Annotated in this window: 49 protein-coding genes, 1 pseudogene and 1 riboswitch (1 of these 51 running past the window's edge); of the genes and pseudogenes, 30 read left to right on the forward strand and 20 right to left on the reverse strand. The window is 38.4% G+C overall.

All coding sequences use genetic code 11. The features are described from left to right. The 14 genes from ACP6PM_RS31470 to ACP6PM_RS31535 all read left to right on the forward strand — a co-directional run. A partial coding sequence (locus ACP6PM_RS31470; protein WP_426590805.1) for a hypothetical protein occupies positions 1–237 on the forward strand: 237 nt, incomplete at its 5' end. Positions 238–1,099: 862 nt separating this feature from the next. After that, entirely contained in the window at positions 1,100–1,558 is a 459-nt protein-coding gene (locus ACP6PM_RS31475; RefSeq protein WP_426590806.1) for a helix-turn-helix domain-containing protein, read from the forward strand. 968 nt (positions 1,559–2,526) lie between these two features. Next, positions 2,527–3,261, forward strand: coding sequence for a COP23 domain-containing protein (locus ACP6PM_RS31480; RefSeq protein WP_426590807.1), 735 nt, complete (start codon positions 2,527–2,529; stop codon positions 3,259–3,261). A 311-nt stretch (positions 3,262–3,572) separates the two neighbouring features. Beyond that, the gene (locus ACP6PM_RS31485) at positions 3,573–3,812 is read left to right on the forward strand and encodes a helix-turn-helix domain-containing protein (protein ID WP_426590808.1); all 240 of its coding nucleotides are present in this window, start codon (positions 3,573–3,575) and stop codon (positions 3,810–3,812) included. Positions 3,813–4,305: 493 nt separating this feature from the next. Continuing rightward, positions 4,306–5,259, forward strand: a complete 954-nt coding sequence (locus ACP6PM_RS31490) for a S1 family peptidase (RefSeq protein WP_426590809.1) — start codon at positions 4,306–4,308, stop codon at positions 5,257–5,259. Positions 5,260–6,307: 1,048 nt separating this feature from the next. Next, positions 6,308–7,834: a tetratricopeptide repeat-containing S1 family peptidase gene (locus ACP6PM_RS31495; RefSeq protein ID WP_426590810.1), complete on the forward strand. Its 1,527-nt coding sequence runs from the start codon at positions 6,308–6,310 to the stop codon at positions 7,832–7,834. Positions 7,835–9,283: 1,449 nt separating this feature from the next. Next, positions 9,284–11,542 carry an SdrD B-like domain-containing protein gene (locus ACP6PM_RS31500; RefSeq protein ID WP_426590811.1) on the forward strand — a complete coding sequence of 753 codons (2,259 nt, stop codon included), beginning with the start codon at positions 9,284–9,286 and terminating at the stop codon, positions 11,540–11,542. 357 nt (positions 11,543–11,899) lie between these two features. Continuing rightward, the gene (locus tag ACP6PM_RS31505; protein ID WP_426590812.1) at positions 11,900–13,141 is read left to right on the forward strand and encodes a TolB family protein; all 1,242 of its coding nucleotides are present in this window, start codon (positions 11,900–11,902) and stop codon (positions 13,139–13,141) included. 103 nt (positions 13,142–13,244) lie between these two features. Beyond that, a riboswitch (cobalamin riboswitch) is annotated at positions 13,245–13,389 on the forward strand. A 576-nt stretch (positions 13,390–13,965) separates the two neighbouring features. Beyond that, on the forward strand, positions 13,966–15,309 hold the full coding sequence (locus ACP6PM_RS31510) for a calcium-binding protein (protein WP_426590813.1): 1,344 nt from the start codon (positions 13,966–13,968) through the stop codon (positions 15,307–15,309). A gap of 362 nt (positions 15,310–15,671) precedes the next feature. Beyond that, positions 15,672–16,130, forward strand: coding sequence for a hypothetical protein (locus ACP6PM_RS31515; RefSeq protein WP_426590814.1), 459 nt, complete (start codon positions 15,672–15,674; stop codon positions 16,128–16,130). Positions 16,131–16,521: 391 nt separating this feature from the next. Then, entirely contained in the window at positions 16,522–17,226 is a 705-nt protein-coding gene (locus ACP6PM_RS31520; RefSeq protein ID WP_426590815.1) for a CADD family putative folate metabolism protein, read from the forward strand. Between the two features lie 376 nt (positions 17,227–17,602). Then, complete coding sequence (locus tag ACP6PM_RS31525; protein ID WP_426590816.1) at positions 17,603–18,469, forward strand: (2Fe-2S) ferredoxin domain-containing protein; 867 nt, start codon at positions 17,603–17,605, stop codon at positions 18,467–18,469. Positions 18,470–18,733: 264 nt separating this feature from the next. Further along, on the forward strand, positions 18,734–19,342 hold the full coding sequence (locus ACP6PM_RS31530; RefSeq protein WP_426590817.1) for a hypothetical protein: 609 nt from the start codon (positions 18,734–18,736) through the stop codon (positions 19,340–19,342). Positions 19,343–19,528: 186 nt separating this feature from the next. Further along, a complete protein-coding gene (locus ACP6PM_RS31535; protein WP_426590818.1) occupies positions 19,529–21,181 on the forward strand; it encodes an iron uptake porin in 1,653 nt (550 codons plus the stop codon). Between the two features lie 365 nt (positions 21,182–21,546). Here ACP6PM_RS31535 and metE read toward each other — a convergent pair whose 3' ends face one another. Next, positions 21,547–23,904 carry a 5-methyltetrahydropteroyltriglutamate--homocysteine S-methyltransferase gene (gene metE, locus ACP6PM_RS31540; RefSeq protein ID WP_426590819.1) on the reverse strand — a complete coding sequence of 786 codons (2,358 nt, stop codon included), beginning with the start codon at positions 23,902–23,904 and terminating at the stop codon, positions 21,547–21,549. Positions 23,905–24,042: 138 nt separating this feature from the next. Between metE and ACP6PM_RS31545 the strand changes: the two genes are divergently transcribed. After that, positions 24,043–24,966 carry a LysR family transcriptional regulator gene (locus tag ACP6PM_RS31545; protein WP_426590820.1) on the forward strand — a complete coding sequence of 308 codons (924 nt, stop codon included), beginning with the start codon at positions 24,043–24,045 and terminating at the stop codon, positions 24,964–24,966. A 353-nt stretch (positions 24,967–25,319) separates the two neighbouring features. Further along, the gene (locus ACP6PM_RS31550; RefSeq protein WP_426590821.1) at positions 25,320–25,448 is read left to right on the forward strand and encodes a LysR family transcriptional regulator; all 129 of its coding nucleotides are present in this window, start codon (positions 25,320–25,322) and stop codon (positions 25,446–25,448) included. Positions 25,449–25,461: 13 nt separating this feature from the next. Here ACP6PM_RS31550 and ACP6PM_RS31555 read toward each other — a convergent pair whose 3' ends face one another. The 5 genes and pseudogenes from ACP6PM_RS31555 to ACP6PM_RS31575 form a co-directional block, all read right to left on the reverse strand. Then, positions 25,462–26,706 (reverse strand): RNA-guided endonuclease InsQ/TnpB family protein, encoded by a 1,245-nt coding sequence (locus ACP6PM_RS31555; protein ID WP_426590822.1) that lies wholly within the window; start codon positions 26,704–26,706, stop codon positions 25,462–25,464. Positions 26,707–27,541: 835 nt separating this feature from the next. Then, a complete protein-coding gene (locus ACP6PM_RS31560) occupies positions 27,542–28,099 on the reverse strand; it encodes a hypothetical protein (RefSeq protein WP_426590823.1) in 558 nt (185 codons plus the stop codon). A gap of 238 nt (positions 28,100–28,337) precedes the next feature. Next, positions 28,338–28,601 (reverse strand): annotated as a pseudogene (locus ACP6PM_RS31565) (vitamin B12 dependent-methionine synthase activation domain-containing protein); the annotation flags it as partial. Positions 28,602–28,673: 72 nt separating this feature from the next. Further along, positions 28,674–29,528 (reverse strand): metal ABC transporter permease, encoded by an 855-nt coding sequence (locus ACP6PM_RS31570; protein ID WP_426590824.1) that lies wholly within the window; start codon positions 29,526–29,528, stop codon positions 28,674–28,676. A gap of 41 nt (positions 29,529–29,569) precedes the next feature. Continuing rightward, on the reverse strand, positions 29,570–30,289 hold the full coding sequence (locus ACP6PM_RS31575; protein WP_426590825.1) for a metal ABC transporter ATP-binding protein: 720 nt from the start codon (positions 30,287–30,289) through the stop codon (positions 29,570–29,572). A gap of 328 nt (positions 30,290–30,617) precedes the next feature. On the opposite strand from ACP6PM_RS31575, the gene ACP6PM_RS31580 reads away from it, so the two are divergent. The 4 genes from ACP6PM_RS31580 (at position 30,618) to ACP6PM_RS31595 (ending at position 32,840) form a co-directional block, all read left to right on the forward strand. Beyond that, positions 30,618–31,619, forward strand: a complete 1,002-nt coding sequence (locus ACP6PM_RS31580) for a metal ABC transporter solute-binding protein, Zn/Mn family (RefSeq protein ID WP_426590826.1) — start codon at positions 30,618–30,620, stop codon at positions 31,617–31,619. Positions 31,620–31,771: 152 nt separating this feature from the next. Further along, positions 31,772–31,963 carry a hypothetical protein gene (locus ACP6PM_RS31585; protein ID WP_426590827.1) on the forward strand — a complete coding sequence of 64 codons (192 nt, stop codon included), beginning with the start codon at positions 31,772–31,774 and terminating at the stop codon, positions 31,961–31,963. Between the two features lie 268 nt (positions 31,964–32,231). Further along, positions 32,232–32,537 (forward strand): transposase, encoded by a 306-nt coding sequence (locus ACP6PM_RS31590; protein WP_426590828.1) that lies wholly within the window; start codon positions 32,232–32,234, stop codon positions 32,535–32,537. A gap of 114 nt (positions 32,538–32,651) precedes the next feature. Further along, on the forward strand, positions 32,652–32,840 hold the full coding sequence (locus ACP6PM_RS31595) for an IS1/IS1595 family N-terminal zinc-binding domain-containing protein (RefSeq protein ID WP_426590829.1): 189 nt from the start codon (positions 32,652–32,654) through the stop codon (positions 32,838–32,840). Positions 32,841–32,875: 35 nt separating this feature from the next. Here ACP6PM_RS31595 and ACP6PM_RS31600 read toward each other — a convergent pair whose 3' ends face one another. Beyond that, positions 32,876–33,196 (reverse strand): hypothetical protein, encoded by a 321-nt coding sequence (locus tag ACP6PM_RS31600; RefSeq protein WP_426590830.1) that lies wholly within the window; start codon positions 33,194–33,196, stop codon positions 32,876–32,878. Between the two features lie 382 nt (positions 33,197–33,578). Between ACP6PM_RS31600 and ACP6PM_RS31605 the strand changes: the two genes are divergently transcribed. Then, positions 33,579–33,938: a hypothetical protein gene (locus ACP6PM_RS31605; RefSeq protein ID WP_426590831.1), complete on the forward strand. Its 360-nt coding sequence runs from the start codon at positions 33,579–33,581 to the stop codon at positions 33,936–33,938. A 219-nt stretch (positions 33,939–34,157) separates the two neighbouring features. Continuing rightward, positions 34,158–34,676, forward strand: a complete 519-nt coding sequence (gene moaB / locus ACP6PM_RS31610; protein ID WP_426590832.1) for a molybdenum cofactor biosynthesis protein B — start codon at positions 34,158–34,160, stop codon at positions 34,674–34,676. A 402-nt stretch (positions 34,677–35,078) separates the two neighbouring features. On the opposite strand, the gene ACP6PM_RS31615 is transcribed toward moaB, so the two are convergent. Continuing rightward, positions 35,079–36,404 (reverse strand): hypothetical protein, encoded by a 1,326-nt coding sequence (locus ACP6PM_RS31615; RefSeq protein ID WP_426590833.1) that lies wholly within the window; start codon positions 36,402–36,404, stop codon positions 35,079–35,081. A gap of 369 nt (positions 36,405–36,773) precedes the next feature. Between ACP6PM_RS31615 and ACP6PM_RS31620 the strand changes: the two genes are divergently transcribed. The 4 genes from ACP6PM_RS31620 (at position 36,774) to ACP6PM_RS31635 (ending at position 38,827) form a co-directional block, all read left to right on the forward strand. Then, positions 36,774–37,343 carry a cytochrome b gene (locus ACP6PM_RS31620; protein WP_124147641.1) on the forward strand — a complete coding sequence of 190 codons (570 nt, stop codon included), beginning with the start codon at positions 36,774–36,776 and terminating at the stop codon, positions 37,341–37,343. A 166-nt stretch (positions 37,344–37,509) separates the two neighbouring features. Then, positions 37,510–37,911, forward strand: coding sequence for a GlcG/HbpS family heme-binding protein (locus ACP6PM_RS31625; RefSeq protein WP_426590834.1), 402 nt, complete (start codon positions 37,510–37,512; stop codon positions 37,909–37,911). A 173-nt stretch (positions 37,912–38,084) separates the two neighbouring features. Further along, positions 38,085–38,291, forward strand: a complete 207-nt coding sequence (locus ACP6PM_RS31630) for a hypothetical protein (RefSeq protein WP_426590835.1) — start codon at positions 38,085–38,087, stop codon at positions 38,289–38,291. A gap of 41 nt (positions 38,292–38,332) precedes the next feature. Next, entirely contained in the window at positions 38,333–38,827 is a 495-nt protein-coding gene (locus ACP6PM_RS31635; RefSeq protein WP_426590836.1) for an organic hydroperoxide resistance protein, read from the forward strand. 639 nt (positions 38,828–39,466) lie between these two features. On the opposite strand, the gene ACP6PM_RS31640 is transcribed toward ACP6PM_RS31635, so the two are convergent. From ACP6PM_RS31640 to ACP6PM_RS31685, 10 genes are all read right to left on the reverse strand, one after another. Continuing rightward, the gene (locus tag ACP6PM_RS31640; protein ID WP_426590837.1) at positions 39,467–40,735 is read right to left on the reverse strand and encodes a Clp protease N-terminal domain-containing protein; all 1,269 of its coding nucleotides are present in this window, start codon (positions 40,733–40,735) and stop codon (positions 39,467–39,469) included. Positions 40,736–40,961: 226 nt separating this feature from the next. Next, on the reverse strand, positions 40,962–42,611 hold the full coding sequence (locus ACP6PM_RS31645) for a nucleoside recognition domain-containing protein (protein WP_426590838.1): 1,650 nt from the start codon (positions 42,609–42,611) through the stop codon (positions 40,962–40,964). 8 nt (positions 42,612–42,619) lie between these two features. Next, positions 42,620–43,741, reverse strand: a complete 1,122-nt coding sequence (locus tag ACP6PM_RS31650) for an NAD(P)/FAD-dependent oxidoreductase (protein WP_426590839.1) — start codon at positions 43,739–43,741, stop codon at positions 42,620–42,622. 368 nt (positions 43,742–44,109) lie between these two features. Beyond that, positions 44,110–44,232 carry a hypothetical protein gene (locus ACP6PM_RS31655; RefSeq protein WP_426590840.1) on the reverse strand — a complete coding sequence of 41 codons (123 nt, stop codon included), beginning with the start codon at positions 44,230–44,232 and terminating at the stop codon, positions 44,110–44,112. 58 nt (positions 44,233–44,290) lie between these two features. After that, positions 44,291–46,528, reverse strand: coding sequence for a dynamin family protein (locus ACP6PM_RS31660; protein ID WP_426590841.1), 2,238 nt, complete (start codon positions 46,526–46,528; stop codon positions 44,291–44,293). A gap of 735 nt (positions 46,529–47,263) precedes the next feature. Continuing rightward, positions 47,264–49,120, reverse strand: coding sequence for a tetratricopeptide repeat protein (locus tag ACP6PM_RS31665; protein ID WP_426590842.1), 1,857 nt, complete (start codon positions 49,118–49,120; stop codon positions 47,264–47,266). A 400-nt stretch (positions 49,121–49,520) separates the two neighbouring features. Beyond that, the gene (locus ACP6PM_RS31670) at positions 49,521–50,570 is read right to left on the reverse strand and encodes a J domain-containing protein (RefSeq protein ID WP_426590843.1); all 1,050 of its coding nucleotides are present in this window, start codon (positions 50,568–50,570) and stop codon (positions 49,521–49,523) included. 72 nt (positions 50,571–50,642) lie between these two features. Further along, a complete protein-coding gene (locus ACP6PM_RS31675) occupies positions 50,643–50,789 on the reverse strand; it encodes a hypothetical protein (RefSeq protein WP_426590844.1) in 147 nt (48 codons plus the stop codon). A gap of 297 nt (positions 50,790–51,086) precedes the next feature. Next, positions 51,087–51,356, reverse strand: coding sequence for a DUF5132 domain-containing protein (locus ACP6PM_RS31680; RefSeq protein WP_426590845.1), 270 nt, complete (start codon positions 51,354–51,356; stop codon positions 51,087–51,089). Between the two features lie 73 nt (positions 51,357–51,429). Next, positions 51,430–52,212, reverse strand: a complete 783-nt coding sequence (locus ACP6PM_RS31685) for an HMA2 domain-containing protein (RefSeq protein WP_426590846.1) — start codon at positions 52,210–52,212, stop codon at positions 51,430–51,432. 1,613 nt (positions 52,213–53,825) lie between these two features. Here ACP6PM_RS31685 and ACP6PM_RS31690 point away from each other — a divergent pair. Further along, entirely contained in the window at positions 53,826–54,263 is a 438-nt protein-coding gene (locus ACP6PM_RS31690) for an NUDIX domain-containing protein (protein WP_426590847.1), read from the forward strand. 178 nt (positions 54,264–54,441) lie between these two features. Here ACP6PM_RS31690 and ACP6PM_RS31695 read toward each other — a convergent pair whose 3' ends face one another. Then, complete coding sequence (locus ACP6PM_RS31695; protein ID WP_426590848.1) at positions 54,442–54,636, reverse strand: zinc ribbon domain-containing protein; 195 nt, start codon at positions 54,634–54,636, stop codon at positions 54,442–54,444. Positions 54,637–54,844: 208 nt separating this feature from the next. Next, on the reverse strand, positions 54,845–55,540 hold the full coding sequence (locus tag ACP6PM_RS31700; protein ID WP_426590849.1) for a DJ-1/PfpI family protein: 696 nt from the start codon (positions 55,538–55,540) through the stop codon (positions 54,845–54,847). A 510-nt stretch (positions 55,541–56,050) separates the two neighbouring features. Here ACP6PM_RS31700 and ACP6PM_RS31705 point away from each other — a divergent pair. The 3 genes from ACP6PM_RS31705 to ACP6PM_RS31715 form a co-directional block, all read left to right on the forward strand. Then, on the forward strand, positions 56,051–56,524 hold the full coding sequence (locus ACP6PM_RS31705) for a GNAT family N-acetyltransferase (protein WP_426590850.1): 474 nt from the start codon (positions 56,051–56,053) through the stop codon (positions 56,522–56,524). Between the two features lie 28 nt (positions 56,525–56,552). After that, positions 56,553–56,795, forward strand: coding sequence for a TIGR02450 family Trp-rich protein (locus ACP6PM_RS31710; protein ID WP_293110744.1), 243 nt, complete (start codon positions 56,553–56,555; stop codon positions 56,793–56,795). Between the two features lie 630 nt (positions 56,796–57,425). Next, a protein-coding gene (locus tag ACP6PM_RS31715; protein WP_426590851.1) for a hypothetical protein crosses the window boundary here: on the forward strand, positions 57,426–57,671 show its 5' end (the start). Its footprint extends 369 nt past the window's final position; 246 of the gene's 615 nt are visible here — the first part of the coding sequence; its start codon is at positions 57,426–57,428; its stop codon lies beyond the right edge, outside the window.

The raw sequence follows: 57,671 nt of genomic DNA on the forward strand, positions 1-57,671 counted from the left end.
TTAACTGACCAACAAAAACATCTCAATAGAGAAAAAAGTAGGGTTCGCGGAGCGTTGCGTCAGCAGTATCGCGTCAAATGTGAACATACAATATCTGGAGTAAAGAGATATAATGCAGCTAGAGGATTATATCGAAATCACATCAAAGATTTAGACGTTCGCGGAGCGTGGCGTCAGCCGTATCGCTTTATGTTCACTGCTGCTGGACTCTGGAATTTCTACCTGATGGCAGCATAATTTAATGATTGAAAGGTAGAATTTTCCATTTAACTTTAAGGTTTTATTTCGCGACAAGTCTAATCAAATCATCAAGGTCTGGAAGTATTTATAGTCCCCATGAAGACCATGGATATTCTCATGTCTCTATTACTCCCAGAGTTTTTTTTGATCGCAATTTTTACCCAGATTCTACTTGATACCTCATATTTAGGCACACTCATGGTTGAATTTACACTCAGCCACAGCGAAAAAGTCTTTTTGAACAGTATAAATACTTACTCAAGTTTTCCCGCTGTTAGATACTACATTTTGTCGTGCGGAATGTGGGTTTGAATATTCTAGTCACGCCAATTTTTCTCTTCTTTTAGTATTAATACTTAATTAATCGCGTTGGCGGAGCCTAGCGGCAGCTATATCGCTCTGTCATGAAACTTTTATACTACATTTTTAAGTGCGGAATGTGGGTTTCAAGGGGATAAAAAGCGGTCGTTTGCGGAGCATTCCGTTAGGATGGGATGACGAGCTTTCCCGAAGAATGCAGAGCCGCTCCGCAATTCAAGTCGCTCCGCGAAACGCCATATCCAATCGACCAAGAGAAAGAAAATTCCGTATTTCGAGCCTCCCGCTTCAGGCGGAGGTATTGATAACTGATAAATGAAATGACATCCTCCCGACGATGCCCTTGAGCGACAATGAAGCCTTAGACCAGACTGAGATAGGAGATAAAAATGCTAAAAAGCCGATCAATATTGAGCTTTAAGTTTAAATCAAAGAATTTTACTGATGGTCATTTTTTTAGATCCAAATTTAGATTTTATCCGGAAAATGAGACAAATAAGTTGAGAAACTAGGAAACTCCCATGATTTCCTGGTAGGAGCTATGCCACCAAAAGCTCGTTTGAAACAATATCTGACGATAGAAGAACTGAAAATTCGTTACCGACAAGCTCCAGACACCATCGAATCCCGTCGGTGGCATCTCCTGCTTCTGATTTCTCAACAATGGTCTATTAAAAAGGCAGCTCAAGTTGTTGGACTTAACTATGATTATGCTAAGGAAATTGTTGGGCGTTACAACCGAGAAGGGCCAGAGTCTGTGAGAAATCGTAGCAAAGATCGTCAACCACCACCTGCCAAATCTTTATTGACTCCCGATCAACAACAGGAACTATCGGTGGCTTTACAAGGGCCTGCTCCTGATGGTGGAGCATGGTCGGGTCCAAAAGTAGCTCGTTGGATAGCTAAGAAAACTGGTCGGGATCATGTATGGCCTCAACGAGGTTGGGATTACCTTAAAAGGTTGGGGATTGACTGGAAAAAAAAATATAAAAATGATTGATAATTCTTAGGAAGCATTTAGCATTTAGCTATCAGTTTTATTACCTTTAAAGAAGGAAAAAGCAATACCGCTCAAGTACTACCCCTTTTGATTGAATTTTCATAAATTTAGCAACCTCAAATATATATTTAAAAACAAGGCTTTTTCAGTAAATTAGCTACTGAGTATTTACTTAATAAATAAGCTATATAGCAATGAGCGCTCAGGTATTTACAACTTCCAGTTCAAAGTGCAGTAAGGGAAAAGGTCTACAAAAAATAATGTGTAAAGATGCCAGCGCACATTGCTATATATGGTAATTTTTTTTATATAGTTTTTAAAAAAAAATCCCAATAAATTGAGTAATTAAATAACTTACTTTTTGATTTTATTTAGATAAAAAATATCAAAAAGGAATGGTTAAAAGCCATGGCTCATAATTGCTAAATAATGACTACTGACTCCTAACTTATAATAATTTGTAGGAAACATTTATTAAATTGGTATTATCCTCCTTCCCAAAATATTCCATAAGGCAGAAATTTTGACTTTTTTAAATATTAGCTATTTAAGCTAGTAGTTATAAAAATCTTACAGAAGCCAATATTCCTTGGGTAATGGTACTAAGCGGAGGATATACTCAGCAAAGTTATAAATTAATAGCAAATAGTATAAATTATCTTCTCCATCAATGTTTTATTAACAGTTAGATAATTTTACACTTACCCATTATCCATGTTGAAAAGAAACCAACATTGCTTAAAACTATATAATTCTCCTAATTTAGAAAAGTACCACGTATTTGCATAATTCATTGAGGTACAGTGTAATACTAATTTCTATTCCCTATTTCCTAAAGCTCTACAACTTTGATACCTGATCAACTCCAAAAATTCTCTAAATACTTTTCCGGAATCATAGTAAAAATCTTGATCAATTGGATGAAGGTTGTCAAGACTATCGGTAATGAATAATTACCAATTATTTGTTTGGCACAACCTGAAACAGAAATCTCCCAAGATTTAGTAGTTATGAAAATCAATATTTCCACAAAAATTATCCTAGCATTTGCCTTATGTTTCGGGATTAATTTAACTATCAATAATCACGCTGATGCTAGACCAAAACCCGAGTTACTTTGTGAACTAAAACTAGAAGTATGCCAAAAACAGGAAGAGACTGTATGTACAGAAGATGAGAATTGTCCTCATAAAATAGTAGAAAATTGCGACCAAGATAATCAAATTTCCTGCGATAAAACACAGTCTGTAGTTAAGGAATTTCAACCTGTAGTTCGACCTAATATATTTTATTGTGACCAGGGTAAAAATGGTATTCCAACTACTTTTGTTAAAACACCACAAGGTACTTATCCAGTTATTCGTTGGGTTTCTAATTATTTCTTATCTGCTGGATATAGTCCCATGACTCGTTGTCGTCAAGTATCAAACAAATTTCAATTATTCTACGATGATGGGAGACTAGATTACATCACGACTGGCATTGTTAATCGTCAACCTGTTGTCTGTGTTTCTGGTCAAAAGGGTGGTCCTTGTCAAGGAGTATTATTTACTCTCAAACCTTACCAAAATGCTAGCGAAACAATTCAAAAGTTATTTGATATTCGGGTTAGTGCTGCCACAGGTCCACTATATGAAAGTAGTTCCCGTTTTTACTTAAATTTTAACGATTATTTAGAAAGTTTAGCAAAGAAGGGTTTTTAACTGTTATCTATAAGAGATTGTTTGTAAAGGAAATATAAAAAGGAGATAGGGAACAGGGAACAGGGAACAGGGAACAGGGAACAGGGAATAGGGAATAGGGAATAGGGAATAAGGAGGAAGAAATCAAGACAAATATTTGTCGCTTAAAAATCTAGGAATATATGTACTGAATACTTCTCTACCTACCAAATTTCAATCTCTTGAAGTATTACCGCTTTTAGATTTTAGTCACTCGCATGTTCTCTTAATACTTATTTTACAAACAGTCTCTAATCTGGTATTATCTATAATAATCTCCAATTATCTATTTTATGCTACTAGGATTCAAAACTGAACTGCACCCAAATAATCAGCAAAAAACCTTGCTGGCTAAACATGCAGGTGTAGCGCGTCACGCCTATAATTGGGGCTTGTGCTTAACTAAAAATATTTTGAACCATAACCAAAATAATCCAAATAGTCAACTTAAATTTCCTACCGCTATTGATTTGCATAAGCTATTAGTAGCAATGGTTAAACCTAACAACTGTTGGTCGGTACGAAGTATCTAAAACAGCACCGTATGGATGCTTTGAGGTATTTATCATCAACTTGGAAACGTTGCTTTACTAAAGTTTCAGGTCAGCCTAAATTTAAGAAAAAAGGTAGAGATAATAGTTTCACTTTGGATGGTTCCATAACAATAGGTTTTAATCAGAGCTTTTGTCAGAGCGTGTTTTTGATTGTGAATATTGCGATTTTAGTAGGGAAACGAGACTTAAATGCTAGCTTAAATCTAGCTCAGGTGGTCAGTTAGAGCTCCGCTCCGCTAACGCGTTTCGCGCCAGCGTGGCGAAGCAAACGACTGTGACAGCTTGTGAACTGGAGAGTGCCGACACTTCCAGGTTGAAGCAGGAATAGAACAGATAATTGTAGATTTTTACAGATTATCATGGGTTTTTAAGAACGGAATGGAGTAATATAGCGCCACGCGCAAGTTAAAAGTCAAAAGTTAAAACTAAGAGTGAGTTTGAGCGTTTATAAATGTCTTAACCTATTTGCATAGTGCTATATTTTGTCAATCTGCGATCGCTGATATTGGCAGCTTATATTGGTAGTGGGTTATTTTATTTGCCAATACAAATTTTGCCTAAAAATTTTTCTGACCTGGAAAGTTCAGCAACTCAAATACAAAGTCAAAATTGTGCCGACTGTAATCATGTTTGTACCATTAAAGAGCTTAAAAGTTTAGCTAAATCAATTACCGTCAAAATTATTTCGGAAAATGGTTGGGGGTCAGGAATTATCTTGAAACAGGAGGGAAAAGTTTATACAGTTATTACGAATCAGCACGTTTTAGATACTGATTATAAATCTTATATTATTCAGACTCCAGATGGTCTTTTTTATCAAGCAAATGAAATAGAAAATGAAGACTTTCAAGGAAATGATTTAGCTCTATTAGAATTTCGCAGCACTCACTCCACCTATACTGTTGCATCTCTCGAAAATTCTACTACTCTTTCTCCAGGAGATAAAACTTTTGCTGCCGGGTTTCCTACTTTAGAAAAACCTCAAGATACAGAACTTTTATTTACTAGAGGAAGAGTTTCAATTTTGTCTGACCGCCCCTTAGAAAAGGGTTATCAAATTGGCTACACTAATATCGTAAAAAAGGGTATGAGTGGGGGTCCTTTACTGAATATTTATGGGCAAGTAGTTGGAATTAATGGAATGCACGCTTATCCTTTATGGGGAGATCCTTATGTATATCGTGATGGTTCCCAACCAACTGTGACTTTGCGTCAACAAATGAGTCATTTAGCATTTGCTATTCCCATTGAAACTGTAGCTAAATTAGCTCCAAAATTTGCATCTATATCAACTATTGAATTCCATCAAACTGTTAGTAGTAAAAAAGTTTTCAATTATTTACTTTTTGATGGTTTTAGTGAATTACTGAATTGGAAATTTTATCTACATATTTTGCCTACTTCATCATGTAAGTCAACAGTTTGACAGAAGGTAAGGGTCATAGGAAAAGGTTTTAGATAAATAGTATGGGTGGATAGATTGATTTTGGTATGAAATTACTATTTACTAAAATCACAAATAACACTGGTATTAATAGTGTTACTAAGACCAGTATATAGAGTTAAGTAAAAATTCCTATTGCGGCATACGCAATAGAACTACTGACTTTCCTCTAGATGGAAATAGGTGAGTAAAAATTCCTATTGCGGCATGCGCAATAGAACAACTGACTTTCCTCTAGATGGAAATAGGTGAGTAAAAATTCCTATTGCGGCATACGCAATAGAACAACTGACTTTCCTCCAGATGGAAGTAGGTGAGTAAAAATTCCTATTGCGATATACGCAATAGAACAACTGACTTTCCTCCAGATGGAAATAGGTGAGTAAAAATTCTTATTGCTACATAGGTAAGCAAAAATTCCTATTGCAGCATACGCAATAAGCTACTGACCTCTCTCCAGATGGAAATAGGTGAGTAAAAATTTTTATTGCTACATACGCAATAGAACAACTGACTTTCCTCCAGATGGAAATAGGTGAGTAAAAATTCTTATTGCTACATAGGTAAGCAAAAATTCCTATTGCAGCATACGCAATAAAACTACTGACCTCTCTCCAGATGGAAATAAGTAATACCAATTACCAAAACTTTGCTATACCTGGATTTTCTATTTCTAAATATTATTTGCTGGAGTGAATGTTCGGTATTTAGTAACTTTTGTTGTGCTGAAGGTTATTGTTTCCAGCTTCCAAGTATAACAAGACTTTTAAGAATTAGTATAAGTAGGTATCAATAAATATAAAAGTAAGAGACAAATGTGAGGTGAGAGAAATTGTTTAACTCCTATTCCCAGTTTCAGTTTTCCCTATCAAAATAATTTGATATTGAATTTTATCTACTGATAGTCTCCTGTTCCCTGTTCCCTGTTCCCTATTCCCGATTCAAGTAGCGCTATAAAATTATTTTTTTTCCGTCTTATCTTCAACAAATACTAAATAGTATAAATATCTATCTTTATTCACAGAAAAATATGAAATTTAACAATTTTCCATGGGGTTTCGTAAATTTTTTATTCCCAATTCAGTCGTTACTTATTACTTCTTCCTTGTTACTTATTCCTCCTACAGCAATTGTTTTAAAGCCACCTGCTGCTCTAGCATTAATGGCAGATGAAATCCACGAAATTTCTACAGAATTTACAGTATTAATTGATGGTATAAATCCCGCTTCCGGAGTAATTATATCTAGGAAAAAAGATACTTATTATGTTTTAACTGCGAAGCACGTTGTGGAAACTCAAGATGAATATGCAATTCTTACTAAGGATGGAGAAAGATATGAAATTGACTATCAAAGAATAATTAAATTGCCAGGAGTTGATTTGGCAGTCTTAGAGTTTCGGAGTAATCAAAATTATCAAGTTGCTACTTTAGCTGAATATGATTATCAATCAGAATTTCGCCATGTTTTTGTGTCTGGTTGGCCTGAGTCGAGATTACCTTTAGCTGAACGAGAACGTTTATTTAGTCCGGGATTATTAATTAATCGAGATTATGAATTAGCTTTTATTAAAGATCCTGTTTCTAATGGTTATGAACTTTTTTATAACAATATTACCGAGTTAGGTTTGAGTGGCGGACCTGTTTTAGATACTCAAGGAAGAGTTATTGGAATTCATGGCGCTTCTGAAGGTACAAAAATTTATGATGAAGAGTCGAATTCAGTGACAAGAGTAAGTATTGGTTTTAGTTATGGCATTCCCATTAATACTTTTTTAGAGTTGGCAGATAAGTTAAATATGGGATTAAATTTTCAATTGGAAAATTCACCTCCACCACCACTAACTGAAAGAGAAGCTTTTTCTATAGAAGCTTATTTAAAAGTTCCAGAAACAGCAGATATTTCTAGTGCAGCAGCATGGGCAAATCATGGAAATCATTTGTATCGGTTAGAAAAATTTGAAGAAGCATTAGTAGCTTTTGAACGCTCCATAAAAATCAGAGAAAATTTCTATCCAGCTTGGTATGGCAAGGGAAATGTATTGTCTGCTTTAGGTAAGTATGATGCAGCAATAGATGCTTATAAAAAGACAGTAAAAATTAAACCAGATTTTTATTTAGCTTGGCGAGACCAAGGAGCTTTATTTGCTTATTTAGATCGACCATACGAGGCATTAATATCTTTTAATCAAGTAATTAGATATAAGCCAGATGATTTTGCAGTTTGGTATCTGAGAGGGAATATTTTAACAACAAATTTTCAGGAATATGAAGCAGCGATCGCTGCTTATGATAAGGCAATTCAATTAAAGCCTGATTTTGCTGATGCTTGGATGGGAAAAGGGGAAGCTTTTTATCGTTTAGGGAATTATGAAAAAGCTAGAGAAGCTGCTCAAGAAGCAGTAAAACTTAAGCCTAACGATCCAGAAGTTTTGAGTTTTTTAAATGCTCTAGAGGAAAATAGTTTACCGCCCCATTCTGTGGAGTGGATGCCAAATCAAACAGAGGTTGAAAGAAGAAATTATCCTCCTCGTAAACAACCTAATTTATTGTGGTAATCAATATATACTTTAAGGATTCAGTTTTAAGGATTCAGTTTTAAGGATTCAGCTTTAAGCATTTAGCTATCAGCTATCAGCTCAAGTTAAGACTATTGGCTATAAAGCAATACGGTTCAGTTAAGGCTAAAAGCATGATTGATAATACGAAAAGAAGGAGGTTAAATCTGCCAAGTACAACCTCGGTGTTTTGGTTTTTTAGAACAAAACTTAGATACAGGCTTTTTGACAACTCTGGAATTATACCTCAATACGGTTCAGTTAGGGATTTTTTGAAGAAGGAAGAAGGAAAAAGGAAAGTAGATGAGTCTATAGATCAATACAGCTCAGTTACGAATTTTTTGGGCATTTATGTAATCTAAAAAGCTCATCTAATAGTTCTATACTTTATGAATTTTAGTCTTATCTGAACCGTATTGCCCTATATATTTTTTTCCAGTTAATACCAATTACAGTAATGCTATACCAATGTGACACTTTAATAGTAAGCATTCAGCCGTCAGCTAGCCTCTTGCCTCCTGCGGAGGAGCTACGCTTTTCATGTCGCGCAGCGAAACAGACGAACTACGTTAACAGCTAGCCTCCTGAGTCAGAACTACATTAACAGCTATGAGTTATTAGATATTATCAGACCGAAGTAGGAATTAGTCTCTAAAGAGAATCAAAACTTATGAAAAAAAAGTTCATCAACTAACCGAAGTCAAGTTATTACGTTCATGCATCTGAATGCTAATAGCTGAATACTTACGGGATAATTTTGTCAACCCCTAAACCTGAATGCTTACATTATTAATTATTAATTATTGAATACTCCCCTACTCCCCAGCTCAATAAATAGTAGGTTTACCTTGAAAAGCACGGAACATTATGCTGTGTTTTTGATTCTATAAAATTAACGATAATATCTACATCATAAAAGCCGGCATATCCTACAGATTAACCCACAAAAATCCGGAATATTATGACAAGTTCCTCATAATTTTTTTTATAGTTAAGGTTTTTTGAGCCGTCAGTAATAAAACTGAGTTATCTATCCGGATTTATCAACATAGTTCAGAATTTTAAATTAAAACTTGCAGATAGAATTATTCGGGACTCGATTTAACAGACAAAAATATTTTTCTCAATATAAAGTCAATATAAAGATTGTTAACTACACAGGAAAATAAGAGAGTGTTTTTCAACAAAATATTAGGGCTGAAACCGATGGTATGAATTGACATTAATGGCTAATAGCAGAGGTAGGGTATTAGTATCTATAACCCTACAGAAGACTAGCTATATTTTAGTCAATATTTCAGGAATATTTTCTGGTAACCAATAGTTGTATATTCTTGCCTCCCCACTACTTCCTACTCCCTATTCCCTATCTCCTTTTTTATATTTCCTGATAGATTCAATCTCTAACATTCAAAATTATTAGTTTCTCTATAGTAAAAGGAGTAATATATGGCGACATTAACAGCATCTCAGTTTAACCCTACAGGCAATATTAGTGGCTTAAAATTCAATGACATTAATGCCAATGGTAGATTAGACCCTAACGAATCTGGCTTACCTAACTTCACAATTTACTTGGATATTAATAACAATGGTTCTTTAGACTTCAATGAACCGGCTAATATTACCAATAATTTTGGAGGTTATTTATTCAATAACGTACCACCTAATACTTATACAATTAGAGAAATTCAACAACCAGGTTTTAACCAAACTACTCCTACTCCAATTGTAAATGTAACTCCAGGCAGTAATCTGACAAATATCAATATTGGTAATAGTGGAAATGTGAGTAACCGAGGTAGCATTAGTGGCATTAAATTTAATGATATAAATACTAATGGAAGATTCGACCCTGGAGAAAATGGTTTAGCAGATATTACTCTATATTTAGACCTGAATCAAAATGGATTCTTGGATGAGGGAGAACCTCCAACTATTACTGGTGTTAATGGTGAATATTCCTTCCAAGATTTACCTCCCAATACTTATATCTTGCGAGAAGTTTCTCCACCAGATTTTAACCAAACTACTCCCGACCCAATTTTAGATGTAACTCCAGGTAGTAATCTGATAGTTAATATTGGAAATGTGAGTAACCGAGGTAGCATTAGTGGCGTTAAATTTAATGATACAAATACTAATGGAAGATTAGACCCTGGAGAAAATGGTTTACAAGATATTACTCTATATTTAGACCTGAATCAAAATGGATTCTTGGATGAGGGAGAACCTCCAACTATTACTGGTGTTAATGGTGAATATTCTTTCCAAGATTTGCCTCCTAATACTTATATATTGAGAGAAATTTCTCCACCAGATTTTGATCGAACTACTCCCGACCCAATTATTAATGTAACTCCGGGAAGTAACATTACAAATATCAATATTGGTAATGTAAATAATCGAGGTGAAATTAGTGGCACGAAATTTAATGATACAAATACTAATGGAATATTAGACCCTGGAGAATTGGGTTTATCAGATATTACTTTATATTTAGACCTGAATCAAAATGGATTCTTGGATGAGGGAGAACCTCCAACTATTACTGGTGTTAATGGTGAATATTCTTTCCAAGATTTACCCCCAGATACTTATATATTGAGAGAAGTTTCTCCACCAGGTTTTGCTTCAACTACTCCCGAACCTGTTGTGAATGTAACTCCAGGAAGTAACATCACAAATGTCAATATTGGCAATGTAAATAATCGTGGTCAAATTAGTGGCACGAAATTTAACGATACGAATGCTAATGGAATATTAGACCCTGGAGAATTAGGTTTATCAGATATTACTTTATATTTAGACCTCAATCAAAATGGATTTTTGGATGAGGGAGAACCTCCCACTATTACCGATATTAATGGTGAATTTTCTTTCCTAGATTTACCTCCAGATACTTATACTTTGCGAGAAGTTTCACCACCAGATTTTGATCAAACTACTCCCGACCCAATTATTGATGTAACTCCAGGAAGTAACATTACAAATGTAAATATTGGGAATGTAAATAATCGTGGTCAAATTAGTGGCACGAAATTTAATGATACGAATGCTAATGGAATATTTGAAGAGGGAGAATTAGGTTTATCAGATATTACTTTATATTTAGATCTGAATCAAAATGGATTTTTAGATGAGGGAGAACCTCCGACTATTACTGATATTAATGGTGAATTTTCTTTCCTAGATTTACCCCCAGATACTTATACAATTAGGGAAACTCAAGCACCAAATTTTGACCAAACTACTCCCGACCCAATTATTAATGTAACTCCAGGAAGTAACATTACAAATGTCAATATTGGGAATGTAAGTAATCGAGGTAAAATTAATGGCATTAAATTTAATGATAGAAATGCTAATGGAATATTAGAGCCTGGAGAAAATGGTTTAGATAACTTCACCTTGTATCTAGATTTGAATAACAATAGTCTCTTAGATATTGGGGAACCTGCAACTATAACTGATGAATTTGGTTTCTATTCATTTGAGGATTTACCTCCCAATACTTACACAATACGAGAAGTGCAAAAATTTGGCTTCTCTCAAACCACTGCCGATCCAGTTGTTAATGTAACTCCAGGCAGTAATATTAATAATGTCAATATTGGCAACTTTAGTGAATTTCCTTTAAATAGTTTGACAGCAGAAGCTTCTGCTATTGTGGCAACTGATAATAGTTCTAACTTAGGATTTTTCTAATCTATAGTGCTTTTTTGTAGATAAAAATTTTCTGATATAGCAGTAGGGGTTTGGTGACCAAACCCCTACTTGATTCAACTGAAATATTTATGTTTAAAATCCCAAAGTTTCAGTAAAAATGATAAGTAGTTATGCAAAATTAATTATAATACCAATTTGAAAAAAGAATGTGACGAATAATAAGGGTGATAAAAATAATTTACCTAAAAAATGGTATCAAAGCTATTCATTCTGTACGTCGCCAATCCGACGGCTCCCCTACCTGACTCCTAAAAAATCCCCAAGCTATTTGTAGCAAACATCTATCACGCTTGTTATTATTACTAAGTCAATAACATAGACTTTTATGGTCGGAGCATGGTTACAAACATTATTCCCCAAACAAACATCCATCGCCTATCTGTAAACTTTCAAGGAAATGAAGGAAATAACTTTTCAATTAATCCCTCTATTTCTGCCGATGGTCGTTATATTGCTTTTGAATCTGCTGCCAACAACTTAGTAATAGGAGACACAAATAACCAAACAGATATTTTCATTACAGACAGACAAACTCAAACTACAAATATTGTTTCGATAAACTCTGTTGGGTTTTGGGGAAATCTCAATTCTTTTCATCCTTCTATTTCTAGTTATGGTCGCTTTGTAACCTTTGCCTCTAATGCCACTAATTTAGTGCCAGGAGATAACAATAATACAACCGATATTTTTCTCAGAGACCTCTTAACTGGTACAACTACAAGAATATCGGTAGATTCTCTAGGCAACCAAAGCAATGCTGCCTCAGTAAACCCGACTATTTCTGCCGATGGTCGCTTCATTGTCTTTGAGTCTGATGCCACCAACCTAGTTATGGGAGATATTAACAATGCCAGAGATATTTTTCTACATGACACCCTAACTGGTATAACTGCCCAAATATCTAAAAACTCCCTGGGCGATCGAGCAAATTTTAGTTCTTTCAACCCCACTATTTCCGCTGACGGTCGGTTTATCGCTTTTGACTCTTTTGCTACTAATCTTGTGGCAGGAGATACCAATAATACCAGAGACGTTTTTTGGCACGATACCTTAACTGGAATTACCAGCAGTATTTCAGTAGATGCTTTAGGCAACCAAGGAGATTTGAGTTCGATCGCTCCCTCTATTTCTACCAACGGTCGCTTTATCGCCTTCGAGTCTAGGGCAACTAATCTAGTATCCGGAGATACCAATGATGCCAGAGATATATTTGTGCGCGATGTACTACATGGCATTACGACTCGCGTCTCTGTGGATATTTTTGGTAATCAAGTCAGTAGAAGTTCCTTTGCACCGACGATTTCTAGCGATGGTAGGTTTGTAGCTTTTGATTCTTTCGACCCGTTACTGATGCCTGGGGATAGCAATGGTACTAATGATATATTCGTGCGGGATTTACTAAATGATGCCACGACTAGAATATCAGTAAATTCTCAGGGGTTAGAAGGAAATTTGAGTTCTTTTAATCCGGAAATTTCAGTTTCTGGGGAAGTTGTCTTTGATTCTTTTGCGACTAATTTAGTAGTTGGAGATAATAATAATAGTCGGGATGTTTTTGTTTGGAGTAAGATTATTTAGCGGATTAATTTTGCTATGGCTAAAATATCTACTCAATAGTTGTCCAGATAGTTGACCAGAAAATTTTTTGGTAAAAGCATTGCATTAATTGAATAGCTGTGCTTTAATATCATAACAAATTGGTTCTGACGGAGACAACCGTTAGAGGAAACGGGGAAAGTTCGGTGTAAATCCGGCGCTGTCCCGCAACTGTGATGAGATAAAAATTATCTCTCAGTCAGAATGCCCGCCGATTGGATAGTAACTTTATAGAACATCTGCGAGGTACGGATGATGATTAATATGGTATGGGCAAAATGGGAATTGCCCCTAAATAAGAAGCTTTCGCTACAGATATTTAGACAGAGCTTATTTAAACCAAACTCTGGGAAACAGCTACTACTTAAAAAGAAGTAAATTAGCATTTATCTTTTCTTTTGTGGATTTAATACCCCACCATAATCACCGTGCTGAAAATTACTTGGGTGGGAATCTTCCCTATGTAGTTTTCCCTTTTGCCTTTTTCAATCAATTAAGAATAAAAAAATAACAGCTAGAAAGTTGAGAAAAAGTAGAAATAGTGCTTCGGAATCTACTGTTAAAAAAAGGTAATAGAAACAACGATTAACGGTGGGATTAATAGCGATCGCAACTACTTTGGTATTAGCAAAGGTAGCTGGGATAGAAAGTCTTGCATAACTTTAAATAGCACTCAGCAGTCAGCACTAGGACTTTTTTAGGCTGAGTCGGGGATTTCAAGCCCGACAAGGGCTATCCGGCTTATAGAAGCCGGGGCTCAGAGCTATAAAAGCTGATAGCTAGTTAAAAAGAAATATTATCAAAAAATGACAACAATAATAGGAACAGAAAATAGTGAACTCCTCACAGGTAGTTTGGAGGCAGACGAAATATATGGTTTAGCAGGAGACGACACAATCAATGGTCTGGAAAGTGGAGACTTAATTAGTGGTAACCAAGGCAACGATATTCTCAACGGAAATGCAGGTAGCGACACGCTGCGGGGTGGTAAAGGAAACGATAATCTCTCTGGAGACCTTGGCAGCGACGATATTTATGGCGATGTAGGTACGGACACCTTAACTGGGGGAGAGGGTTTCGATAATTTTGTTCTCCAACGACAAAATCAACCACCAACAGGAGAGCCAGATATTAACCAAGCAGACTTAATTACTGACTTTAATCTAGAACAAGATGCCATTGGTTTATTAGGAGGAATAACTTTTGAAGACCTCAATATTTTTCAAGGCAGTAATGAACTAGCTGACAGCACCATTATCCAAGATGCAGTCACAGGAGAATTTTTAGCCGTCCTCTCAGGTGTTAACAGCAGCGAACTTACCGAAGACCAATTTAGAATCTTTGTCCGACAACTCGGACCTTATTCCAGTTCCACCCAAGACCCAGAAAAAATTGATTCTGCCATCCCTGGTTTTATTAGTTCTGAGGGCGAAGGTTTAATCAGACCGGACAGTGTTGTTAATCCAATATTTGCAGCATGGGCAACAGGATTTCAAAATTATTCCCCTGCACCAGGAGTTGATGAAAGATTCCAAACTCCAGAACTAACATTAGGACCTACTGCCAGAACAGATAATTTTATTGATATTGCTTCTCTGGGCGACCTAACTCAAGAACAAATAGATGCAGGAGTACCGCCAGGAGAGATTACTTTAACCTTTGACTCTGGTATTCGTAACGGTGCAGGAGCAGATTTTGCAGTATTTGAAAATGGCTTTAATAACCTCGGCGGTATTTTTGCCGAACTAGCATTCGTTGAAGTTTCTAGCGATGGGGTAAACTTTGCTCGTTTTCCTAGCGACTCTTTGACAGGGCAAGCAGTAGGTAGTTTTGATGCCATCGATCCAACGCAAGTCTATAATTTAGCTGGTAAGCACGTTAATAATGCTTCTGAGTTTGAGGGAGAATTTTTTGGCAGTTCCTGGGGGACTCCTTTTAACTTAGATGACTTAATTAACGATCCGTTAGTAACATCTGGTGTAGTGGATATTAATGCTATTCGGTTTGTTCGGGTTGTAGATATTCCTGGTAATGGTAGCTTTTTAGATGCTACAGGAGACCCTATTTTTGACCCTTGGACAACTGCAGCACCAACTGCGACTTCTGGTGGTTTTGATTTGGAAGCGATCGGGGTGATTAATGTTATTTAGTAACTTAATCGAGAGAACTAAAATGAGGTAATTTACAGCAGATTCCACTTTGGTGAGCTACACCCCTCGCGGGCAAGATGCCCGCACCAAAAACATTGACAGCAATTTCGGAGTTAGTGAGGTACAAAATTTTATTATTTGTTAAAGACTAGAAGTCTGGTAACACAAGCATCCTGGTTGTTCAGGCTTCCAGAACTGCAAATAACTCTACTTCACCATCCTCATGCATTGCTGTAATTTATGGGTGACACTGCTAAAACCCAGTCTTGAGTCTATAAATCTTACTTTTGACTTTTGACTTTTGAATTTTAATTTTCCCAATCTGAGAGAGTCCTACTTCGTTAAATAGGTTATTGAATCAAATGGAGCAAGAAAATTATTTAGATAATTGGCAGCAAGAGTTTATTGCTACTAATTTAATCTCTATAGGATATAATGCTTGGCAAGGTTATTTAAGTGGCCAACGGGGTCTAATTATTTGTAGTACAAATTCACCTATGATTAGTGCAACTGGAGAAACATTTAAAGTACATTTTGTGCCTCGTAATAATCTTGCACCTCTTCTCAATGCCTGGTTAAAAGCACCCGATACTGTCCTCCTTAAAAGACATTTTATGAATGATCATATTCTGGCGGCTGTTGATAATTACAATCCTCAAAAGGATGTAGTTTTCATGTTAGAATCTGGCAGTTCTGTTACTTTCTTTTATCTTACTAATTTACCGATTAGTCCGCCTGATTGTTATCAGCAAGTTATCAAAAGTTGGGATGAATTTCCATCTCAATATTCTTCTGAATATCAAAATAATCATCATATTTAAAATTTGGTGATTTATTGTATCTTTAATTTGACATAAGAAAAAGTTATTGTAAGGGGTCATCCGTCAGCGATTCAATGCTCTAGTTATGAATTATTAGCTCATTATCAACTCAAAAGAGTAATTAGTATCCAAGGACAATTAAAACTTCAAAAAAAAATTATTTAGCTAATCTTAGTAGTTGATTGATTCTGGCAAAAGCTGAATACTGAATGCTCATAGATGAATACTTACAAGTTATTTACTTTTATTTTCGATTTATACCATTAAGAAAAATATTTTGTCGAATAAACTATTCTTTATTACAAGTTGATTTTGATGAAATTTATTCAGCTCTTGACAATAAAAAAAATCATGATAATATATGTAGGTATTCTTAATTTTACCAACAATTATGTTAATTGAAAATACCAAAATGACGGTTCAAAAGTTTCTTGTTCAATTAGACGAAATTATTGAAAAACAACATTTACTTAAGCACCAATTCTATCAAATGTGGAATGAAGGAAAATTATCTTTAGAAATGTTGCAAGAGTACGCTCAAGAATATTATCTACAAGTTCATTATTTCCCTACTTATGTTAGTGCTACTCACGCAGCTTGTGACGACTTAGAAATAAGAAAAATGCTCCTAGAAAACCTCATGGAAGAAGAAATGGGAGCGGCAAATCACCCAGAATTATGGTTGCGTTTTGCAGAAGGTTTGGGTGTAAAACGGGAAGCTGTACAAGAGCGCGAACACCTAGTAAAAACTCAGGAATCTGTGAAGCTTTTACAGCAGTTATCCCGCAGTGAAAATCCAGCAAAAGGTTTAGCTGCTCTCTATGCTTATGAATCCCAAATTCCTGAAGTAGCTACTACTAAAATTGCTGGTTTGAAAGAATTTTACGGCATTAATTCTGAAGCAGCTTTGGCATTTTTTAAAGTACATGAAAAAGCCGATGAAATTCACAGCCAAGTTACACGAGAAGCATTAGTAAAACTCTGTGAAACTGATGCTCAAAAACAGGAAGCATTAACAGCAGCAGCAACAGCAGTAGACGCTTTAAATTTACTACTTGATGGCGTGTATGAAGAATATTGTCAAGCTGTGAATTAATTAGAGCAATTTTCAGGTAAGGAACGGAAATTAAATAAGACCGGGAAATTATGGTTTCAGCCACATAAACCTCTTGAGCGTAATTAATTTTATCCGGTTTGATTTTCTTCCCATTCCTAAATAGACCACAGTAGTTGAACCAACTGAAGGCATCATCTTCAGTTGCTACTTCTGGTAGTTTTTACTTGGAAGCCATTGGGGTAATTAATGTTATTTAATCAGTGGAAGGGAATAGGGAGTAGAGCAAGAAGAATCAACAAGTATAATTAAATAGTATTGACTAAAATATAGCTGGTCTTTTGCAAGTGTTTTGTCTGCAAACCCCTACTTTTGAGGTATTTTGGTGATAAACAAACTTTAAATCCAGAGAACTAAAATGAGTGAATTTAATCAATGGGTGACACCATTAAAACGCACGGTATCAGAAAAAAATCCTAAAAGTGGAACAATACAATATGAAGATTTTCCTACTACAATAGATGTCACTGGTCCTCTATTGTATACATTAATTCAGCAAAATTGGCAGCAAGTTCAAATAGGCCATGTTGTTGAAGGTGGGGTACTAGAATTAGAATTCACTGAACCTCCAAAACTTTGCTTAATTTATGATGGTTATTTGACAGTAGCAACTCCCGCTTGGCACCTTCATTTATGCTTAGAAAAAAATTTAGGAGGACCTCACTGTACGACACCAATAGAATTAAGAGAAAAACGTCTTTTAAGTCGGGCAGCATTTTATCGTAACTTAAACCCTGAAGGAGTAGCAAAAAGTTGGGGGATTCAGTTTTGGAATGGGGCGGGAGAAAAGTTAATGACGATATTTTTACCGAATCCATTTTTAGGGGAAGATGAAGATTATTTACCGGTGAAAAAAGCGGAGTTTTCCAAACTTGCACTTTATGAGGAATTACGAGAAATTTATGTTTTAGGAACTCGTCCGATTCCTTTTAATAGTAATCCTTTAAAACGACCTTATTTGTCTGTTTGTCGGTCGAGTCGTTGTTATCCTTCTCGGAAGTGGCAGCCAATTTTTGAGGCTTTACAAACTGCGGTAAAAACATCAGAATTAGATATAGATGTGATTACTTCTGGCTGTTTGGAAGTTTGTAAAATGGGTCCGGTTGTCTTTTATTCGGCAGACCGAACTTGGTACACTCGTGTCACTTCTGATGTGGCTGGACGTATTGTTAAAGAGCATTTATTAGGAGGGGTGAAGTTATCTAAAAATTTATATCCTAAGTAGAGAAGTTGCATGGAATATCCAGATAAAGTAAAGTATGGAGGGAAGAATATGTATCAATGATAAATTCTTTATTGTTTGCTTGTTCTAGATATATTAATACCAAACTAAGCTGATTCTTGAGATGGAAGAGAAACTCTAATATTTTGAGATTTTTAAGGCGTTTGGTCTCCAAAACCTATAAATTTAGGATAACCTAATTACTGTTTTTTTTAATATCTCATATATGGAAAATTGATTGTTAAAAAATGATAGGAATCAAGATTTATGAATAATAAAATCACTGTTGATTCGCAGGAAAATTATAATGTTTGGAGTCATGCTGAAAAAGCAATGTCTCATTCTCGTCTGTGGCAATTTTTGTTAATTACTCTTGGCAGTGCTAGTAGTATTATTTATCCTCACGTTCCCTTAGTAGGTTTTGCTGCTATTAGTGGGGTGACACTTAATAGAAAACAGGCGATAATTTCTTCAATAACAATTTGGTTAGTTAATCAATTCTATGGTTTTACTCTCCGTCAATATCCCCAGACTTTAGAATCTTTGACTTGGGGATTGGTGATGGGTTTGGGAACATTATTAGTAACAATTGTAGCTAGTATTAAGCCTAAATTTATTGAGCATAAAATCTGGAAGTATTATTTATGGTTGAGTGCTAGTTTAGTAATAGGATATGTCTTGTTTGAAGGGATAATATTGTTGACTGCTACCTTAATGGTGGGAGACAGTCATGGTTTAACGGTGGGAATTTTAGGGAGGATTTTTGTTAAAAATATAGTCTGGACGATCGCTCTAACTTTTATCCACAGTTTGTTGATTTGGAATGGGATTAAATTCTTTAAAAGAGGGGAACAGAGTTCTATCGCTCCTACTTAAGACAACTTGACAAACAGCTTCTTACATAAATGTTTTGAGATTCGTTAATTGAAAAATAAGTCAATTCTTCACCCTCGCTTATATCCTTATCCAACAATAGTTTTGTCAGCTTGGATAATATTTGCTTTTTATCCTTAAATCACTAGAGGATACTACAAACAATTAATAGGTATTAATTAGAAATTAATGAAAAAAATTCTTAAGAAAGCCAGAAAATATAGCCCAGTTATTCTGAGTACCACCTTATTCATAGCCAATCCTGCTCAGGCAACTCCCCCAATACAAATCGCCCAGGCATTTCGTCCCCTACCAATGGATGACCCCTCATTAGAAATGCCCAATGTATCTGAGCTAGAAGCAGAAGAGCCAATAGATCAAGTAACATCTGTCTCCCAACTATCAGACGTGCAGCCTACAGATTGGGCATTCCAGGCATTACAATCATTAGTAGAACGTTATGGTTGTATAGCAGGTTATCCCGACGGCACCTACAAAGGCAACCGCGCCATGACTCGCTTTGAATTTGCTGCCGGATTAAATGCTTGCCTAGACAGAATCACAGAATTAATTGCTGCAGCAACCAGTAACCTAGTTACCAGAGAAGACTTAGCTATATTGCAACGTTTACAAGAAGAATTTGCCGCCGAACTAGCAGCATTGCGGGGTCGTGTAGATTCTTTGGAAGCACGCACCGCTGAACTAGAAAGCAATCAGTTTTCTACTACCACCAAACTCAATGGTGAAGTTCTATTTTGGTTAAATGATACTTTTGGGGAAAGAGCAGAAGCCCGTGGAGAATCTTCTGGTAATGACAAAACCGAGACTTCTCTTTCTTATCGTGTCAGGCTAGAGTTTGAGACTAGCTTTACTGGAGAAGATTTGCTCTTTACTCGTCTACAAGCTAATAATCTTAATGAGTTGAGCGAACCAGACCTCACTAATACCTTAATGACTCTTGCCTCTATTGATGAGGGTGATGCTAATGATAATTTTGGTATTGACCTGATGTTCTATCAGTTTCCCATTGGAGAACGTGCCCAAGCTCTCATCGGTCCGATTGGAGTTGACCTAGATGATGTTTCTGTAGTTCTAACACCCTTTGCAGATGAAGGGGATGGCACTATCTCTCGATTCGGACGACGCGACCCAACCATGTTCCGAGGTCCAGCTAATGCAGGTGTTGGTTTTAGCTACGCATTTAATGATAAGTTTCAAGTAAATGTAGCTTATTTAGCAGACGATCCGGCAAATCCTCAAGAAGGTGCTGGTGCATTCAATGGTGCTTACAGTGCATTAGGCCAACTTGTGATTGAACCTAACGATAGCTTGGCATTTACTCTAGGTTATGTGCGTAAGTATTGGGGTGACGATGGGGTTGATATTACTAATGGTACTGGTAGTTTTAAAGCTCAAGACCCCTTCGATGGTGTGGCGACAACTGCTGATAACGTTGGGTTGCAAGCTCATTGGAGAGTGAATGAAAAGTTGGAAGTGGGAGGTTGGTTTGGTTCTACCTGGGCGCGACCAGAAACTGAGAATAGTGATGATGATGATATTACTATCATTAATGGAATGTTGTATTTTGCTTTCCCAGACTTATTGAGAGAAGGAAATCTTGGTGGTCTGATGGTTGGCGTGCCTCCTATTGTTACTGATGGGGGTGATGATGATGCCTTGAAGGATGATGATACATCTATACATATAGAGGCAATTTATCGTATTCAAGTTAATGATAATATCTCTTTGACTCCTGGTTTATTTGTGATTACTAATCCTAATCACGATGATGTTAATGATACTATTTGGGTTAGTACATTCCGGACTCAGTTTAAGTTTTAACTAAAATCTGCGATCGCTTGACCAATCCTGCGGAAGGCGGGATTCTGCCTATGGAAACTGATTCATTAATTGATAATAGTACCGGCCCTTCGTAGGCGGTCAGCAGGTTATCTTCTGTCATAACTTCGTGGCGCGGGCCTTTGGCGACAACTTGCTTGTTCAGCAATAACAACTGATCCTAATTATCCAGGGTTTTGCTGAGGTCATGGGTAATGACGAGCAAGATTTTGGCCTGGGCTTTCAGCTCGTTAAAAATGTCGAACATAATGGATTCTGTTTTCTGATCCACTCCAGTGAAGGGATTCTCCGAAATTATGCTAAATTGCCCCAAATCGCAGCTTCGCTACTTTAGGGGCAACAACTAGCTAGTTGGAGGCCATAGCACGAAGTTTTGTTGCGGTCTCGACCATGTTGATGAGGGAAGGCTTCACTTCCGACCATTGGCGAGTCTTGAGGCCACAATCCGGGTTAACCCAGAGGTTCTTACGGGGAATCACGGCTTCCGCTTTTGACATGAGGTTACTCATTTCATTGGTGGGGGGCACCCGTGGCGAGTGGATGTCATAGACCCCTGGGCCGATCTCATTTGGATACTTGAAGTCCACGAAGGCATCGAGCAACTCCATATTTGAGCGCGAGGTCTCAATAGTGATGACGTCGGCGTCCATGGCAGCGATGAATTCGATGATGTCGTTGAACTCGGAGTAGCACATATGAGTATGGATCTGGGTATCATCCTTCACCCCGCAGGCACTGAGGTGAAAACCCTTCACCGCCCAGTCGAGATAGTGATCCCACTCGCTCCGGCGTAACGGCAAGCCTTCGCGGAAAGCAGGTTCATCGATCTGGATGGCGGCGATGCCTGCTGCTTCGAGGTCCACCACTTCATCGCGAATCGCCAGGGCAATCTGATGCGTGGTAACGGAACGTGGCTGGTCGTCGCGCACGAAACTCCACTGGAGGATCGTAACCGGGCCGGTGAGCATCCCCTTCATCGGGCGATTGGTCAGGGTTTGAGCATACTTGGACCAGTAGACAGTCATGGGCTTGGAGCGGCTGACATCGCCAAACACGATCGGCGGCTTCACATAGCGAGTACCGAAGCTCTGCACCCAGCCGTTGCTGGTAAAGGTAAAGCCTTCGAGATTTTCGCCAAAGTATTCCACCATGTCATTGCGCTCGAACTCGCCGTGAACAGGCATATCAATCCCGATCTCGTCTTGGAAAGCAACGCATTTAGCAATTTCTTCCTTAATGAACTGGTCGTAGTCCGCATCGCTTAGGGTTCCTTTCTTCCACTGGGCGCGTGCATGACGCACTTCTTTGGTTTGAGGGAATGAGCCGATAGTCGTGGTCGGGAAATCCGGCAAACTGAGTTTTTCCCGCTGCTTGGATTGGCGTTCGGCAAAGGCAGAGGCGCGGTCGAAATCGCTAGGCTTAACTTCAGCAAGGCGCTTTTTCACGGCATCATTATGGATGCGCTTGCTAGACTTTCGGGAAGCAGCAGCGGCACGGTTGGCTTCAAAGCTCTCCACACTTCCGACTTCATCGAGAAGCTGCCGGAGTTCAGTGACTTCGGTGAGTTTTTCGTCGGAAAAAGCCAGCCAGCTTTTCAGCTCTTCATCAAGCTTTCTTTCGTTTTGCAGGGTGACAGGGGAATGCAGAAGCGAGCAGCTAGGTGCGACCCAGAGCCTATCCGCACCAACAGCGGCCTTGGCCTTCTGCAAAACTTTTAGCGAGGCATCGTAATCATTCTTCCAAATATTTCGGCCTTCAACGATTCCTGCGGAGAGAATTTTGTTATTCGGGAAGGTAGCCAGAACAGTGTCGATGTCCTCTGAACCCCGCACAAAATCGAAGTGTAAGGCGTCAACCGGCAACGCAAGGTAGTCGTCAAGATTATCTCTAACGCCACCGAAATATGTGGTGACGAGCAGCTTTGCCGAACCTTTGGCCTTGCAAAGGCGATCGTATGCTGCCTTCAAAGCATCGCGCTGTAGATCGCTAAGGTCGGTGGAAATAATCGGCTCATCGAGCTGTATCCATTCCGCTCCTCTGGCTGCAAGCTTGTCGATAATCTTTTCATAGACGGAGACAAGGTTATCGAGAAGGGTCAACGGATCGAAGTCTGGGTTGCTAGAATCCTGTACCTTGCCTAGGGATAGATAAGTCACGGGGCCGATTAGCACTGGCTTCGCGTTAATCCCCAGTGCCTTTGCTTCCGCGAACTCATCAAAGACTTTGGTGCCGCTCAGGGAAAACTTTGTATCTGCCCGAAACTCAGGCACGATGAAGTGGTAATTCGTATCGAACCACTTTGTCATTTCGCTGGCGAAAGTGGAAACCTTGTTTGCTTGGCAGTCCTTCTCGTCTTCAACCAAAGAAGCGCCGCCCTCCGTACCACGAGCGATGGTAAAAACTGTGTTGATATCTGTCTGCCCACCTTGCCACTCGAAACGCGACGGCACATTGCCAAGCAGGCAGCTCATGTCTAGCACTTGGTCGTAAAAGGAGAAGTCGTTGACCGGGATCAGATTGATTCCGGCTGCCTGTTGCTTCTTCCAGTTTATTTCGCGCAAGTTCTTGCCTGTAGCTATCAGCTCAGAAAGAGGCAGCTCGCCTTTCCAATATGCTTCCGTAGCCTTTTTTAATTCACGCTTGGCTCCGATGCGAGGGTACCCCAGGGAATGTGTTTTGATAGTGGTATTATGGCTTTTACTCATAGAACTTGTCTCCGATGTAAGAGTATTCCAGCAAATTTATTTTGCTGTTTTCCTTGTTGTCTATTGGACATTAATCTTACTATATCTATCAGACTTGACCTTGACAAGGGAATACAAATGATATTTACTCATGGAGTAATGAGCAAAATTCATGGAAAACTGATGACATTTCTCGAACGCAGCCACCTTGATATTATCCGCGCGGTTGACTTGCATGGGAGTATGACCGCAGCCTCAAATGCACTACACCTGACACAATCGGCGTTGAGCCACAGTATGCGTAAGTTGGAAGATCGGGTAGGGGTAAAGCTTTGGCATAGGGAAGGACGTAGCCTTCGCCTCACTCCGGCAGGAACCTATTTGCTGACCACAGCCAATCGCCTGATTCCCCAGTTCGTCCACGCAGAAGAACAATTAGCACAGTTCGCTCGTGGTGAGCGGGGAACATTACGGATTGGCATGGAATGCCACCCATGCTACCAGTGGCTGCAGAAGATCGTCACTCCCTACTTGCGCGCCTGGCCGTTGGTGGATTTTGAGGTCAAACAGAAGTTCCAATTTGGCGGCATCGGTGCGCTCTTTGCATACGAGATCGACCTGCTGGTGACACCCGATCCTCTGCGAAAAAAATCACTACATTTTGAACCTGTCTTTGACTATGAGCAGGTTCTGGTTGTCTCTTCGGAACATCCACTTGGAGAGAATGATTACGTCATTCCCGAGCAGCTCGGCGAGGAAGTGCTTTTCACCTATCCGGTTTCTCAGGATCGCCTAGATATCTACACCCGCTTCCTCGCTCCGGCGGGCAGGACGGTCAGAAAACAGAAAGTGGTCGAGAGCACGGACATAATGCTTCAAATGGTTGCCTGCGGACGCGGAGTGGCGGCTCTACCACGCTGGCTGGTAGAGGAATTCTCTGAAAAATATCCCGTGCGTGCAGTGCGACTAGGTCCCAGTGGCGTCGAAAAGCAAATCTTCTTGGGCGTCCGTCGCACCGATCTCGAAGTTGATTATCTCAATGCATTTATGGAGCTTGCTCGTAACTACAGTGAGCATCCTTGAATAACCTGAGTTCGGGAGAAGGAAGGGAGTAGGGAGTAAGCTGAAAGTTACCAAACATCAGCACCGTCCTCCGCAATGACTACTAGCTTAACCTCAGTTATGGATAAGCTTTAACCCTGTTAACCCGAACTCACGTTAATTATGCTTTAAATAACCAGTTTATCGAGTTCTCAGTTCAGACAGATTGTAGGGAGTTGTTCATCTTGCCAATTAGTCGCTTGAGGGAATAGGGAATAGGCAATGGCCAATATTAGGGAATAGGAAAAAGGGAAAAGTACGCTAAAAATGGGAATTTCTGATTTTTTTGTACTTTTTAATTTTTGACAATCTATTTAGGATTGCTATATTCCATTATGACCGCTGCCTCAAATGCGCTACACCTGACACAATCGGCGTTGAGCCACAGTATGCGTAAGTTGGAAGAACGGGTAGGGGTAAAGCTTTGGTATAGGGAAGGACGTACCGTACGAATTAAACTGTAGAAAATTGCAGTTGTTAAATTCTTGATATTGGATTAACCAATATAGGCTGTACGGCACAGCGCACTATTCCCTCGCCACTAAATGCCTCTGGGAATTTCTTTCTGATTATCTGAAGAGAGCCATTAATATCGGCATTAATCACTTTACCTGTTCCACTTCTAAACAAACCGCGTTTGACTCGTTTTCCCACATAATTCTCATGGCGTCTGGGCAATTCTAGGTCAAGTGCAGAAGTTTTACTGGTGTAACTTTCTTCTGTTTCCATAACTTTGATGCCAGCAAGTTCACATTTATAAGTTATCTGTTGAATTAGCTTAGAGTGGGGTATTTGGGTAAAGTTTTGATTGTTTTTTTTACCTATGTTTGCACCTTGTTTCCAGTTATCATTTTTTCCAATTACTACAGTACCAATATTACTCTTCACTAAATAATTAACCACTAACTTGCTGGTGTTATGCAGGTAATTCTCGACAAAACGATTTCTATGATAACTCAATGCTTTAATCTTACGACTGGTTTTTCTGTTGCCTTTGAGATAATTTTGGTACTTGGCTTTACGTTTGTTATATAGTTGATTGACACTTTTTAGTGGCTTCCCATTAATCAGCAGTGGTTTCACACCAGGCTTATTTGTAGATAGAGCTACTAATCTGTCAATTCCCAAATCTATTCCAGCTATATATGTGGACTCCATCCATGGTTGGGATGTTTTTTCATATACTACTTCAATTATATAGCAACCAGTGGCAGGTACTATTCTGACTTCAACTACAGTATCCACAACTACAGGTATTTTGATTTCACTCATTGATAAGTGACAAATACCCTTCTTCAAACTTGCTCTATAGACTGATTCCTTTGAATAGATAACTACATTTCTACCTTTGGTTTTGTCCTTATATTTGGGTATTTTGGGCTTACCCAAAAACTTACAGGGATGTTTTGACCATTCTTTTACAGCCTGAAAATAACCACGCCAAGTTGCAATCAAGGATTTGATTATTTGTTTTGATACTTTAGTTGGTAATGCTCTGTAAGCATCGCTATCTTTGGTGGTGTGGTAAAGTTGAGTTAAATCCAGACTATGACCAGTACAAAAAAAATGCTGACGACAGTAATAATTAGCCAAATTATACAAGTTTTTTGACTTAAAGGCTAAGTCATCGCACAACTGCCAATACTGGTGTGCTTGTCTAATAATATGTCTGTCAACAACTCTCATTGGACGCTCAACTCCCACTAGGCTTTGAGGTAACATAATGTCATTTCTATTATGTTAGAACACTTTTATTGATTTTACAACTATTTTCTACGGTTTAAGTTTAACAGTTAATTACCCCAGATATATCTGTCCCCACCAACAAGGTTCCCTTGATTTCCAGTCTGGAGACCTTTTACGGGGGAAGACCCGAACCTTTTTTCGCAAACACCGCCTCAAAGGCAATCAATCGACATAAGTCCCATCAGAACTCGACGCCTGTAATAGAAGAAAATATCGGCTCCGCCGTCCGGGAAAAATTTCTGCTTGCAACAAGTTGCTGGCTTTCTATTCATCATAGGTTAGATGACCGAGGGTGGGTTTGATGGTACCACGACCGATTGTTTGCGATCTACAAATCTGGGTGATTCGGGAGTTGACCAGACTCCGGTAAGAAAGGGGACCACCAAGGCCGCCAAAAGGACAAAACCACCAAGCGAACTGGTACCCGTCGCTCCATCTATAGGCAAAAGAAAAGACAAGGTGACATAATGTCATCATTAGCGCACTTACATATATCCGGGGTGTAGGAGAGTGAAGAAAAATGATATCTCGTTTAACCCAATGGTGTGTTATACTTGATAAAGTGTAAGTTTATATGGGGAGGACCACGAAATAGATGTTCAAAATTAAAAACGCGATATATATCCTAGTAATAGCTGTTGCCCTAACTTTCTTTAACCCAGCCAGTGCGGAAGCGGATGTCTACAGGTTAGGTACTAGCTGCGGGAGATTAATACCGGGAAACCGGGTGGAGCAGGAAGTGCTAGATCAAATAAGTTTTACCCGACGAGCGACCATGGAAAACGCGATGAAGTATTAAGCGAACGAAAAATTACGGTACGGTTATTACGGCGATCAAGGCTATAATCTTATCGTTGACGGTGAACGAGGCTGGCACTATGGCAACGATGATGAGTTTGACCAAACAAATGAGCACATAACAGTCACCGTCTGCTACGATGGCAAGTATAAAGGTAAGGTACACGCTTACGAAACATCCGAAAACGGAATATACGACGCATCGGAGGTTTAGCACAGTGTAGAACGGTGGAAAGGCAAGATCGAAAGACTCTAACAACAATACAACCTCTGTGGTTGGATCGTAATTATCGACAACTTCCAAGATGTGATCAATCATAAAGTGATGGTGCAAAATTGCAGTGTCAGGAGCCGCTAACCAGGCATTCAGGAACGGCGCAAGGCGAGAACGTCCTACAAAATGGGTTTTGAATGATTCTCCGCCAACCCCCAATGTTGGAGAATTTGTGCTACAAACTATCGCGCCGCGCTTCTGACTGAGATGACCAGCCCAAGCATTATAGCCAATGACCAGCAAATTACTGGCAATAAAATCTTGATGCCAATTCGATCCATCGTTTGTTTCACTCATTAGAGACCTCTATTTTGAAAGCCAATCCAGTTGAAATTTAGTCAGGTTTTGATGCGTTACGCTATCGCTAACACATCCTACGGGAATCTCCTTCGATCTACATTAGAGGTCGCCTGGATTTAAGCGCGATCTCATTGCCGTAACGCACCACATAGTCAAGTTTTGATGCGTTACGCTATCGCTAACACATCCTACAGAAACCTAGCAATTATCAAGAAAAATTAGAGGTCGCCTGGATTTAACCACGACCCCATTGCCGATCGCTATAAGCACTAAAAGATCTAGCGACAGGATGATAGGTGACAAAAGCAGTAGTCGTTTGCTCTGGATCAAGCTGTTCGCTCTCATATATCGATATCCCAATGCGATCGCATCCCAATAATTGCAAATGTGGCATTCGATCCATCACCATCGGACAAGCTGGATAGCCAAAACTATACCGAGAACCCTGATACCTTTGGGCTAATACATCGCGAATGTTATCTGGCTCTAAATCTCCATAGCATGAGGATTATTTGTCGGTGAAAAAAGCGGATTTTTCCAAACTTTCACTTTATGAGGAGTTCCGAGAAATTTATTTGTTGATGTCTTTAACAAAGCCGGATTGCGTCAAAATCCCCTGGGATGGACTGAACAGGAACGCCAGCAGAAAAAGCCCAAAAGCTACTAGAACGATGGCAGACCCCGAAGGAATATCCAGGTAGTAGCTCAAATACATCCCGGCAATACTGGCAAATGCCCCCAGAAAGCCACCCAAAATCATCATCTGGTGCAGTTCTTTGACCAGCAGATAAGCCGTGCTTCCAGGTGCCACCAGCATGGCAATCACCAGTAAAACTCCTACGGTTTGCATACTGGCAACCACCGTCAGGCTAATGGCGGTGACCATCCCGAGGTAATACCAGCGCACCCTCATGCCACCGGCCTGAGCACCAATGGGGTCAAAGGTGTAAAACAACAGTTCTTTGTAAAACAGCAAGACGCCGATCACAATGATTAACGTGATGCCGAAGGTCTGCTTCAGATTGCCCTGGGTAACCCCCAGGATGTCGCCAAACAAAATGTGCATCACATCGATACGGTTTGCTCCTGGCAGCACCGTTACCAGTGTTGTGCCAGTCGCTAAAAACAATGAAAAGATCAATGCCATTACGGCATCCAGCTTGAGGCGGGATTTCGACTCAATGCCCGACAGGACGACGGCACTCACTACCCCCGCCACCAGCGCCCCCAGCGACAGGGGCAACCTCAGAAACACAGCCACCGGCAACCCTGCCATGACAGAGTGAGCAATCATGTCCCCCATCATGCTCATCTGCTGCACGATCATGTAGCTGCCCACGACAGCGCACAAAATGCCCAGCAAAATTCCCATAATCAGAGCATTGCGCATGAATTCAAAGTTTAGGGGTTCAAGTAGTACGTTCAAGAAATTCTCCTTTTGATTTATCAATTCCGATGGTGTAGAGATTAGCAGGCGGCGAATAGTACCGGCCCTTCGTAGGCGGTCAGCAGGTTATCTTCTGTCATGACTTCGTGGCGCGGGCCTTTGGCGACAACGTGCTTGTTCAGCAATAACAGCTGATCGTAATTATCCAGGGTTTTGCTGAGGTCATGAGTGATGATGAGCAAGGTTTTGGCCTCGGCCTTCAGCTCGTTAAAAATGTCGAACATAATGGATTCCGTTTTCCGATCCACTCCAGTGAAGGGTTCATCCAGAATCAGGAGTTCGGCTTCTTTTGCCAGGGCACGGGCTAAAAAGACCCGCTGCTGCTGACCGCCGGATAGGTCGCTGATGCTGCGATCGCGGTACTCATACATCCCCACCCGCTGTAGCGCTGCCTTCACCAGCTCGCGAGATTGGGGACTGGGCCGACGAAACAGCCCGGTTTGCAGGGTACGGCCCATCATGGCAACATTCCAGACAGTGACGGGATAGTCCCAATCAATTTGCGATCGTTGGGGCACGTAGGCAACCTGCGAAAGCTGCGGTGTCAGAGGTTTCCCTTTCAGCAGGGCTGTACCAGTAGCCGAATGAATCAGCCCCAGCATGGCTTTGACCATTGTGCTTTTACCCGCCCCGTTTGGGCCGATGATGCCCACTAACTCGCCAGCGTCAAAGGTACAACTCACATTGTTGAGCGCCGTGAAACTGCGATACCTCACGGACAAATCTTGAACGATCAGCATAGTCTGCCTCTAGAAAAAAGTGAATAGAAAATGAAAAAAATATGATATGAATATGATAAAATATGATAATGGTATACTATTACAAATATATATCAAAATTTAACAATTTCCCAGTTGAGGGGAAATTGAGAGTTGTCGTTTAGCGTCATGATGCTGCTAGATAAGACTTCCAGAGGGTTGCCAAGGGGAGCGACTGAATTTTTCAGTCTGCTCAGTTGCGACAACCTTCTGTTACAGATGCAGACTGGGTTTGTTTACCACAGTCATGTTCTGGACTTAATAAGATTTTTTCTTGACTATATACTATATACTTATTCAGGAGACTTCAATGCGTTTTTTATTTCAGTCAAAGCCTGGTTTTGCAGGGACTTTTGCGGCTTTAGCAGTTGTGGTTGGCTTGGCGGCTGGTGGCGGCACTGCCGAGACGATCTCCACCCAGAGGGAAGCGAGAGATGCCGATGAAATCGCCAATGCCGATGGCGGGACTCCGGAGGTCGTCGCCTCCTACAGCGTTCTCTGCAGCATGGTGGAGCAAATTGCGAAGGGGGTGTTGGAACCCAACTGTCTGATCGACTATGAACAAGACCCGCACACATATCAAGCTAGGCCGTCTGACCGACGGGCGATCGAGGTGGCGGATGCCGTCTTCTACGCGGGGATGAACTTTGAGCCGGCGATTATTGAGATGGCGGAAGCAAGCACCACCCCAGCCCCCAAAGTGGCGGTACACGAAGAAGCCGTCCAGGACATTATTGAAGTGGAGGAAGAAGGGGAAGTGGAACCCGACCCCCACATTTGGCATGACGTTGAAAACGGCATCCGCATGGTGGAGGTAATTGAGCAAACCCTTACTAAAATCGACCCCGACAATGCCGATACCTACACAAGCAATGCTGATGCCCTCACCAGTAAGTTGGAGCGCTTAGACGCCTGGATTCCCAAACAAATTGCCACCATTCCAGAGAATCAGCGCCGTCTGATCACGACCCACGATGCCATGAGCTATTACTCCAGAGCCTATGGCCTGACGGTGGAAGATACCCTGTTGGGAGTCTCAACGGACGAACAACCCACAGCAGCCAAGGTTAAATCCCTATCCGAGAGGATTAAGGCGATCGGCGTCCCCGTTTTGTTTGCGGAACTGACCGCCAACGACAAGGTGCTGGGCACCGTCGCCAATGAGGCGGGCGTGAATATTTCAGAGGATGTGCTGATTGCCGACGGCATCGGGGAAAAGGGCACTCCCGCAGGCAGCTATCAGGGCATGCTGGTTTACAACACCTGCACCATTGTCACCGGCTTGGGGGGCACCTGTTCGGAGTTTAAGTAAGCCTCATGCTTCTGGGCTAAGCAGCCCAATCAGAACTCCTTAGAGCCAGAGCTGTGTAGGGTGATTAACTGTTAAACTTAAACTGTAGAAAATAATTGTAAAATTTACAAAAGTGTTGTAGTTTTAAATAAAATCTGAAAAATAGAAAGTGAATGCGACTTGTTGACAGGCATATTATTAACCGAACACATCAGTATTGGCAAGTTTCTGATGAATTAGCCTTTAAGTCGAAAAACTTGTACAACTTGGCTAATTATTATTGTCGTCAGCATTTTTTCAAGTTCTCAAAAAGTCTGGATTTAACTAAACTGTACCACGCCACCAAAAATAGTGATGCTCTGTAAGCATTACCAACTAAAGTATCAAAACAAATAATCAAATGCTTGATTGCAACTTGGCGTGGTTATTTTCAGGCAATGAGAGAATGGTCAAAACGTCCAGAAAAGTTTTTGGGCAAGCCCAAAATACCCAAATATAAGGACAAAATCAAAGGTAGAAATGTAGTTATATATTCATGCATAATCAGTCTACAAAGCTCCTCTAAAAGATGGTATTTGTCACTTATCAATGAGTGAAATCAAAATACCTGTAGTTGTGGAAACTGTAATCTAAGTGAGGATAGTACCTGCTACTAGCTGCTATATAATTGAAGTAGTCTATGAAAAAACGAATCAGCCACAAATACACTCAAGATATGTAGCCGGGATTGATTTAGGGATTGATAGATTAGTTGCTCTATCTACAAACAAGCCTAGTGTTAAGCCTATGCTTGTTAACGGGAAGCCACTAAAAAGTGTTAATCAGCTTTACAACAAGCGTAAAGCCAAGTACCAAAGTCATCTCAAAGGGAACAAAAAAAGCAGTCGGGCGCAAGTAACAAACCTTCCTCAACCTCTTCTACGGAAGTGCGAGTGGTAAATAGGGGATTCATGTTAGCTAAATTTTGTAATGAATGATAATCATTATTACATACAAAGCAGTGTTTAATTGGCGTTGCTCAAATGTAATGATAAATGTTGTAGAATTTCAAACATGATATGTCCGAAATGTAACTCCACCCACACTAGGAAAAATGGCCGAAGACGTGACCAACAGTGTTTCCAATGTCGAATATGTGGTCGTCAATTCGTTGACGACCCTAAGAGTCAACCCTATTCACCACAGATGAAAGAACTTCGTCTTCTGCTGCACTATCTAAAATTTCAAACTCTTCCTACATAAGTATAGATCATTACTAATCAGCAACGCCGTTTAATTTACCTAGAAACTTTGGCAGTCAGGCGATTGAGCAGTTGATTTAAATAGTCGGGCAGATGGGAATATTGATAGGGTTTATTCAAGCGTTGGCAATCTGTATTAAACTCGCAGTCTGGTAAAATTTTTCCCGTGTTGCCATCGACAAAAACATTCCAATATTTACCTATTAAACCGACAATACTAATGTTAATCATCCACTCATTATTATCAAAACAGGTTGCACCTACAACCTCAAACAAGTGATGATGTTCTGGAAATACTTCCAGATGGGACAAGAGATAATCGAGGGCTGTTTGTTTGATAGTAGTTAATTCTAACATACAGGTGTAATCTTCAAGTATTTACCAGAAAATTGGGTTTAAAGCCTCGCCCATAAGCGGGCGACTGTTTAGTTTATTTTATGTCAATAAATATGTTATCCTAAATATTAGCTTAAGAGTCAAATTATGAAAGCTAGATTTAAGTATTGTATTTATCCAAGACCGGGACAAAAACACTAATTAGCAAAGCTATGTAGAAATACAACCAGAAATCTTGCCTAAAACTGATAATTCAGTAGGTATAGATTTAGGTATCAAAACCTTTGCCACATTTAGCGATGGCACAAAGATTTAAGATCGCTAATAAGGCTAATATTTAGATTTTTTAGTCTGATATTCTAGATTAGTAAAGCATCAAAATAACTATATCCCCTAAGTAAAAATGTTAACTATTGGAACACAAAAAAGCGATCGAATTAGCACAATTACTAATACAACTTGGGCTGAATATATTAGTTTAGATTTGCCCACTAAACGAGTCTCATTTCGCAATGGAGTTATTACTATCGTGTCCCCAGGACTATCCCATGAATTAATTGGTGATTATATTAGAGCAATTATTTGGGCTTACTGTCGTCAAAACAACTTTGCACTGTTTCCTTACAATCAAACTACTCTTAAGGAAGATGGAATTGAAGGGAAAGAACCTGATGTAGCTTACTGTTTTGAAATAGACAATAGACTTGCCAGATTTGGCAGTAGAAATAAATCTAACATCAGGGAGTATCGACGATTTAACTAAATATCAATACTTAAAAATTCCTGAAGTTTGGCTATGGGAAAACAATAAAGTTAGATTCTTTGTTGATCGTGATTCAGGATATTTAGAATTAACAATAAGCAATTCTCTGCCTAATTTAAACAGCGATCGTATGACAACAATTGTCAATAGTTGTTTTGGTAGAAGTGTTTTAGAAGTAGAAAATTATTTCCCTTAAAGCTTAATTAAAAAATCACAAAAATGAACCAAAACGAATCTATACTTCCCTTAAAAATCGCCGTCCTAACAGTTTCTGATACAAGAACCGAAGCTGATGATAAATCTGGCAAAATATTAGTGGATAATTTAACCACAACAGGTCATTTATTAGCAGAAAAAACTATTGTTCCCGATAACATTTACCAAATTCGTGCTGTAGTATCTAGATGGGTTGCATCATTATCTGTCCAAGTAATTTTGACGACTGGTGGTACAGGAGTTACAGGACGAGATGGTACACCAGAAGCCATTAAACCACTCTTAGACAAAGAAATTGAAGGGTTTGGTGAGATATTTCGGATGATTTCCTATCAAGAAATTAAAACCTCTACCATTCAGTCTCGAACTTTGGCAGGCGTAGCTAACGGTACTTATATCTTTTGTTTACCTGGTTCTAGTGGTGCTTGTCAAACAGGATGGAGTATTATCAAAGAGCAACTAGATTCTCGTAATCGTCCTTGTAATTTGGCTCAATTGATACCGAGATTAACTGAAACTTAAAAATGGTCGGGCGATCGCTTTGTTACTTAGGGCTTGCTGAAAAAGTCTTATGGGTGAGGGTAGGAGTCAGGAGACAGGAGGAGTAAGAAATTTAGAGGAGGCAGGAGAAAGAATTATCCCTTGATTTTTCTGCCTTATGCAACCCTTTCATCCTAAATTTTTCAGCTTTAAGGAGCAAAAAGCTTGTACTTTTTCAAGACCATTATCGGCTAAAATCTTTATCTGTAAATGCTTTTAGATTTAATCAGCAAGCCCTACATAAAAAACTGTGAGCTAGAGAAAGCCATCCCGTTTTAACCGATCGCAGTGGAGCGGGGCTTACAAGGGGGCGAATTCGATTTGCCCCACAGCCCCTTGCGAACGTGGGTTTTAACCCCGTGTATCTAAATTCTTGATAATAATTTAAAACAGATTTTGCATATTCTTGATGCCGGCTACAAATGCTGCACCGACCAATTGACAACGCTCGTAAAAATCTTGTTCACTGGTGTGGATGTTAGAAGTTTCGTTGGATGTTACAAGTCCCCTATTATATTCAATTGTCACCGTATTTATGGTTTTTGATATTAGGTTGTTATCATTAATGTCAAGATAATAATTGGCTTTTTTTATCACTTCTTCTAACCTTTTCAGCATGGTATTGGTAGCACCATAAACATCAGGACGCGATTTTTCCCAATTATCAATATTAATGGGTAGTCTGTTAGAAGCCTCCCGTATCATGCTTATAAAAGGCTCGACAAAAGCTTCCATTTGAGATCGATTAACAGTACTGTATTTATCAGGCTCGTCAGGACATGAGACATCTAGGACAGACACCAATGGTCTAACTAACTCTTGATACGATTTCAAGTCATAGGTATTGCGCAGATAATCTAGTAGTGCTTTGGTATCTGTACCACCATTGTGCGGTGCAAACTTAGTTAAGTTCATACCATCTAGTTTTGGTGAAAATAACGCATCGAGTATTTCATGGGAAAATGCTGAATAACTATGTGGTTCTAAACAGATAATAGGATAATTCGGATTTGTCATATACGCAGCAGCACGACATGCTCCAGCTACAGCAATACTCAAATCATGATTCTTTTTTAACCCTAGTTTTGTTTCGACCGTAGGCTGAGAAATATCTTTGTATAGAGGAGTCCCACGATAAGTGTGTGTATTGTAGACCTGATTAGTTCTACCTTCTTTTGCTGGGGCGCGATTGCCATTGCTGATAATTAAATTTGTCAATACTGCCGAACCACAGACAAAATTTTGATTATTTTGCCAAATACTTCCAGATACCTCCAAAACCCCAATATCTGCTTGATTCCAAATTGTGTAAGGATTGCTAGAGCATAGGGATTCATCAGCAATTACGTCATCAGATAATAGTCCATCAACACAAGAAGGTGGTAAGGTTCCGGCATGTGGTACATCAAGTATCATTTGTTTTTGAGTGCCTAAAGTACTAGGTCGGATAAAGCTGATGCTAGAGTCACTACGCCCCGTAATAAAAAGTGTATCGACCAATGATACAACGTATACGGGCGTATCTTTATACTCAAAATATGGTCGTGCCACCAATACCATGGCATTGTACATTTCTTGTGACGTATTAGGATATTGTTTTTTTAACCAACTAGAGAATATGACTTGATCTGAAAACTCTTCGAGTATATTTCGATTGCTTAAATCCTTTCCTGTAAAACGCTGTATAAAATCAATTGCTGTTGTGTGCATGACTTTGCATTTATTTTTCTAACATAAACTAAATAAACATTACCATATCTGATATTGTCAGAGTTCAAAGAAAAATTAAACCTAGCGTAAGATAGAAGTTTGGCTCAATTGATACCGAGATTAACTGAAACTTAGAAATGAGCTGGCGATCGCTCTGTTACTACTAATTGGCCAGTATCAGCGATCGCTGGAAAAATTTTAAAATGATTATTTTTGTACTATCAGAATTGATTTTCGTCTAAACTTATCGCTGCCATAAAAACTTCTCAAGTAATAATGACCACAAAGTTCTTATAGAAAATTTACAATTGATATTAAATTTTAAAATTTAATAAATAGTATCACTGTAAAATAACTTGCGGGAAAATCATGGCTCAAGCTTCAAAAACAAACAAACCGAGAAAAAATTCTGCTTACCAAAATTTAATGTCAATCCATTGGTGGATGTTTAATTGTTACATTATTATATTTTTAGTTGGTTGTTTTATGTCGCGTTTGCCTAGAGAAGCCTTTGGAAGAAACTTACTTTATGATTTCCATAAATCTCTAGGAGTATTGGCAATGGCTTTATTAACTTGGCGAATTTTAACTCTATTACAAGTGTGGTGGAAGAAATATACTAAGCGATTGCCCAAGTATAGTTTTAAATGGATGCAAAAAGTAGCCCTGCATACTTCTCTTTATATCTTTATGTGGGCTGTTCCTATTAGTGGTTTCTTTTTTTCTAACTCCTTTAAAAGCAATAATGTCCGCTTTTTTGGTTTAACCTTACCTGATTTATTTCCCCAGAATAGTGACTTAGTAGACTTAGGTCGAAACATACATTTTTGGTTAGCTTATACTTTTTTAGCATTTATTATCTTACACGCGATCGATCAATTCAAGGTAGTCAAAGGATTTTGGCGACGCATTAGTAAAAGAAAAACTAAACCTAGCTAAGACAAAAATTTGGCTCAATTGATAGCGAGATTGACTGAAACTTAGAGATAATAAAATGGTATTGTCTAATAGCCTGTAATTTGCTAGTGTACTTAAAGTCTGAATATATGTTAACTCAATCAGCTAAATTAACAGACATCTAAGATCAAGTCCAATGGAGGGATTAATGGTTACATTAGAAGATGCCAGAAGAGTAATTAGTGCCGCCGAAAAAAAAGCACTCGAAATTGGTCAACCAATGAATATAGCAGTAGTGGATGGGGGAGGAAATCTGGTAGCCCATGTACGAATGGATGGAGCCTGGATCGGAAGTATCGATATCTCCATTAAAAAAGCGTATACTTCGCGGGCGTTCAATCTGGCCACTAAAGATTTAGCCGAACAGAGTCAATCAGGAGGACAATTTTTTGGGATTCATGCCTCTAACAATGGCAAAATCATGATTTTTGCTGGGGGAATACCCCTTTACAGTGAGGGACAAGTAGTGGGGGCAATTGGAGTTAGTGGGGGGTCGGGAGAGCAAGACCATGCCGTAGCCGAAGCTGGAGCCGCCTATTTTAATTCTTGAAAACATCATTTGAGATGGATAAGGTAAGATCAGGCTTGGGAGTTGTCTATTTAGGACTTGCTGATTAAATATCGCGCGCATTGACTGATATTGGTTGTAGCCTTTTTAGGTCTTGAAAAAGTACAAGGTTTTCATTGTAGACAGCTCAAAAAGGAGCGGATTTTGGACTGATTATGGTAGAACAATCTTGGGATAATTCTTCTTTATGGGAAAATGATCCTATTGCTATTGTGGAAGGTTATGAGTCTTCACAATTAACTCCGATAGAAAGAGATTTTCTTTTTTACCGACAAGTGACTCTTGTTTGGCTGAAGCTCACTTATAACAAAGCTTTCAGGAAATGTGGCATAATTTTACACGAATTTTGCCCCGACCCGTAGTATTATGGTACTTGAAGTATTGTTGGGAAAAGCGAAGAATTATGAACCCTGATACAGAGAAACTGATGCAACAATTAGAACAGCCATACGAAGGGGCTGAAATGAAGTCTTTGTATACGGCTGTGGTAACAGTAACACCGGGGCAAGAAGAACACGCCCGGATGTCAGGTCATGCGGAAAGTGAGGATGGATTATTAGCCGTAGAACTGGCGATGCCTGAAGAGCTTGGTGGTCGGGGTCAAGGAACCAATCCAGAACAACTGTTTGCTGCTGGATACGCCGCCTGTTTTCATGGAGCACTGGCTTTGGTTGCCAGAAAGATGCGGGTCGATGCGTCTAAGGCCACGGTGACGGCACAGGTCACTCTTGGCAGAGATCCAGCAGATGGTGGATATAAGCTTGCTACTGAGTTAAAAGTGGAAATGCCAAACTCAGAGCGTGAAACATCGGAGCAGGTCGTTGCTCAAGCCCATCAACTCTGTCCGTACTCAAAAGCGATTGCTGGTAATATTGACGTGAAAGTGGCGGTAGTTTAATTGTATAGCCCTGATCGGGCTATGTTTTTTCGGTAGTGCGTCAAGGAAGTGTGGGGAGGGTGGGAAGTAGAAGGAGTAAGGCGATCGCTTGAAATTGGGACATTTCTCTAGAACAAATAACAGCTAGAAAAGATATAGGAGCATTGACTGAATCAAAGAATAACGATATTATACGATATAATATGTTAAAAAGCATACTATTTTAAGTAAGCCACCAACGATGACGCACCAAGAATGCCCTGCATGCAATCAAATCTTTGAACTTCATTACATTTCTGTGCCCCATATTGTGCCGACACTGAATCTAGATCCCGACGAGATCGACTACTACGAAGCCACCATAACCCACACCTGTCCTCACTGCCAAGCGCGTTTGAGTATTCACGCTGTGGATTATGTGGACCCTCCCCGTCGGGTTGTGACCGTCACCGCCATGTGATAGAGTAAGTCACCTTTACATATATATAGCTCGTGATGGGTTTCAGGGAGGCCATTGCTGAAAGGTTTACAAAAACTGCGTTTCACATATCCGTGATATCCTCGCTCAGAATGCTTCTGCTTCAAGGGATTCGGAGCTTTTGCCACCTCATAGGTCCCTGAAACGCCTATAGAGCCTTATGGGTTAGACCGTCTTTCTCCTCAGACACTGTTAAGCTGCTGCTTCAGCTTCTGGCAGTCTACTCCGCACTCTTGTAGGACGTGCATGGCCAAACCGCCACCTGTCTCACCACCCATCTCACTTTCTCGCAAAAGACCGAGTAACAGATGTTGGGGGGTTATCCGAGCGTGACCTTGCTGTTTTGCCTGTTCAGTCGCTAGCTCCATGACACGGTGGGCACGGGGTGTAAAGGGAATTTCTGGGGGGATTTTTGTATCAGAGGAAATTTTTGGTAATTTAACGGTATATTTAGCTGACAATTTTCGGATGAGATTTTTCATATGAGAGGAAATTTTTGTGTCAGAAACCTTGTGTTTAGCTAACAACTTTCGGATGAGATTTTGGGCAATAACGAAATCCACTCCCTGGTTGTTCAGGGCTTGTGCTGCTGAGGATGTTTCGACAGCCAGCAGCCCTAAAAGTAGCCCTTCTGTACCGAAGAAGTTGAGGTGTAGCTCCTGCATACATTCCTGACCTTGAATCAACACTTCACGGCTTTCCGGAGTCAAGGGATCCAACGAAAACTCTACCATGTCTTCCCGCACTGACAGTATCGCCATCGCCTTGAGAATATAGTCAAATGTGGGGGCATCTAAGGTACCCAAGGAAGCAACTTCAGCTCCCTCTTTCTGATAGACCTGCATAAGCGCTTCATAGAGTTGCAGATCACCACCCACTAATCCATAGAGGCCGTTACGAAACTGAAATGCCATGAGCCGCACCTCTGGATCATTGAAATCACGACCTTGGGCCATGTGCGATCGCGCCTGATCTAATAGCCACTTGGTTTGCCCCTCATTGCTCCCCTTCAATCGAGCTTCGAGCAAATCATGTTGTTCTTGGGTCAAATATTGTTGAGTCATGGTAAGGTTCTCCATTATCTGTAAGAGATCGTCAACCGCAATAGTTTGAGAGGTTTGGAGTTGTTGGGCTAGGGTACTGAGCTTGGTAAAGAGCGACTGCGATACAACTATCTGCTCTTGGAGTCGCGCCAAATGCAGATTGATTACATTTGGTAGGGAAAAGGCAGGATTCTCTAGACACTCGCGAATTTCTTTGAGGGCAAAACCCAACTGCCTCAACGACAAAATGTGCTGGAGTCGTGCAATGTCTGCTTCGCTATACAGTCGATACTCTGCTTCTGTACGGTGCGAGGGCACCAGCAAACCAATTTCGTCGTAGTACCTTAAAGTCCGAATGGATAGTCCGGTTTGTTTTGCCAACTCCCCGATTTGTAATAACTTTGGCATAGGTTGCCTCGACTCAAATTTCCCAGGAAATTACGGTTGATGACTAAATGCTAAAGGATGACGTAACGTGAGACTCAAGAGGCAGATTATAAAGATTTTCTGAATTTCAATTGCTACTATATGTAGCAATCCCATCACTCAATCTATCTACTTATTTATTTACAATTGTGTCAGGTTCAGGCCATCACCATAAACGACTTTTAGGCCAAATGTTTTTTTTTGACCTTTAATTAATTAATAATCCGCCCCAAGCAAGAAATAAAGAAAAAACGATCGCCGCGATCGCCTGTCTGCTTAACAGCAATAAGGCAAATCGAAGAGACTGTTCTCGTGCAATAGTTAACAGAGTAACTAAACAAGGTAGCAATACTCCTGCTAGATACACCCCAGTCAAAACCTGCAATGGAGTTAACATAGCCAAGGTTTCTGGTTCGGCAAATAATAGCAGTCCATCTTTGCGAATAGAAGCTAAAATAATAGGCAATGAGGCTTCAGGGGGTAAATTAAACCATCCCATTAAAGGGTTAATAATATTGGCTAAAGCTGGAATAATTCCTAACCAATTCAACACAGAAGCAATAACGGTAATAACTAAAAAGATGGGAATTGCATTGAACAAAAATTGATTAATAGTTGACTTAGCTTCCCGCCAAATTACTAACAAATGAGGAAATTCTAAAAATGCTCTTCCTTCGATTAATAGGGGATTCTGATTCGATTTAGCTGTAGGGGAAGAAATCATGTAGGTATATATCAAGGTGGTTGCGGTTAGATACAGCAGGTAAGGAATTATCAAGTAAGGTAACGAAGCCGCACTAAACACCCCTAAAGTTGCCCCCAACTGATAAGAACAAGCGGAACCAAAAGCGATCGCCGAAATACAAGTTCCCCTAGAACAACTAGAACAAGCACGGGTACTAATCACCGCAGGAACATTGCACCCCATACCCATAATTACTCGCACTAAATCCCGTCCCGACAACCCAAACGGACGGAGTAAAGGATTGAGAGTAATGGTAATTCGTTCTATTAACCCACTAGCTTTATATGCGCCCAAGAATAGGGCATAGAGAATTACTGTAGGCATCGCCCAAATAAACAGCAACGGACTCATAGTTATCAGTCCATACTGACCTATCAGTATTTCTCTTAACCAGATTGGGAGTTGGGATAAAGGTTGAATAATGGGAGATATCGCACTTTGAACTATAGGATCTGCTAAAGTCGCAAAGGAGTTAGCACCCCAGACAGCAATAATGGCAGGAATAAGTAATAGGGCGATCGCCAATAACCAACCTAGTCGAGGATGTTCTAACAGTGTCGGGTGTGGTTCAATATACCAGCCAGCCCTTGTAGGAATCCATTGCGCGGGAAAAGGATGAGGTTCTTGCAGAGAAGCCAAAATATAGTCTTTTTGTTCTATTGTGAGGTGGCGAGCATCTACAGTGACAATGCTCAGGTTAGAAGTTTCTGTCCATTCCCGAAGCACTTGTTGAGTATGAACCGTCGATAATACCTTATCCCAGAAAGTAATCGCCACAATGCCCCTTTTATCTGCTACTAAAGGCAGTAGATCTGCTAAATCTCGATCTACGTCGGTTGCCTTGACTATCAATAGTACGGTGTCATTTTCTTCTAGCTCTCTTAAAGCTTTCTTAGTAGTTACGCTGTCGGAACGATAGAGAATTCCAGGAGTATCGATAAAGGTACAGGCTTCAGATTGATAAGTATCACAAGTCACTGTAGAACCGCGAAAATTGGCACTATAGGGAGTCTGTCCTGTAAGAGCTGCAATCAGTTGGGATTTGCCCGTACTCTCTTTACCAATAACCACAATACAACCGCGCTCTAATTTTGAGGGCGTAAAAATATTCATCTTATTTTTCAACAAACACAATCGTCATTACAGCAAGAAAGGTCATCTAAGAACAAACCTTGTTGGCGATAGACTTCCAATGGAGTAGGATCGATTCCCAGACGTTGAGCGAGCGCATTTCCTACCACAGCAAATCGCTGCCTAAATTTATAAATGAAACAAAAAATGAGATTGCCGTGACGCACTGAAGGACCGACGACAAATAATCCTGGAGTTAGGGTAGACTCATCTTCTTGAGTCAGGGCTGCATAGCCATTTGACCAGTCAAATAGAGGTGCGATTTGTTCTAAACTGCTATTAAACCCCGTACAGAGAATTGGCGGTGTAGAACTAAACCACTGTTCATACTCGCTCTCCAGCACATATCCTTCTTTTTCTGCTTTGACTGCTTCAATCTGTTTGTCTCCAATTAGTTCGATCCTACCCATAGAATAAGCTACTTCTAAACGTTTTAGACTATAAGGAGACAGAGAAACACTAGGATCTGAGTCTAAGTTTAACCAGCTACTCTGGCGATCAATTAACTTTACTTTTTTCCCTAATGCTGCCAAAACTGACGCTGCATCTACACCGCTTTCATAGCCTCCGACAACTACAAATTCGTCCCCCTCAAGGTCTCTCCAAGAACGTATTTTGGAATTATGAATACACAATTCTGCCCCTGGAAAAGGATTAAGATTGGGATATTGATACTCTCCTGCTGCCCAAATAACAAACTGTGTTCGCAACTCGCCTTTAGAAGTTTCCAAGACAAAGCCTTGCCCTTGAGGTAAAGGTGCAAGAGTTTTCACATTTGTCTCTGTTTTTACAGGCAGTTGAAAATGGTCTGCCACAGTCTCTAGATACAAAGCATATTCTTTTCCCGAAAGATGTTCTTTTCTAAAACTGAGGGCAGGAGAAGTATTTAAAACTACTGCGTTGAGATCCAGCAATCCAAAACCATGACTGGGAAATGAAGGCGTAATGAATCCCATTTCTTCTGGCCAAAGGCTAAAAGAAGCCCCTATTTGATGTCGTTCTAAAATGACAAAATTTTCAATTCCTAAATCTTTTAAGACTACGCCACAGCCAATTCCAGCAGCCCCAGCCCCAACAATTATAACTTCAAAGCGATCGTTAGTTTTGTTCACCAGCAGACAATCTCGAATAGATACTTTATGATCATAATAATCATTCTATAAAAAAAAAGCTATCTTTCTAACAAAAAATATTGGAGAGGCAGTGGTAAACCATGATTGATATCCTCCCATCACTACACTCCTTACGTTGCTATAGGGCGTTGCGAGAGCAAATGGACAAAAAACAACGCGCTCTCGTATAATTAGAATAATCATATCTATTACTCCAGAACTGAACTAAGCGTATAAAATGATAAAATTATAGTTGATTCGCAGGAAAATTATAATGTTTGGAGTAATGCTGAAAAAGCAACATCTCGTTCTCGTCTGTGGCAATTTTTGTTAATTACTATTGGCAGTGCTAGTAGTATGATTTATCCTCACGTTCTCTTAGTAGGTTTTGTCGCTATTAGTGGGGTGACACTTAATAGAAAATAGGCGATAATTTCCTCAATAATAATTTGGGGTTTGGGAATTTCATTAAAATAGTTAAAAGTTTGCATTGTTTGATTACCTCTGTTTTCTGCGATTTTAAGGTTGGAATTTAATTTGATGGAAATGCTAAGACTCATTTCTTAAGAAAAGTTTTGAGTTACTTTGATCCAGAAACAAATCAAGTTCATTCTTTAATTTATCTGAAGTATGACGAAGGTTCTTTAACTTTTCTTGTGCTTCTGAGCTGAACTTTAGATTTTTAGCTATCAAAGAATTATCTGAATCAATCCTTGTTTCAAGACTGGTAATAAATGTATTTGCTGAAAAAATATCTTGTGTGCAGAGATTTAAGAGTGTTAAACAATACTCCTTAGTAGATGCTTCATGTATAAAACGAATTGTTTCCTTTGTTCTTGCAACGTGCTTATCTATTTCTTTTACCATTACTTCTCTAGCATCTTCAATTCGAGCTATACCTTTTAAGTGGCTTCTGTAACCTAAAATACCTAAACTAACAACTGCAACTGCTCCTGTTGCTGGGAGAGTAAGAGGATTTGCTAGCAAAATAGCGAAAGGGGTTGCTCCTGCTGCTACACCAGTTGTACCTCCTGCTGCTACTAGACCAGCTGTACCTCCTGTTGCTGCCGCACCACCTGCTGATGCTACTACCGTACCAGCTCCTACTGTTGAAGTTGCTGCTCCCCCAAAGAGTCCTACTTCAAATGCTAGGGATGCAGCACTAACTCCAAATGATCCCAGAGTTCCAACAAGAGAAGCTAATCTCTCGACAGATGTATATGCAGCATTTACAAAATTTGTTTCATTTTCAATTTTTTCACGTATATACTTCAATATATCATCACTACTCTTCTCATCTGAGTACACTTCGGTAGATACAAAAGAAATAGATAAATCAGGAACTTCTAATGTAGTAATTAAGCTTTCTTTGAAGATATCATTGGCTTCTTCTCTATGATAATTATAAGCACGCTGAAAATCACCATTGCTTTCTTGTAACCAGTTATTAGAAATATCCATGTTTAAATCAATCAATTTTTGAAGATCTTTCTTTTTCAAAGGATTAAGCTTCTCAACTTGTTTCTTATAGTCTGAGTCCAAACTTTCTTTGAGTAAATTTATTCTGCTGTCCAAGGTAATGAAAAAAGTCTTTAAACCTTTTTCATAATTATCTTGAAGTTTTTTCTCTAAGACTGGCAGATTCCTTTGGAGAGAGCTTAAAGATTTCTTTGCTAAATCAAGTTGTTTATTGAGGTTTTCATATTTTATATGGTTTGCTTGATAAATATTTCGCAAGTATTGTTCTACTTGCATCAATAGAGGATAAATATTCTTACTTATATATAGTGAATATTTTGTTGGAGAGAAAAAATCTGTGCGAAGTTCAGTAATATTTTCTCTCAATTGCTGAATTCCTGAAGCCGGAAGAAACTTTTTGTTCTTATTCTTATCTTTTAGATACTGTGCATATCGTCCTGCTGAGACACCGATGAACTCTGACACTATGAATGGATTATCTTGAATAGATAAATATTGTTTTAGTAATCTATTGTTCTTTTCAAGAACATCAAATGGCCTATCCTTGAAATTGGGTACTTTATCTATTTGGGTGATAACAAATAAAAGTATTTTTCCATAGCTACCTGCTATCTGGTTGAGGGTCTTAAGATTAAAAAGCTCGCTCTCTGAAAGTTCTCTATCAATCGAACATGTATAGATTATACAGTCAGAGTTTCTAACATTATCTTCGACCATTTCTCTATGAGAATCATGCTCTCCGCCAAGTCCAGGTAAATCATAAATTTCCCACGAAACTCCCATTTTTTCTTGAGGAATACCAACACTTATACGATTTGCTTTTTTATCATTACCAGAATCTGTAAAAGTGCCGTAACTTCTTAGTAATTCACTTACTTCATTAGGCTTATCAAGACTATCTTCATCAGTTTTTTCGCCATAGTCAATACAAATTTTGTACTTCTGTTCAGGATGAGGGTATAATTTCAGGACACAACTTGTAGTTTGAGTACGCCCTGTTGGTATTAAACCATCATAAACTTTAAATTTTTCATCTAAGTCATCAGTTTCAATTTTAAAGCTGATATGATCAATTAAAGCATTAACCAATGTACTTTTTCCAGTGCTAAACTCTCCATATAATGCTATTTTCAGTTTGTCTCTGGAAAGTATATCTTCTATTTTCTCTAATGAATTATTTTTAATAGAGGGTATTTCATTGAAAGATTTTTTAGCTGACTCATCTAAATTGCTTAACACATCTTTTATGAGTCCATTATATTCTTTGATAAGACTTGATAGTTTTAGTTTTGACTGATTTTGCGACATGATAATTGTTCGTATATACAACCAAGATAACTCAACCCATCAGAGTATCAAAAGTAGGAAACCTACGAATTTTTTGGAGTGTAATCTCTTATTTGAGGTTTTGGTAGAAAACGTCCTAGTAGTTCCCATTCGCGTTCGCGCCAGCGTCCCGGAGGGAATCGCTTAGATCGCTGGCATAAGATTTTCGGGACATTAATTTGAAACTCATCATTGATTTTTTATTTTCCCACCTTAAATACTTCTTCATGGCCATCTTTAGCTTTTTTTTACAAACAGTCTCTAAAAATACTCTGATATTTATCAAAAATATTTCAGGCTCTTATAGAGGAAAACAAAACCTTAAAGAAATATTCACACATCTACTCTTTGCTCAAAAAATAGGATATCTTCCTGGAAGTTGGCTAACTTCAAACAGTGACACATAGGATGTCTTTACACTCAAAACGGATTCCACCTGATAGTCAAAAAAATTGAGCAGATGACAGTATAGCGGAAATACAAGGAGAGTCTCACGGCTGTACAGCATCGCTGCGTTTTATAAAATCAAGCTTTTTTGTTGGCAACTAACTGTTGTAAATCAATACTTTCAAGCTTTAATTGCCCCTCCTTCAACAAACCTTCGATCTACGCCAACTGACACAGCTAAAGTGGAACTTGAGAAAAATGGCTTAATTCTCCCTAAATTTAGAATTAAAAACATACTCCACTCCCTTAGCTGTGTTCCTCCACAAAAAACTAAAGCGACTCTTGATATTTAACCAAAAGTTCAGGAATATAATCATAACCATCCACTCCAATAACTGGCAAAATTTCTGACCGTTTTTGATTTAAAATCTCATTAAAATCTTCTCCCAATTGACCTTTCAATACAACCATTAAACCAGCAGTTTGTCGCCATTCATTAGCACCAATTTGCTCTAAAAGATACATACCCAAACAACCTGCAAAAACAGCTTTCTCTAAATTTTGCAAACTATAGTAAGCCTGAGCAAGATAAGCCAAATTCAAACCTTGCAAATATAAATCTCCAGAATATTGAGCAGCTTGCCAACCTCCAGCTAAATATAACAGAGCATCTTCAGGTTTTTCTAATACCATAAATGCAATTCCTAGACTACTAAAACAGAGAGACTTACTCTGACCATCCCCTAAATTTTCTGACAATTTTAAACCCTGTTGTAAATAATTAATCGCACTTTCATAAACCTCTGTTTCCATAACTTCTTGTTGTCTAGCTTGAAAAACTTCACTAAAACCAAAATTAGCTAAAGCATTAGCTTCCCCTCTTTTATCTCCTACCTGTCGGGAAAACATTAACGCTCTTTGACTATAATTAATTGCCTCACTATAATCCTTCATCGCTACACAAGTCCGACTCAAATGATTCAAATTAGCAATTTCACAGGATTTATCTTCCGTTTCTTGGGCAATTTCTAAAGCCTTTTTATGAAATTCCATCGCCCTTAAATATTGCCCTAAAGTCTGCTGAGAATAACCCAATAAAGTTAAAATTCTTCCCTTAGCTTGAGTACCTTGAATTCTTTGCAAAGGTTCATCTAAATAACTCAAAGCATTTTGTAAATATTCTCCAGAAAAAGAAGCAAAAATTCCACCATAAAGAGGAAAATATTCTCGTTGAGAAAAGGCACGAAGAATTTGCAATGTCACCTGAAAACAAGAATTACTTAAACTAGGTCGAGCCTGAAAACCATCAGCTAACTGACACCAAATAGCAGCAAAAGTCAAAAAAGTAGAAATAGATAATTTTGCCCCTACCTTCGCATCATAAATTAACTTATCAAACCATTCTACTAATCCCCTTTGTAAACATTGTAAAATTATTGCCAACTCAACTAAATCACTCGCTTCAATACTAGCTTTGCTAGCAAATTCTACAATAGATTTTTCCAAAGCAATAGTATTAAATAAACCCTCTGGAAAAGACCTATTTACCTGTTTTGACCATAATACCCAGGGTCCCCTTTGTTCGGGAGTACCACCAAATCCTATTTGCCCCCGACTTTGGTCATATATCCAACTGACCAAATAAGGTTGTAGTCGTTGCCAAGCTTCCAGACCTTTAGTAATACCACTGGTAAACTGCTGCAAATCTTTTTTCAGGTCTGAGTCAGTAGTTTGGAGTTTTTGGTCATGTAGAGTTTGGCCAAGTTTTTGTATTTGGTTAAGGGTAAGGGGTTGTTTTTGGTTGGGGTCAATAGCATTAAGTAAACTGGTCAGACGTTCCCTACTTTCCGTATTAATAATTTGCTGTACAGATGTAGCGATCGCCTCTTGAGTTTGATTTTGTTTTTCCCATCTTTCCCATTCTCCTTGAATAGTTTTTAATGCTCGTAAACGACGATTAGCTTTTGCTTGTTTTAGCTCATCGGTTTCTGTATCTACTTGATTTTTAATAGTTTGGAAACGTTCATCAAAACAACGTTCAAATATTTCTCCTGTCCCAGTGCTAATTTCTTTAACAAGCATTTGATATACTTGCTCTTTGGAACGAATTTTACCTTGAAGAGTAATGTCTATAATATAGTCAATGAGATTTAGATAGCGTTCTTGCCAAGAAATAGATTCTGTCATTTTAGTTATTAGTTGTTAATTATTAACTTATAGTTGTCTTAATTATTAAATTCAAGGAATAAGTAATATTATGTCCAGTTTAATAATTATAATTAAAGTGCGTATAATTGCTCCAACCCTATCTAGAGTTCTGGCTAAAGCCCTACTACAAACAAAATTTTTTTATCACCTATTATCAGGACATGATATAATTGCGAAGCTGCCTTAATAAGATAGTTTTTTTTAAAGTTAAAACCATTTATAAGTCAGGGATTGGGCGATAGAAAAAATATGCTTTTATACACGAATTTAGTATAATAAGGTAGTTGATTTGGTAGTGTTATACCATGTATCAAAAGCAATCCTTTTATGAAAAAAATAGAGATAATTATTAATTGTTAATTATTCATTATTCATTAACTTAGAAATCTATCACTATAAACATCTTTTCAAACATTTCATTAACTATATCTTCCATATTATGTATATTTATAGCATTAGGGCCTCTAACAAATTCTTGTAAAGTAATTTTCTTATTCTTAAAATCCTTAACAAAATCACGCAAATTTTTCAAAGACATTACCTCAAACTCTGCTTGTTGTAACAAATCTTCCATCAAATCTTCTCCATTTTTCTTTGCTTTCCGATACTGTTTAACCATATTACCTTGAGGAGTATTTTTTACCTCTCGTAATTCAGCTTTAACTTGTTCATACTGTTGAGATAATAATTCAATTTCTTTGCCTAAACGTTCACATTCTTTTTCACTATCATTTTGCTGAAAATTCACTTTTTCTTGATTTTTCTCCCGTTCAATTTCTAGTAACCTAGCCAGATCGCCACTTTTATAAGCAATATTAATTTCTTTCATTATTTCAGTGTAGAGAATACGAGTTTCATTGTCCGTCGCTTTATCAGGATGAAACTTATCGGCTAATTTTAAGAAAATTTTTCTTAAATCTCTACTCGGACGTGGTTGAGAAATATCTGGTTGTTCATGGAATTGATAGCCATTTTTATCATCATCATAATCATCTCCAAAAAAGTCTTTTGAATCTTCTGAATTGTCTCTAACATCATCTTCAAAATTTGATGATTGAGAAAAATAGTCTGGTCTGAGAGAAATTCTCCCTGTTAATTGTAGAGTTCGATAGATATCTATAATTTCTTGCTTTTGACGTTTTCCTAAACGTTTCTTACTTAGAATTTTCTCAAAGATACTATGAATTTCTCGATCCAAGGTATGAATTTTTTCATCAAGAGGTCTACTTTTATGAGACATTTCTTGACTCAATGTTTGTATTTGTTGAGTAAGGTTAGATAATTCAGTTTTTTTACGCTTGATTTGGGTCAGAAGTTTTTTGTGCTTTTCGTGAAGAAAATTTATTCTAGCATGAACAGAAGAAAATGATAGATAATTTTCTTGAGATACAGAATTAGAGGTAGCTATTTTTTTAGTTTTTCTTGGCATAATAAATTGTTTTGACTATTTTTTAGCAATTGAATTTTTTATAGTTTATCGTGATTTACTACATGTGTCACCTTAGCCAGAATTAATCTCATATTCAAGGTAGTTGTATGCCATGTCTTTGTAGAATGTAAAAAGCTTAATATCCAACTTTTCTATTAAAGAATTACCAAAACACTGATAATATTTGTCGCCAGAATTTCTTAATTTAGTATTAGACATCTCAAATAATAAAAAATTAAATCAATTATCCCACAGAAATTATTAATTATTTCCCACTACTCCCGTAGGGGCGATTCGTTAATCGCCCCTACTCCCTCTTTTCTGGAGATATCTATTATTCACAGCAGTCGAAGCAAAGATTAGGACATTTATGAATCCTGAAACCCTTTAATAGCGTGCTATTCCCTATTCCCTATTCCCTATTCCCTAGCGCGTAGCGCTATATACAGTAATAACACAAAAAAAACAGGGGATGCCAATCCCCTGTAGCCAACAGATTTACCAACAATATGCTTGTTATTCTTCAGTAGTCTTTACATTAACTTTTACAGATTGTGCGGCTGTCATTTTTTCGGCTTTGACTTCAGCTACCAAGTCTTCTAGCATTTCTCCAGTTTCAGTTAAAGCAGCTTTGCTTTTTTCATAAAGTCTTATCCCACCTTTAAGAGTTGCCTTAGCAACTGGTTTAACTACAGGAACTAATATCGGTGCTATTACTACAGCGCCCAAACTAAACGCTACTGTAGATAGATTTGTGTGTTTGACTGTTTTTAGTATGCTTGACATGATAAATCTCCTTTTACCTACATTAAGTGATGAGTATTTCCAGTAATGCTTCTTTAAGTTATGCTACTTGAGTTTATTGTGAAGATACTGAAGTAGTTAAGTTAGCTTCTTCCACTAACTTAGCCAGGTGAGGAAGCATATCTAGATGAGGTTCATGGGCGATCACCACTGAAGCTGCTGAACGATTAATTAGGACATTTGTCACTCCATCAGTGTTTAAAATTAATTGTTCTAGTCTCTCGGCATACTCTACATCATTACCAACCTGCGGTACTCGCAACCTTACTCGTCCTAGGGTAGAATGAAGCACTTGAAATGATGGTCCAACAGTGGGAGTTAAATTTTTCTCTGTCGTTAAGTCCCCCGACTCTGGTTTTAGCTGTTCCATTACCCCTCTAGTCAACTTTGATGTTATTAGGGAAACTGGTAAACTTCGCCAACCAGAAATCCCCAACTTTTGGTTAACCAGCATACAGGCAGTCATAGGAATTAGAGAATTTATTAAATCTGCTGTAAATGTCGCCGTAGGATTTACAGGTTGTGATGATTTATTTTCTACTGCTTCTGTCGTCGGTGATATTAATGCGGGGGTGCGTTCATCAATGTTTAAATCCTTCAATATTTCCCACAACCGAGACAAAGACATAGTCCTGACATCGAAACTCAAAACTAAGCTACCCGTGCTATTATTTAGTTTCACCTCGTAGATACCTTCATGCTGCTGTAGTTGTTGAGCTATTGCTTTGAGGGTAGGAATATCAATATTTTTACTACAAGCCTTTAAACGGATACGCCCAGGAGTGTTATGTACTACTTGCATCGCTATATTTGTTTGTTCTGTAGTTACATTGGCCATTGCCCACCTCCCTGATGTCTAAAGAGCTAATTTAATCTGGATTTATAAGTACTAATTTATAGTTGCAAATTCCATGTTGAAACCAGGTTAAATGTTTTTGAATCTTTGAATCTATTTATATATTAATACTATTCATCCAAAAAAAGCAACCCTTGTTACAGTTATTAATATTTTGCTTATTAGAAAAAATTACTATTAATCTAGAAAACCTTGATTTAAAAGACTATTTTAAGGTTTAGAAGAGTAATATCAAATCAGAAAAATAATTCTCTACTTGATTAATCTATTGAATAGACTCAGATCTGCGAATTCCTTATATTTTGTAAGCATTCAGCCGTCAGCTATTCTTTTTGGGGCACGTTTAAAGGTTTATTGAGCCAGATATTAAATATTACTAAAAGTCGGCTGCCTTGATTTTAAAGTCTATTAAATTCATTTAATGTCCTTAAGCTCTAATTGCGCTCGTGCTGACTGCTAATAGCTGAATGCTTACTATATTTTTCTTTATTTTTAGCTAAGTATTTATTCTCAAACAACTTAAATAATATATCACATAAGAAATCTTAAACAATTGTCATTGCGACCAGGGAAGCAATCTCGAAAACCTGGGAATTGCTATCCTAGTGCTGCTAAAAAGTAATGCATCGAGTGTGTAATTCTGAGGTCTCCATTTCCATTTCCATTTCCATTTCCTTTTCCTTTTCCTTCAGAAACGCTACGCGAACAGAATGTAAGACAAACTCAAGACAATCAATACTTTTGATTGGTAAACCTTTTAGGATAGAGAAAAGAAAAAATTTTCCTTTTAGTCAATCTTCTTCTTAAAAAGAAAAGGTAATTGTTAATTGTTAATTGCTGAACCAAACTTGATTAAGTAATCTAAGAATCAGTATTTTAACTTAGATACCTTACTTAGTATTCTCAAAAATATTCATAAAAACTACCTCTTCTGAAGAGGGTTGGGTTAAGAGGTGATATAGCTGCCGCTAGGCTCCGCCAACCCTATTTTCTCACATTTATCAGAAAAAAGTCTTTACCTTGATCCCATACCCTATTAATCCCAAAATTCTAGCCAGTTTTCTTAATTTTATTTGGAATCCAGCTTAACACCATATAAATTAGTCCCAGGTAAATTGTAGCTGTCAGTAAAATGTAGAAGCAATCAAAGTTAGTCATTATGGCCACCCCCTAGCTGTAATTTTATTTTCACTCCCTACACTTTTATTATTACTTGAATTTAACATAGTGACATCCCTAAATTTGGTATATCAATAGGGTAAAAACTGGATTACCCATTTAGGTTAATTGGATGCAATTACGTATCTGTATCTGTATCCTCTAAAATTCAATATAAGCTAAATAATCAATATTAATTAGTGACTATGATCACGAGTTTTATTATTATAAATCATTTTTCATTTATTTTTTTATGATAGAATTTTTCTATATTATTAAGGCGATAAAATAAAATAAAAACTGATATTAACTATAAAAAAATATTATACTTTCTTCTTAGAGAAGTATAAGGTGAAAATTGGACATTAATATTCACAGGAGTATTCTCCTAATGTTTACTATGGAAAATAAATTGAGTTGAGAATTAATTGAGAAAAATGCAATCAGAAGTAAGATTAAGAGTAGCAGTATTAGGATTATTTGTGGCAGATGATCAAGTGCTGTTACTGCATCAAATGACAGACCCAGAACCTAATTGTTGGGACTTACCAGGAGGAGGTTTGCAACCAGAAGAGACATTAATGGAAGGATTAGCGCGGGAGATAAAAGAAGAAACAGGAATTACAAATTTTCAGGTAGAACAACTGCTGACAATAGCAGAGGAATTTTTTCCTGAAGGAGAAGGGAAGCTACTTCATACTTTAAATATTATTTATCAGTGCAGAGTGGAACCAAAACCAAGTAATCTCAGTAGTGACGATCCAGAAGTCGGACCTTTAGGAATTCAGTGGATAGCGATCGCTACTCTGACACCGGAAAAGTGTTCAAACAGAGCGTGGGAAGCATTGCAAGTAGCAGGTTTAGTGTCAACTTGACATACTCCTGGCGTTGTACTTAGGCGACAACGCGGGATTATTCGGCCAGGGAAACCCTAACCGCAGTTTTGACAGAGGTGATGTCCTCCCCCTGTGTTGATAATAATCCAATTTTCTGTATCAGAAGTGCTGAGTGATAGTCACGGTCTAGCTCCTGACTACACTTAGGACATGAATGCTAGCGCTGTGACAAAGTCTCTAAGAGTTTGTTCAAACATTGCCAACAATATTGAGATGTGCTTTTGGGGTCTACTTTGATAACTCGTTTACCTAGTTTCCAGGCTACATACTCTAAAACTTCAAGAAATTGATAAGTTGCTGCATGCTGTAGAGACTTATTCAAACCTGACTTAGCTAACTGACCATTAGGCAAGAATTAACCGTTATCTCCTAATTTGGCTTTGCAGCATCGCATTAGGTTTGGTATCTGTAAATCTTCCAAGGTTTTGAATGTTTTTGTTTCTTAGTCAATCTTGCCTGAAGTTTAGACAAACGAACCACAGGTATAAAGCCTGGCTTTCATCCCGACGCTCCCCTTTGGGAGAGCGCGGGAGTTCCCACCAGGTGAAGTAAAAAAAAATTCAAACATCAAATCCCATTGCTAAAGCAGTTTTTATAGTTGCTGCCAAAGATGCTTCTAATATTGGTTTCCCTAAATCTTTCACTTGTTCAACTAAAGCTGCTCCTGCTACTTCTGGGGAACCAGCATCAAAAGGTGGTGCAGGGTTGTATTCCAACAACAATTGAATTGTTTTAGCCATTTCTTCCCCACAAAGCTGACTCGCAACCGCCAGTCCAAAATCAATACCAGCAGTTACTCCACCCCCAGTAATTCGGTTTCGGTCAATAACAACTCGTTGTGTTCCTACTTCAACTCCTAGCATTGCTAACTGGTCGCGAAAAGCCCAATGGCAAGCAGCTCGGTAGCCTTGTAGTAATCCAGCAGCAGCTAATATTAGAGAACCGGTACAAACTGATGTAACAAACTTGGCTGTTTTTCCTTGGTCTCGTAAAAATTGTAAAACCTCCTCATCCTGCATCATTTCAATTTGACCTGGACCTCCAGGAATACAAAGAACATCTAAATTTGGACATTGCTCGAAAGTGAGAGTAGGCAAAATTGTCAAACCATTAGCACTGCGAACAGGTTCTAAGTTTTTCCAAAGTATTAGTACCTGAGCATTGGGAATAAATGAGAACACTTGAAAAGGTCCAGTTATATCAAGTTGAGTCATATTTGGATAGATAACTAAACCAATCTGATATTGCTGAGTCATATCTGTTATATTTAATGTATATTTTTGAGGTTAACAAAACTAGCTTATTCTAACAGTTAATTTGAGGTTAGTATCCAAGTAGGTACTTTTAACTAAAAATGTATAGTAATCCGCGCATAGGTTGCGGGTAATCAAAAAGTAGATAAAAAAACTGAAACTCGTACCTGTTCCCAGTTAAGTGTTCCCTAAAAGCGGTAAGATTTTTATACACATGAGGTTAGTATCCAAGTAGGTACTTTTAACTAAAAATGTATAGCAATCCGCGCATAGGTTGCGGGTAATCAAAAAGTAGATAAAAAAACCGAAACTCTCACCTGTTCCCAGTTAAGTGTTCCCTCTCTTGGTGCGCGTTCCCTTGCGTCTGTCGCCGACGCGGGGTCGCACCGCTGTTCCCTAAAAGCGGTAAGATTTTTATACACAAATATACAGGGGATTGCTATAGTAGGATATAAGCCCAAAGTTAAATTCCTACAATAATAAGCTTGGGAACTAAAATTATCGAAAGTTTCAATGGGAAAAAATATTAATATTAGACGAGCAAACCCACAAGAAAATTATCTAATTGCCAAACATCTTTATCTAATGTGGCAAGATATTGGCGTTCCTGATGACTCTATTCAATCTAACTGGTTAGAAATCACAAAAGAATATATTGATAACGCTCGGCAGCAACTATTTTATCAAGCTTTTATTGCCGAGCTAAATAATACAATAGTTGGTTCAGTTAGCTGTCAAATATTCGCTGGTTTATATCCAAATATTATCAAGCCGGAATATCGAAAACAGGGTTATATTTGGGGAGTTTATGTTGAACGAGATTATCGCCGTCAAGGAATTGCTAAAAAATTAATGGAAGAAGCCATCGGTTACCTTAAGTCTCTTGGTTGTACTAAAGTTATTCTTCATGCTTCCCCTCAAGGCAAACCTCTATATTCTCATTTTGGCTTTGATGAAAATAATGAAATGGGGTTAGACTTGTCTTAGAATTATATTTCCTTCTTCCTTGTTAAAAATGCCAAAAAAACAAAAATTTCCTTATCTTCTTGGTTCTAAATGGACAGCCACTCAAAAAACTTGGGGATGGCGACATTTCCAAGTAGTAAATCGTAAAAATCAAGGTCAATGGGTATTTGCTGAAATGGTAGCATCCTGTGACTCAACTGTGAGATTTTGGCTAAATGCTAAACAACTAAAAGACCGCTCTCTTTGGCAACCAGGATGGCAATCAACGCAAGAGTTAGAACCTCTTGAATAATAAAAATGGATACCAGTTGATGAGATTGTTTCCTTTCACTCTGTTTAAGTCGCAATAACACTTCAACTCCTAATAAAAATAGATCCTAAACGAGATTGCTTCTTGTGACTCGATTCCACTCGCAATGACAGGATAAGTAGAACAGGTTTTCGTCTTGTAGTAATGTCCTAACTTTAATGCCTAATTATACTATAAGTTATAGTATGAAGTTTTCGACTTTACTCATATAAAATGTTCCTAGAAATTGATGAGATTGCTTTGTGTCACTCCGTTCCAGTCGCAATGATATAATATAGCAATCCGTGCATAGGTTGCGGTTCAATAATTAATAATTAATAATCAATAATTAATAATTAATAATTACCTCTCCTTGAAAACGGATAGGATTTACTAATCATGAAAATTTTTATTTATTATCCCCTTAAAAGGGGAGGCTTTAAACCAAAATTTTTCGGTAATCAAAAAGTAGATAAAAAACTGAAATTCCCACCTGTTAAGTGTTCCCTAAAAGCAGTAATATTTTTATACACAAATATACAGGGGATTGCTATACTATCTTTAAACTTGGAAATTTTATAGATATTCCTCGATAAACTCTACTAATTTTTTACTCAATAAAAATTCTTCAAAATGGATTATGAGCATTTAAAAAAGGCAATTAAATTATTAATAGAAGCCACCAAAAATTTAGAATATATTGTCAGTGAAAAATCAACAATTCGCGCAAATAATCAAACTGTTGAAACTGCTAAAGAAACTATCAAAAAAGCCATAGCAGAAATATCTGCTGCGGTAAATCCTCCAGTCACAAATCATATTCCTGATGAATTTTTAGCCAAAGCAGAAAGTTTAGGTATTCCCTTAAATGATATTGAA

Source organism: Dapis brunnea BLCC-M229 (assembly GCF_050015995.1).
GTDB lineage: Bacteria > Cyanobacteriota > Cyanobacteriia > Cyanobacteriales > Microcoleaceae > Trichodesmium.

Coding starts and splice junctions, on each gene's coding strand:
- ACP6PM_RS31700 (WP_426590849.1), bottom strand. CDS start 55,540: ATGACTCAGCAATATCAGATTGGTTTAGTTATCTATCCAAATATGACT.
- ACP6PM_RS31535 (WP_426590818.1), top strand. CDS start 19,529: ATGAAAAAAATTCTTAAGAAAGCCAGAAAATATAGCCCAGTTATTCTG.
- ACP6PM_RS31635 (WP_426590836.1), top strand. CDS start 38,333: ATGAACCCTGATACAGAGAAACTGATGCAACAATTAGAACAGCCATAC.
- ACP6PM_RS31560 (WP_426590823.1), bottom strand. CDS start 28,099: ATGAGTGAAACAAACGATGGATCGAATTGGCATCAAGATTTTATTGCC.
- ACP6PM_RS31620 (WP_124147641.1), top strand. CDS start 36,774: ATGGCTCAAGCTTCAAAAACAAACAAACCGAGAAAAAATTCTGCTTAC.
- ACP6PM_RS31575 (WP_426590825.1), bottom strand. CDS start 30,289: ATGCTGATCGTTCAAGATTTGTCCGTGAGGTATCGCAGTTTCACGGCG.
- metE (WP_426590819.1), bottom strand. CDS start 23,904: ATGAGTAAAAGCCATAATACCACTATCAAAACACATTCCCTGGGGTAC.
- ACP6PM_RS31630 (WP_426590835.1), top strand. CDS start 38,085: ATGGTAGAACAATCTTGGGATAATTCTTCTTTATGGGAAAATGATCCT.
- ACP6PM_RS31595 (WP_426590829.1), top strand. CDS start 32,652: ATGATATGTCCGAAATGTAACTCCACCCACACTAGGAAAAATGGCCGA.
- ACP6PM_RS31485 (WP_426590808.1), top strand. CDS start 3,573: ATGCTACTAGGATTCAAAACTGAACTGCACCCAAATAATCAGCAAAAA.
- ACP6PM_RS31475 (WP_426590806.1), top strand. CDS start 1,100: ATGCCACCAAAAGCTCGTTTGAAACAATATCTGACGATAGAAGAACTG.
- ACP6PM_RS31615 (WP_426590833.1), bottom strand. CDS start 36,404: ATGCACACAACAGCAATTGATTTTATACAGCGTTTTACAGGAAAGGAT.
- moaB (WP_426590832.1), top strand. CDS start 34,158: ATGAACCAAAACGAATCTATACTTCCCTTAAAAATCGCCGTCCTAACA.
- ACP6PM_RS31640 (WP_426590837.1), bottom strand. CDS start 40,735: ATGCCAAAGTTATTACAAATCGGGGAGTTGGCAAAACAAACCGGACTA.
- ACP6PM_RS31520 (WP_426590815.1), top strand. CDS start 16,522: ATGTTAATTGAAAATACCAAAATGACGGTTCAAAAGTTTCTTGTTCAA.
- ACP6PM_RS31550 (WP_426590821.1), top strand. CDS start 25,320: ATGACCGCTGCCTCAAATGCGCTACACCTGACACAATCGGCGTTGAGC.
- ACP6PM_RS31555 (WP_426590822.1), bottom strand. CDS start 26,706: ATGTTACCTCAAAGCCTAGTGGGAGTTGAGCGTCCAATGAGAGTTGTT.
- ACP6PM_RS31670 (WP_426590843.1), bottom strand. CDS start 50,570: ATGCCAAGAAAAACTAAAAAAATAGCTACCTCTAATTCTGTATCTCAA.
- ACP6PM_RS31500 (WP_426590811.1), top strand. CDS start 9,284: ATGGCGACATTAACAGCATCTCAGTTTAACCCTACAGGCAATATTAGT.
- ACP6PM_RS31660 (WP_426590841.1), bottom strand. CDS start 46,528: ATGTCGCAAAATCAGTCAAAACTAAAACTATCAAGTCTTATCAAAGAA.
- ACP6PM_RS31515 (WP_426590814.1), top strand. CDS start 15,672: ATGGAGCAAGAAAATTATTTAGATAATTGGCAGCAAGAGTTTATTGCT.
- ACP6PM_RS31585 (WP_426590827.1), top strand. CDS start 31,772: ATGCGACTTGTTGACAGGCATATTATTAACCGAACACATCAGTATTGG.
- ACP6PM_RS31605 (WP_426590831.1), top strand. CDS start 33,579: ATGTTAACTATTGGAACACAAAAAAGCGATCGAATTAGCACAATTACT.
- ACP6PM_RS31530 (WP_426590817.1), top strand. CDS start 18,734: ATGAATAATAAAATCACTGTTGATTCGCAGGAAAATTATAATGTTTGG.
- ACP6PM_RS31665 (WP_426590842.1), bottom strand. CDS start 49,120: ATGACAGAATCTATTTCTTGGCAAGAACGCTATCTAAATCTCATTGAC.
- ACP6PM_RS31600 (WP_426590830.1), bottom strand. CDS start 33,196: ATGTTAGAATTAACTACTATCAAACAAACAGCCCTCGATTATCTCTTG.
- ACP6PM_RS31675 (WP_426590844.1), bottom strand. CDS start 50,789: ATGTCTAATACTAAATTAAGAAATTCTGGCGACAAATATTATCAGTGT.
- ACP6PM_RS31645 (WP_426590838.1), bottom strand. CDS start 42,611: ATGAATATTTTTACGCCCTCAAAATTAGAGCGCGGTTGTATTGTGGTT.
- ACP6PM_RS31625 (WP_426590834.1), top strand. CDS start 37,510: ATGGTTACATTAGAAGATGCCAGAAGAGTAATTAGTGCCGCCGAAAAA.
- ACP6PM_RS31545 (WP_426590820.1), top strand. CDS start 24,043: ATGAGCAAAATTCATGGAAAACTGATGACATTTCTCGAACGCAGCCAC.
- ACP6PM_RS31495 (WP_426590810.1), top strand. CDS start 6,308: ATGAAATTTAACAATTTTCCATGGGGTTTCGTAAATTTTTTATTCCCA.
- ACP6PM_RS31705 (WP_426590850.1), top strand. CDS start 56,051: ATGGGAAAAAATATTAATATTAGACGAGCAAACCCACAAGAAAATTAT.
- ACP6PM_RS31710 (WP_293110744.1), top strand. CDS start 56,553: ATGCCAAAAAAACAAAAATTTCCTTATCTTCTTGGTTCTAAATGGACA.
- ACP6PM_RS31505 (WP_426590812.1), top strand. CDS start 11,900: ATGGTTACAAACATTATTCCCCAAACAAACATCCATCGCCTATCTGTA.
- ACP6PM_RS31685 (WP_426590846.1), bottom strand. CDS start 52,212: ATGGCCAATGTAACTACAGAACAAACAAATATAGCGATGCAAGTAGTA.
- ACP6PM_RS31690 (WP_426590847.1), top strand. CDS start 53,826: ATGCAATCAGAAGTAAGATTAAGAGTAGCAGTATTAGGATTATTTGTG.
- ACP6PM_RS31680 (WP_426590845.1), bottom strand. CDS start 51,356: ATGTCAAGCATACTAAAAACAGTCAAACACACAAATCTATCTACAGTA.
- ACP6PM_RS31510 (WP_426590813.1), top strand. CDS start 13,966: ATGACAACAATAATAGGAACAGAAAATAGTGAACTCCTCACAGGTAGT.
- ACP6PM_RS31525 (WP_426590816.1), top strand. CDS start 17,603: ATGAGTGAATTTAATCAATGGGTGACACCATTAAAACGCACGGTATCA.
- ACP6PM_RS31580 (WP_426590826.1), top strand. CDS start 30,618: ATGCGTTTTTTATTTCAGTCAAAGCCTGGTTTTGCAGGGACTTTTGCG.
- ACP6PM_RS31655 (WP_426590840.1), bottom strand. CDS start 44,232: ATGCAAACTTTTAACTATTTTAATGAAATTCCCAAACCCCAAATTATT.